A 57,671-nucleotide genomic window follows, 5' to 3' on the forward strand; every position below is an offset into this window, starting at 1 on the left:
CATGACATTAACAGGCTCAAATAATAGAGACCTGTTATAGCAGTGTGATGGGTTTTACTTTCTTGGATATAATAAAGAACTAAACTAATATCATCTCCATCAAAAATGCCAACCAACGTAAGGTTAAGTCAATTCTATCCCGTGTCTAGATCATAAACTTTTTACCTTTGACTACTGAGTTTTGTGATCTACTTTATTCTTTACATCTCTTCTCATTTTGTTGCAATTTCATTCTTGGCTTACTAAGTGACCTGTGTAAGACTAACTGTGTTAATTTAGTAAATCAGGTGACATGAATGTCGAATAGTAAAGTTTGGAAACTTATAAGCCTGTTTTGTTTGTTTACGGTGCTTATGGGTTGTCAATCTAAAGAAGAGCAGCTACAACAAACAATTCAAGAGTCTATAAAAAAAGCGGATGCTGAGCTATCACAGCTAGGTAGTGCGCTAGATAATGGCAGTATACGCAATGCTGTGTTACTTAAAGAGTATGGTGCGCTTTTAAAAAAACAACAGCCAGAGCTTTCAAATGTTGTTGATGTAATTACTTTAGATGCTTCGCGCCAAGGTGCACTTTATAGTGGTTTATTACAGCGACTTAAAGAGACTAAAAGTACTTACTTAATCCCCCCTTACGAAGATACGTTGCACAGCATCGATCTTTTACGTGAAGCTGCAAAACCTTCACTGTTCTCTGACGCTTTAACTGATCCAATCAATATGCTTGCTGATATGTCAAAAGGATCCCTAGCTCGCGTTGGTGCTATTAGCCAACAAGCCGAGGGTGAAGGGGTAGGTAACCAGATGGTGGGTAACCCCAACTACGGTAACTGGCAAACAAATAGCAGTGGCATCAGCTTTTGGCAATGGTACGGCATGTACCGTATTTTAGGGGATGTATTTGACAGGGTTGAATACGGAAGCTGGAGTAAACGCCGTAAGTACAGCTATTACAACGATTATGGTCGTTATCGCTACTCAAGCCCTAAACAAATTAAAACACAAAGCGCGCTAGAGACACGTACACGTCAAACATATCAACGCCAAGGTAAGCAGTTCACAAGCCCGTATGCGAGTAAAAAGACTGGTGCATCAGGGTTAAGTCGAAGTAGCTATACACCGCCTAAGAGTCGCAGCAGTTACTCACGTTCAAGTAGCTATAGCAATAGCTCTGGTTCAGTTCGTGACAGTGGAAGCAGAACCTCTCGTGGCGTGAGCCGTGGTAAGTAAAGAATAAAGTTGGAGTTAGAATAATATGTATGAATTTAATGGAATAACTACGTGGTCGCTGCAAGCTTTAGCGATAGACTTTGCAATAATTGTGCTGCTATTTGTTAGCCTTAAATATATAAAAGGCTGGGTTTCAAATTTACATGCCAATGACGAAATAACAGAGCGTGATAATTTTGCCTTTGGTATTAGTTTTGCCGCTGGTTTGGTTGCGCTGGCTATCGTATTAACCGGTGTAAGCAGTGGTGCATTTGCTGCAACGCTTCAGCAAGAAGCACTGCAAATGCTTGGCTATGGTGCGCTTGCCATTGTGTTAATTAAGCTTGGTCACTTTTTTCAAGACAAAGTTGCACTGCGTAAAGTGAGCCTACACAATGAAATTGTTAAAGGTAATGTGACTGCTTCAATAATTGATTTTGGCCATGTAGTGAGTGTGGCAATTGTCATTCGTTCAGCACTGCTATGGGTAGCTACAGAGGGATGGCATGGTTTACCGATTGTCATTGCTGCCTTTGTTATTGGTAGCATCGTGCTGTTATTTGTGAGCCAGTACCGAGTTATGTTATTTAAACGCACAAATAAAAATGGTGACTGTCTTCAACAAGCTATTATTGATGATAACTTAGCTGTTGGTATTCGTTACGCTGGTTATTTAGTGGGTAGTGCATTAGCAATCACAGCGGCAACAGGTGTTGCACCGTATGCTGCAGATAATATTAATGCTAGCCTATTATATTGGGCTGTTAGTGCAGTAGTGAGCCTAGTTGCGTTTATTATTTTACACTTAGTGACCATTAAAATAATTTTATCGGGTTGTGATATTTCTGATGAAGTTAATCGTCAAAAAAATGTGGGTGTAGCAGCTATTTCTGCCGCTGTATCGTTTGCCGTAGGCATCACAATGGCAACATTATTAGGCGCATAATTCGTGTCATCAACAACTCAAAGCCCAAGTAAGTCTCGCTTACTTGGGCACGATATATTACTTATCACTGTTATGGCTGTGCTCGCTGGGTGCGGCCTTATTTATGAGTACCTACTCTCTCACTATGCCGGTCGAGTATTAGGCTCTGTAGAAAGTGCTATTTACGCCATGATTGGCACCATGATAGTAGCTATGGGGCTAGGGGCTTTTTTAGCGCGTTGGTTTAAAGATGCGTTCACCGCATTTGCTTGGCTAGAAAGCATTATAGCTTTGATTGGCATGGGCTGTATTTTGGCCATAGCAAGTGTGATTGCAGTTAGTTATTCGCTTCCTCATTTGTTCTCGAGCATTTTTAACCTGCCACCTGACGTTGTACTTAATGGCTATGTATTTCAAAAGTTACAAGAATGGTCACGCTTTTTACCTTATGTATTTGGCTTAGTATTAGGACTGTTTATTGGTATGGAAATACCGCTTATAGCGCGTATTCGCCAACATGTGTACGGGCGGTTTTTAGAAAACAATGCAGGAACTATTTATGGTGCAGACTACATTGGGGCAGGTATTGGCGCAGCAATTTGGGTAAGCATAATGTTGGCTATGCCTATCATGCAAGCTGCTGCATGGACCGCTTTATTTAATATTATTGCAGGGCTTGCTTTTTTATGGCGCTACCATGCCCATGTTCGCTTTGCTAAAGCATTGTTGGTTTGCCATATTTTACTACTTGTGCTGTTTGGCTTTATTTTAGTGCTCGGCAGCAGTTGGATGAATAGCCTAAGCAACGTCTTATATAAAGATAAAGTTATTTATTCTCAGGCGACTAAATATCAGCATGTTGTATTAACAGAACGACTTAGCAAAAATCAACCGCAACCTATTACCGACCTATACTTAAATGGCCGCCTACAGTTCTCAAGTGTTGATGAACAAATATATCATTCAATGCTAGTTTATCCGGCTATGCTTGCCTCTAACCGCCATGATAAGGTGCTAATTATTGGCGGGGGTGACGGTTTAGCATTAAGGGATGTACTAAAATGGTCGGTAAACGAAGTCACTTTAATTGATTTAGATGGACAGTTACTTAACCTATTTGGCCACGAAGACGATAAGTTTACCCCGCCCAAAGCCATCACGCAGCGATTAATAAACCTCAACAACGACTCAATGAAAGACCCCAAAGCTAACATAATCGTGGGTGATGCTTTTTTAGAGGTTGAGAAGTTACTCGATCAAAACAAACAGTTTGACACTGTTATTATTGATTTACCTGATCCGAATCATCCTGACCTAAATAAGTTATACAGCGATTATTTTTATAATCATGTACGTCAATTACTTGCTCCTGATGGGGCTATGGCTGTGCAATCAACGTCGCCATATCATGCAAAAAAGGCGTTTCTGAGTATAGCTAAAACTGTTAAGGCTGCCGGGTTTGATTACGTGGAGCAATACCAACAAAATATTCCATCGTTTGGTCAGTGGGGGTGGACAATTGCTACCAAAATGGGTCAACCAGCCAGTGCACGAATAAATAATATAGGCGAAATGCCGGTATCGTCACGATGGATAAGTAAAAAATATTTACTAGCAAGTTTTGTATTCCCTAATCAGTATTTTGAACAAATAAATGATATTGAGGTCAATAGGTTAGGTTCTGGGCAGCTTTATGATTATTACCGTTCAGCATGGCAAATAGAGAGTGAATTGTATAAAAACTAACAAAAGATGGTTGACATAATATGTCTACCGTGCGAATCTTAACTCAGACATAATATGTCAAACAACACAAAGGCAGAGACATGGAATTAAACGAACTTTCAATAAAATTAGCCTCTTTTGAAACTGAAGGCGCTAACTTTGAGTCTTTCTTGATTGCCAATCCAGGTGAGCAAGATGTTTTACAAGTCATTGTTGATGGAAATGATGAACTTCCAATTTTTGTTACGCAAACTCAAGAGCAGTTGTTATGTATTAGCTACTTGTTTGGCGAAGACGAAGTGAAAAGTGAATTACGCAACGAGTTAAACGAAACATTGTTACGTTTAAACGTGCCAATTCCACTAAGTGCATTTGCTAAAATCGATAATAAATACGCGATTTTTGGTGCACTGTCGGTAAACTCATCATTAGATGATGTTACCCACGAACTAGTGACATTAGCTGACAACGCTATTGATGCACTAGAAGCCGTGACCTTGTATTTAAACGATTAGTAACTAGTTAGTGGAGTTAAGATTATGAGTATTTTAAAAAAATTATTTACAGCAGTACGTGGTGGCGCTCGTGAAGCGGGCGAAGCAATTGTAGATGCAAATGGTATCCGTATTTTTGAACAAGAAATCGCTGATGCACAAAATGCACTTCACCGTGCTAAAAAAAGCCTGACCGAAGTAATGGCTAAAGAAATGCAAACTAAGCGAAAAATTAGCGCTGTAGATGCATCAATTGCTGAACACGAAGCGTATGCAGGCCAAGCACTTGAAAAAGGTAACGAAGCCTTAGCATTAGAAATTGCAGAAAAAATTGGTGACTTTGAAGCTGAAAAAGCTGAAAACGAGCAAGTATTAGCAGGTTTTAGCAACCACATTGTAACGCTTAAGCAGCAAGTTAAAGACGCTGAAAAGTCGATTAAAGAAAATCAACGTCAACTTACGATGGTTAAAACCACAGAAAGCGTACAGCAAGCGACAATGGCTGTTAACAGCACGCTTAATACGAATAGCTCTTCGATGACCTCAGCTCGACAATCACTAGAGCGTATTAAACAGCGTCAACAAGACCGTAGCGATCAGTTAGGTGCTGCAAAAGAGCTTGAGTCAGAAGTTAATGGCGACGATTTAAAAGCGAAAATGGCTGAAGCAGGCATTGGCGATACAAGTCCAAAAAGTGCCGATATTTTAGCGCGCATTAAAGCCAAGCAAAACGGCTAATAGTTCGTACATTTATAATAAAAGGTAATTAAGCGTCGCTTAGTTACCTTTTTTGCTTAAGGGATGCTTTATTATGTTTAATTTTTTCAAATCTAAAAAAGAGCCAGAACGTCAGCTTAACCATGCAAGTGAGCTTAAAAAGGGTGACATGTTTACCGTTATAGATTCGTTTGCTTATCCGTCGTGGTTAAAAGGGCAAACATTGCGTGTTATTGATGTGCAAACTTATCAATATCAGCACAGTAGTGATACTGAGTTTGTGCTTGAGACAAACAGTGGTCAAGTTGTGTTTTTACAAATAGCACAAGAAGACGGCGAGCAGTGGGCTAATTTTTCGATAAAAGTTCAACGAGATGAAGTAGACGATATTTTCACATTAGATGAATTTGCTCGTATTTTTGATGAAGAGTCGTTAACGCATATTGCAGTTAAAAATACTCCTGAGCGTTTTATGCAGTTTTTGGCTAAAAGTTACCAACAAACTGAATCGCCGTTTGTTTGTTATTTTCATAATAAAGACTTTCGTGGTCAAAGCCTACCTCGCTATGAGCAAGACGGTGGCGAGCCTTGTGAAATGATATGTTTAGAATCGCCTGATGAAGGGCATAGTCTAAATATTGAAATTTGGGATGGCGGCGAAACCGAAGTGTCATTAACACTTACGCGTCCAATTACCGATATAGTGGATTTATTTCCTGGAGACGCGAAGTGAGTGATGCTAAAGATAAGTGGTTGCGCCAAGAGCAAGCTGTACGTGCAACACAAATGGCATTTGATTTGAGTAGCGATGTTCAAAAGCAAATAAAAAAGCAAGCAATTGACCAAGAGCTCACGCCATCCGATATGATCCGGAAAATACTTGGCTTAGATGTTAAGTCTAAAAAGACTCGACAGCGCTTATCGTTCAATTTGAATGATGATGAGATAGCGCAACTAGCGAGCCGCTTTGATGTACCAAGCGAAGATAAGCGCGCGGTAAAGCAACAAGTAGCAGAGCTTTTAATTGCGCATACTAAAAAAGCTAAGTAGTTGACCTAAATCCTGGCTTATAAAAGTATGTTAAGTAGTTATTTTAGCTAAATAATAAGATTAAATGGATGGGTACTTCAATGTACTTTTAAATCATTTATCAAAAGCTAATAAATTGAAAAGCAGTGCTTTTGCGTTCTTTGTATTAAGCCCTTACACTAAAGGTAACAACTATAAAGAAGTACTGCTTTGAATATTATACTGATTACTTACCTAATTATTTTTGCTTTATTTGGTACTGCAGCAAGTTATTTTGTGCGTTTTATATATGCATACTGGGTACTAAAAACTATGCCAATGAAATACATACTAAAAGCAGGGATATGTGTGCTGTTAGTCGTGGTTATTTCAGCGCTTATTCCGTACTTAAGTCAATAACGCTGAAATAGCACTTAATACTTTATTTATTACTTAATATCTATTGATTGGCATTGCTGGTTAATGCACAGCGATTGTACTTCAATAACCGGTAAGCAATCGGTTAGTGATTGTTGCTCATTTTGATTTTTTTCTTGTTCGGTGATTTGCTTTGCAATGCTTTCTGCTTGCTCTTGAGGGGTATTTAGCGTTGAATAAACAGCATATTTGCTCGGCCCGCCACATGCTCGCGCCCCTACTTCAAGTACCTTACACTGAAAGCTTGCTGTACAGCCATTGTTATCAACAATATTGGCAAGTTGGCTATTTAAAGCCGACAAGCTCTGCCCTTGATCGCTATTTACAGATGCTGTTGTTGAGCAACCGCTGAGTAAAAAAATGCTAGCAGCAACACTAAAAATTGATAATTTAACTGTCAATGTCAAACCACTCATATTGTTATCCTTAAAATACACTTACCGCTGAGCCTTCAAGTTTAACACATTTATTTTCAACACACTGAGTGCTTGGTGTTGTTAAATGCTGGCAAATACTCATCATTCCTTTTTGCGCATTAAAATTACTTTCAAGCTCGGTGATTGTTTTGCTCAGTGTTTTTACTTGCTCGTCTTTTGCTGTTTTAGTTGAATAAACTTCAAAGCTACTAGGGCCACCACAGGCGCGACTACCTACTGCAATAACTTTACATTGCATACTTGTATCGCAGCTGGTGTCAGCAATAAGCGTGTTTAATTGGGTTTTAGCTGTCGTAATATCTTCAACCGATACCGCTTTAACACTTGAGTTTGAAAGTTCCTCAACATCACTTTTTGTTTGAGTGGTTTCTTTTAGTGTTTGTTGTTGTGGTTTTATTACTTCAGCAGTGGTTACTGATTCTTTTTCTGCTGGTGTTTTATCTAAACACGCACTTAAACAAAGGGGTAAAACAAGAGCTAATAATACAGGGCGCATAAGGTACCTTGATAGTGATGAATAATTCATCACTATCATACACGGTGCATTTTTTACGGCAATAAAAACTCTATAATCAAGTAATTAAAGCCGTATTTAAGGCTTTTTAAAAACTACAAGCCACCTTGTGTGAGCTTAGTCGGGTTGAGCAGTTTTTCGAGCTCTTCACGTGGTAAGTCAGTTTCTTGTTCGGCAACATCAATAATAGGACGGGCTTCTTTATAGGCTTGCTTGGCTATTTTGGCTGCTTTTTCGTAACCGATCACCGGATTAAGTGCAGTCACTAAAATAGGGTTTTTGGCAAGAGCGCGGTCAATGTTAGCTTGATTTACGATAAATGTGGCTATGGCTTTTTCTGCTAAAGCTTGGGCACTGTTTGTTAGTAGCTCAATGCTTTGCAAAATATTATAGGCAATAACGGGCAGCATAACATTTAGTTCAAAGTTACCAGATTGACCAGCAACGGTAATTGTAGCGTCGTTACCAATCACTTGTGCGCTAACCATCGCAGCGGCTTCTGGTATGACTGGGTTTACTTTACCCGGCATAATAGATGAGCCAGGTTGTAGGGCTTCAAGTTCTATTTCGCCTAAACCTGCAAGAGGGCCTGAGTTCATCCAGCGTAAGTCGTTCGCTATTTTCATTTGTGCTACAGCGAGTACTTTTAATTGCCCAGACAGTGCAACAATGGCATCTTGTGAACCAATATTATAAAAAAAGTTTTTGCTTGGCGAAAACCGTATCCCCACGTTTTTAGTTAGGTTAGTGCAAAATAAGTCTGCAAACTTTGGGTCGGCATTAATACCGGTACCAACAGCTGTACCACCTTGAGCAAGCTCACACACTGGCTCTAAGCTATGGCGAATGCCTGAGGCCGCGTTGTTTACTTGCGATTGCCATGCATTAAGGGTTTGCTCGAATGTAACAGGCATCGCGTCCATTAAGTGAGTGCGACCTGTTTTAACAATAGCGCCTACCTCGCTCTTTTTATTTTCTAAGTGTTGCGAAAGGTTTTCAAGAGCTGGCAGTAATGCTTGTTTAACGGCTAGGGCACTACTTAGTGCAATAGCCGTAGGGACTACATCGTTTGAGCTTTGGCCCATGTTTACATCATCATTAGGATGTATAAGCTCCTGTTGAGTACTGGCAAGTGTTGCTATTACTTCATTGGCGTTCATATTAGAACTAGTTCCTGAACCGGTTTGAAACACATCAACAGGAAACTGGTCATGATGCTTACCATCAATAATCGCTTGGCAAGCACGCTCTATTGCAGTTGCCTTGGTTTTATTTATAAGCCCTAGCTCACAGTTACTTTGTGCTGCAGCTTGTTTTATATATGCCAGTGCCTTTATAAATTGTGCTGGCATAGTGAGGGCGCTAATAGCAAAGTTATTAATAGCGCGCTGTGTTTGTGCTTGATATAAAGCGTTAACAGGTACTTTTAATTCGCCCATACTGTCTGATTCTGTTCTAAAGTTACTCATTAATGTGCTCCTTAAAAAGGGTTGAATTCGTGACTAAGAATACGAGCTTCATGCTGAAGTAATAAAAATTTAGCACGACTATTATGGCTTATGTAGAAACGCTTTAATGCAAGTAATGGTTTGTGTAGCTGGTGTAGGCATTGTTTGCGAATTGCATTATGAGTAAGAGGATCGCACATTTTATTTATAATTTCATGATGTGTGCGTCTAAGGTAATACTCCTGAAGTAGCGGGTTATCAAGTTGTTCAAAGTTTTTAGCTACGTTGAGGGCTGCGTCTATATAATGAGCGACAAGCATTGGGGCATGCAGACCTGGCCTTTTGCAATTAAATGCAAGAGTATGTTGATAGTTATTTAAGGCGTGATTTGAAGACATAAAAAAACCGACTCAACTAATGATAATAGTTATCATTACATTTAATCGGTTTCAGTGTAAATAGTTATTATAAAAATTATTTACAGCGTGTATTTTAATTATATCCGAGAATAAATATCTGGTCTGTTTCATGTTTAGTGATCGCCTTTTGATTATGTTTTGGATGAGAAAGTAAATCAATTACTGTTGCTCTCATATCAAGGGTTTCACTGTGATCATCGGTACTTTTTTCGGTTATAGCTACTGCTGCATCAACAGCGGTATAGGGAGGCATATGCATAATTTTATCCTTTTGTGATTAGTTAATTAACCCTTAAATGGGTCAATTATGTTGCTGCATAATACATACCAATCAAGCCAGCTATATCTAACTGCATGATTATATTTAACTTAATAAATAAATCATAATTAGTCACGACAACATATTGCAAATTTGCTTTACTATTGTGCAAACATCCACAATTTTGGTGCACGCAATGACAAAGCCATTTTCACAAGCATGTGAAAACAATAAAGGGCCAATTTTAGAGCATTTAAATAGCGCGTTAAAAAACGTTAAAACAGTATTAGAAGTTGGTTCTGGAACAGGTCAGCACAGTGTGTTTTTTGCTGAAAAATTACCTTATCTACAATGGCATACAAGTGATCGTGTCATTAATCATGAAGGTATTAGGCTATGGCATAGTGAAGTGAATTTAGCTAATTTACATGCCCCTATTGAGCTTGATTTAAACCAGCCATGGCCTATCGAAAAAGTAGATGCTATATATACTGCGAATACATTTCATATTGTAAGTTGGTTATTAGTTGAACGTTTTTTTGACGGGGTTAAACGTCACTTAAATGATGAGGGGATTGTGTGTATTTATGGTCCTTTTAAGTACAAAGGTGAATACACTAGCCAAAGTAATCAAGAGTTTTGCGCCTTTTTAACTGAGCGAGATCCTTTAAGTGGTATAAGAGACTTTGAAGCTGTTTTATTATTGGCCAAGCAAGCAGGGCTTTCGCTTATGAGCGATCATGCTATGCCTGCTAATAACCAGTTACTCGTTTTTAAACGGCAATAACGATGTGCACTGTGCTTTGTAAAGTGCAATATGCTGGCGTTCTCGAGACAGGTAATCTTCAATTGCACTGCTAAAGTCATTGTTAACAATATGGTGGGCTGAAAAAGTAGTAACGGGTTCAAACCCCCTCGCTATTTTATGCTCCCCTTGTGCACCTGAATGAAAGCAGTCGAGTTTATGTTTAATAGCAAATTCTATCCCTTGGTAATAACATAGCTCAAAGTGAAGTGCGTCAATATTTTCGCTTGCCCCCCAGTACCTGCCGTAAAGTGTGTTTTCACCAATTAAACTGAGTGTTGCAGCGATGACTTGACCGTCTTTTTTGGCAAGCATAATAACCAGCTGCGATGCCATAAGTGCATGCAAAAGGGTAAAAAATTCACTGTTTAGATAGCCTAAATGCCCTGAACGTTTTAAATAGGTGCGCTGATAAAATTCGCAAAACAGCTGCATTATTTCAGGTGTGACATCTGAACCCTTTAGCCATTCAATAGTAATATTTTGGTGTATTATTTTAGCGCGTTCTTTTTTTAGCGATCTACGTTTACGCGAGTTTAGCGTTGATAAAAAGTCGTCAAAAGTATCAAACCCTTTATTAAACCATTGAAATTGAACGCCCTCTCTGAGCATCGCGTGCTGCTCAGTGAGTAATGTTGCTTGTGTTTGATCGCAAAAGTTTATATGCCAGCCAGACCATCCTTGCTCAATGCTGTGTGTGCAGAGCTGCTCTGTAATATAGTTGTATACGTCGTTGTGGTTTGTGTGATGAATGGCAATACGTTTACCTTCAATTGGGCTAAATGGCACGCCTGATAGCCATTTGGGATAGTAATGCAAACCATTTTTTTCGTATGCTTCAGCCCATGCCCAGTCAAATACATACTCACCATAAGAATGGCTTTTTACATAACCAGGTGCAAGCGCTATTAAGTTACTCCCTTCATATACAGCTAAATGATAGGGCTGCCAGCCACTTTGCTGTGTTACACATTGGCTTTGCTCTAAGGCGTATAAAAAGGCATGTTGAGTAAAAGGTTCATCACCAAAAAAAGCATGCCATTGCGCTTGGTCTATTTCATTAATATTTTTAAACCATCGATGAGAAAAGCTTTTCATGATGCCGACCTTGTAAATATTGAGTGCTTAATTGTGGCTCTAATTTGTAATTTTATTGGCACTTATTTTACTTCTAAGCTTCAATTTATTTTTTCAGAGCTTTTAATACTCACGTATTAAAGCGGTGTTTTACGATGCGATTAGGCTAATTGTGTGATTAAACGCCACGCGAGAACATAATAACTCAGTCACGTAGCGTGATGGTAACAATTTTTTGGGCGCTATTTAGTAACTGTTTTTACAAACTGACTCAAGCACTCGGTCAGTTTTGCAAGTTCTATGGGTTTTGCTAAATGTTCGTTAAAGCCTGCTTTTTTAGCTTTAATTTTATCTTCTGGCATGGCATCAGCTGTTAGCGCAATGATGGGTAATGTGTGTTGCGATTTAAACGCTCGAACTAATTCTGTTGCTTTATAGCCATCCATAACAGGCATTTGGCAATCCATTAATACTAAATCAAAATGTTGTTCTTTGATTATATTTACAGCTTCTTCACCATTTTCAACCAAGTGAGGAATGATACCTAAAGATCCCAACATCGCTTTTATTACCATTTGATTCACAGGATTGTCTTCTGCGACCAAAATATTTAAAGACGTAATATCAATATCTTTTGATATGGCTTCTGGCTCTATATCTGGCTCTGTTGTTGTTAAGTTAACGGCAAACGTAAAGGTTGACCCTTCACCCAGCTCGCTTTTTAAATTAAGTGTTCCCCCCATTAGCAAACATAATTCTTTAGCTATTGTTAAACCAAGGCCAGTGCCACCAAATTTTCGAGAGGTTGAACTGTCAGCTTGGGTAAATGCGTTAAATAAGGTGTTGTGTTGGTGTTTTTCAATACCTATGCCAGTATCTGATACTGCAATGCTTAGTTTTACCTTATTGGCAGACACAAACTCTGTATCTATATCGAGCGTAACGCTTCCTTCGTTAGTAAATTTAATCGCATTACTACATAAATTAAGTAGTATTTGTTCTATGCGCATTGCATCGCCTAAAAACCAGGTATCTACAGGTAAGTTACATTTGAGAATCCATTCAATGTTTTTATTTTTCGCACTTTGCTCAAACATTGTGTCAATGCGCGTTACAAGTGCTTTTGGATCAAACGCAATGGACTCTAGTATTAAATGTTGTGACTCTATTTTTGAAATATCAAGAACGTCGTTAATTAGGTTTAATAGACTGTTTGAAGAGGAGTAAATTTTTTTAATGTAGCTGAACAGCTTTTGAGCATCATCATCTTTTTTCGCAAGTGACGATAGGCCAATAATGGCATTTAATGGGGTGCGTATTTCGTGACTCATATTGGCTAAAAATTGGCTTTTAGCGCTATTGGCTAAGTCAGACTGTTTTTTGGCTTTTACCAATGAGCTTGTTCGTTCTGCAACTTGGCGGCTAAGCGCTAGTTGCTGCTGGTTAAATAGCATTAACACTACAATAATAAGTAAACACACAGCGGTTTGTAGCATAAGTAAAAATAAAGACATTTCAATGTTTTGTTGTGAAATGTAGTTTTCTTTAAGTGCTAATTTTATTACCCATTGCTGCCCTCCAAAGTTAATATTGAATGACATTAACTGGCTTTGGGTTGCTTGCTCAAAGTTTTGAGAGTCGTTACTGTAAAAGGCGGGTTCGTTGTCAAATTCAAACACATCAATAGAAAACATTTCAGATTGCTGCTGTGTAATAGCTTGTTCAATAATTTTATGGGCCAAAAATACACCGGTGGCATAACCCTTTATATTTTCATTTTGACCATAAACAGGCGCAAATAGTAGATAGGCGGGTGTTGGTGTTTTTGTTTGGACTAATTGAATGATTTTAGTGCTGATAGGTAAATATTTGATAGCTGGATTTTGCAAAGATGCTTTTCGATCTGGGTTTGAATATACATTAAAGCCAACCGCCTTTTGGTTACTTTCTAAAGGAGCTATATATTTAACAACCACTAGAGGGTCATCATCTTCGAGAGGATCACCAACAATGTTTATATTTTGCCGATAAATTGTTGACATTGTATTACTGAGTGTTTGGCGCTGCGCTTGTGTTATTTGTACATTCCAAGACAATGCTTTAATAAATGAATGCTTTTCAAGTAGTTTATTTGCTGAAGCGTAAAAGTCTTGCTCATTAAACTCAGGTGATGATTGTACTTGGCTTGCTAAGCTTTGCACGGCGATAATACTTTGATTTATATACCTGTATAAACTGTTTTCAATAACTTCAACTTCTCGCTCTGCAATTTTAATTGTATTTTTGCTGTTTTCGCGTTCGTAAATTTGTGCTGTAAGCGCCACAGATATAAATAAAATAGAGCAAACTGCAATGGTTTCAAAGGCTAAGACTTTGCGTTGTCCAGGTGCTTTGGGCAGTAGCGACAATAAAAAAGGTGAGGCAATAAGTACCCCTAATATATCTCCTAACCACCAATAAATAACATGAAGCCAATGGTCCTCAATACTATAAAGTGGGTTAAAGTTACTTAACGCAAATACACCAATATTTGATGATAGTAAGCTTACTAAAACAGCAACTACAGCAATAAAATAAGCAATGTATTTTCGTTTACGAAAATAAAGCGGATTTCCCAACCAATACCTTAATATTGCGGCACCGACCATAGCTTGGATAATAACGCCAAGGGCAATGTAAATGGCCTGAGTAAACGTATTGCCGACCAGCATTATTTCATGAGCTGAGTTATCGAATATATTTAAGTTAAATGCAATTGCTGCTGCAAATAAAGGCGGTATAAAACGCCACCACCATATATAACAACCAACTAAAGCAATACCTGCCGGTAGCCAGATAGGGACTATTTGCGAGTTAAATGCAAACGCAGTAAGTCCAACGCCCAGTAAGTAATAAGCGAGGGCGAATAATATGTAGAAAATAATTGATTGAGAGGTTGAGGCGAATATTTTCACATAATATCCATATATCTATGTTTCTGTTTAAGAAATATCAGTATAGCTAACAACTTTGTATTTGCCGTACTTTTATAGCGGAAGTTGCTTTTTAGTGAACGACTGCTTAAGTACCACCGTTGACTCTATATTCGCTATGCAGCTCAAACTACCTAACCGATGTTTAACAAATTGTTCATAGCTTTCAAGATCGTTAGCAATAATTTTTAGTAAATAATCATAGCTACCCGATATTACACTGCACTCTAATACATGAGGTAGCTTTTCTACCGACTGTTCAAATAAGTCTGCCGCGCTAACAGAATTTTGATTTAGCCTAATAAAAGCATATACCAATACGTTTAGTTCAAGTTTTTTAGGATTAATTGACGCGTGGTAGCCCGTAATAACATGCTCTTTTTCAAGTTTTTTGATTCGCCTTAAGCAAGGCGTATCAGACAAGCTAATCGTATTTGCTAAATCTGAAACCGATATTCTGGCATTTTCTTGTAGTGCTGTGAGTATTTGCTGATCTTTTTTATCTAACATTTATTGTTATCTATTTTTAAATTTTTAGTGATTATCACTAATTATAGACACTTTCACTTTGTTTTTTGATGATTTACGCTCACGTTACTCTGTTAGCATTTAAATATAAAAATAATAGAGCAAAATAATGAATACACATACGGCCACATTTGATGATTGGATACGCACTGAGTTTGTAGAGATAAATACTGAATTAGAGCTGCTTTATTGGCAGCAATTCGATAAAGCAAATGTTGAAGGTGTTGGTGAGAAATTAAAGCAACAATTAAAAAGGCAAGGCAATGTATTAATTTCACACTTGTTAGCAGAAGGAAATACCGATCAAGGGTTTGATCGTGCATTTGATTTATTAGGCAATGTTGGATTATTCATGGCTGCATGTCGCCGCCATGAAATAACTGAGCCCAGTAGAGAAACTACTTCACCTTTGGTAGAGGCATCGGCATTGGCAATGCATATTGGTGCGTCGATTGGTGTAACACCGCGGTTTGCTACCGCGCATTTAACCACCCACAATAAAGCTGTTAATGGCACCTATAAGCGCTTTACTAATTTACCTGATGAAAAACTTTTTTTAGATTATAACACTCAAGGTATTTTAGCCTACAAGCGAGCAAGTGATGCCTTATTAAAGATAGTACCACTGGGTATTTCGCACCCTTTGTGTGGTGAATTACTAAAGGCTGCAAAGTACGCGCTCATTAATGTAATTGAATCTAACAATGCACTTTACACACAATTAGATACAGATCGTTTTTTTAACTGCGTTCGCCCTTACTACAAACCATACCGTGTTGGTAAAGAGATTTATCGAGGTGCAAACGCAGGCGATTTTGCCGGAATTAACGTAATTGATATGTTGCTTGGTCTTTGTAGTGCAAATGAGCCAAGCTACTCACAAATGCTGGTGGATAAGTTTTTGTATATGATGCCAGAAGATCAGCAAATATTAAGAGAGTCAATGCGAATACAAAGCTTTATGGACGATTTTTTACAGGCGCAGCAATATAAAAATAGCAACTGGTTTAAATCACATGGAAAGCTATTTATACAAGTATGTAAGTTACATGGTGACACAGCAATCGGACATCATAACCAATTAGTAGAAAAATTTATTGCGCAACCGTCAAAGCAAATGCACGAGCAACATTTAAGTAAAGTAACGGCAAGTGGACCGCCACTTCATGTATTACTCGATTCGTTAGAAAAGTTGAGGGATAGACGCGCAGCGGCAAAAAGGGACGATATAAAAACGCGGTTTGATGATCTCAATTCATTAAAAGAGTGCGTGAAGTAATATGCTTAAAAATGATTTTTGTATATCTGAAGGTTGCTACTTTTTAAGCCACTCCGTCGGCAGGCCACTAAAAAGTTCTCAACAGTACTTTACAGAGCACTATCTATCACCATGGCAAGATTCAAATAAAGAGCCATGGCAACAATGGTTACCTCAAATAGATGCGTTTACTTCTGCACTAGGTAAGTTATTTAATTCGCCAAGTTCACAATTTTGCCCGCAGGTTAACTTATCAAGCGGTTTAACTAAGTTAGTTATGTCGCACCCTCAATTACAACAAGCACGCTGCAAAGTGCTTATGGCACAAAGCGACTTTCCAAGTATGGGGTTTGTAATGCAAAAGGCGTTACCGCCTTGTGCAGAAATAATGTTTATTCCTGAAGAAGAAGACCTAAGCGATATAGCTGTATGGGAGCGTTATTTAACATCCGATATAGATATGGTGTTTGTAAGCCATGTTTATTCAAATACGGGGGTTCAAGCACCGATAAGCGATATTGTACTACGTAGTAAGATGACTAATAGCCTTTCAATAATTGATGTGGCGCAATCTGCTGGAGTTTTGCCTATTGATTTAACAACGCTTGATGCCGATTTCATGATTGGCTCAAGTGTCAAATGGTTGTGCGGCGGACCAGGTGCAGCCTACTTATGGGTTAATCAAAACCAGCTGGAGCAGTGCAAGCCAAAAGATGTGGGGTGGTTTTCTCATGAAGACCCCTTCGAGTTTAATATTAACCATTTTTGTTATCATCACAGCGCACTGAGATTTTGGGGAGGCACCCCTTCTATAGCCCCGTACGTGATTGCTGTAAATAGTATAAATTACTTTGCAGATCTAACAGTTAGAAAGGTAAGAGAGCATAATCTCGCGATGATTTCGAATATTCATCAGCATTTAAGTGAATTTGTTGTATCACCAATACAAAGCAATCAATGTAGTGGTACCGTTATTATGTTTTTTAAGAATAAACAGCAGCAAATATTAGCAGCGCTGGGTAAAGCAAACATGAGTGTTGACGAGCGCAAATACGGAATACGAGTCTCACCGCATATTTATACAACGGAAGAAGATGTAAACGCGCTTATCAATACCATAAAGCAAGCGCTTAAGGAATTTGACTAAGCAACTGCTTTCGTTGACGTAAAGCATCTATTTGTTGTTGTGTACGCGTAACCTTTGATTCATATGCGCTGGTAATTGGCGCTGTTTTTTTAGCAATGGCGTCAGCAATAGAAGAGGCGCCTAACCGGTTAGCCTGATCTTGTGTAACATAGCTGGCTTGCTTTACTTGCTCTTGGTAGGTTTTTTCTGTTTGTTTAAGTGTTAATTGTAGCTTGCTTATTTCACGTTCTATTTGCTGAACTTCTAAAAAATTGTCTACTGAACTATCTGTAACATTATTTGCTTGAGTGGGGCTTTTATAGGCTTCAATTATATTGATTTCTTTTAGTGTGATCTGTTCGGCATCTTTTGAGCAAGGTGTTTGGCTAAAGGTAGGAACGCCTTTAATTACACACTTGTATACCGTTGTATTTTGCGAAAAAGAAAAAAAAGGTAGCACTGCGCATGTAATTAACAATATAAACCTGTTCATAGCAAAACCTAAAGTGGCTATCGTTTTAGTAATAATGCACTAAGTCATAGCGGGTTACAATTTGTTTAATTTTTATAAATTTTAGGCACAAAAAAACCACAATTAAGTGGTTTATATCTAGCATATAGTGGAGAAAGGGGAATAGACTTGCTTTCATCCATGTAATCAATCGCTGTGCGACGCTTGCAGCGGCCCAAAATGTTCCAGACATTTTGTCGAACCCTGTCGAGGGTCTCACCGTCCAATTTAGTATTAGTGTTAAAATTTAGGCACAAAAAAACCACAATTAAGTGGTTTATATATAGTATATGGTGGAGAGGGAGGGATTCGAACCCTCGATAGAGCTACAAACTCTATACTCCCTTAGCAGGGGAGCTCCTTCGGCCACTCGGACACCTCTCCAACGCATAACCGGTTGTATTGATGATATAAAAAACCACCAACTAAAATATGGTGGAGAGATAGGGATTTGAACCCTAGATAGGCTACAAACCTATGCCGGTTTTCAAGACCGGTGCATTCGACCACTCTGCCATCTCTCCGTGACGCAGAATAATACTTAGGTGATGGGGGTGTGTAAATAGCAAAATGTCTGTTTGCCTAAAAAATAGACGTAAATACGTGTTTTTTTACAAATTAAGGAAAAATAAGGCAATTATTAATAAAATAAAGAGGTTGCAGCAAACTGTGGGAGCTAAAAAAGAGACTTTTTAGTGGTTGGGTGTTTGCTGCACCGAATAAATAACCATGGTTGGGTGATTATTTATATTGCGCTGCGCCGCCAAGTGCTAATTTTTTACCAAGCGTATTAAGCCTAGCTAGCATTTTTGCTTTTCGGTTGGTTGGTTTAACTGCAATTTGTGTGTTTGCTGTTTGGTTTAATGTATTTATAGGGTTCATCACTTGGCTCCGGTTTAGGTCTGTTGAAAACATGCGCATTTTGCATGCAAAGCGTACAAAAATAAAACGATAAAAATTACCTGTGAGGCATTAGTTATTTTTATCTGAAGCAGTGGTTGTTAATAAAATGTTTAATTGTGTTTTTTCTGTTTTTTAATTTTTATTTCACCCTGATCTTTTTTAGTTTGTTGTTTTAATTGTGCTTTTAATAGTTTTGTTTTTTATTTATGCATATTCGATTATTTTAAATGGGTAATTATTCAGATTATTTTATTTTGGTTTTTAATTGTTATTTTTGTGGTTTTTTATTGCAGCTAGTGGTTATGCTTAGTACATTAAAAATCGTCGTTAATTTGATATTTAAAATAGTAATTGACTTAAAAATACGGTTTTTTAATAGAGTGTTTCTCTAATAGATAAAAAGCGCCTGCTATGAGGCAGGCGCTTTAGTGTTAGTTACGTTTAAACGTGTCTAACTGGGGATGGAGCCTCTCAGCTTTTTGCTAAGGGCATAAATTTTGAAGCAAATTGCTTGCTGAATATTTTAGTCTTGCTTAGCCACTAAAAATTGGATGATTAAATCTTTAGTGTTATCAAAAACAGGGGGGCATATGAGTTAAATTTATGTCCATAAAACGCTGCTTTTATCTTTATTATTTATAACGATAAATAACGAACGCAGTCTATGTTTGTATAAAGCCATAAAGTTGTTTACTTAGGCAAGTAATAACTAGACCAATGACCCTTATTCTGAGCCGAACAACATAAACGAGAAAAAAGAGACAGAACAGATACAAAAAAGCAGCATTCAATAAAATAAAATGCTGCTGAAGGGATGTTAAATATAGTGAGTTAATTGCGGGTTATTTAACGTGTTTAAAGGTAAATAATTGATAACCTTCTAGCTCAGGAACTAACGTTACTAGCTGCTCTTCTTGTTTTGCAATTTCAGCAAAATTACCGCATAACGAATTAGCTCGTTGCTCTAAATTGTTTGCGTGTAACTCTACTTTCTCTTCAATTTGTGCGCCCATATTTTCCATGCGTTCTTCGAATGCATCCATATCGCCGCCAGAACCTAATAACTCCGATCCAAGCGCGACCAGTATACTACCCATAGATTGCATGACTGCTGATTCAACGGCTGTTTCTATTTGTTTTTCAAACTGATGCTCAAAGTTTTCACCAAATTGGTTAAAACTTTGCTGGCCCATAACAAAGGTGCCTTCTTGATAAAACGTGTTTTCTACTTCTACGCGTATATCGTCCATTAACGATGACATATCGTCTAAGCCATTAATGTTAAAAGCATTACCGACTTCTTCTAAAGCAACACCGGCGATTTTTACGCCGTCTAATGCAATATTAGCGACTTCGGGTAGCTGTATACGTAAGCTATCAGAGTATTGAGTAAGAGCTTGGCGTTGTGAGTTATTAAGCGCTACAAACTCACCGTTTACCATTAAATCGCCATTGCTGTTGAATTGCATAGCTTGGTTTTTTGCTGTAAAAATTTCTAGTTCGTTTGGCTTGATGCGAACATCATTTTTAAACTCTACGTCGCATTGATCGTTGCTAAATGAAATTGTTGAATCATTATCGTTGTGTGCCATAGCAACAGGTGTACAGATTAATGCGCTAACTAATAGTAATTTTTTCATGTGATGACTCTATTTTTTGTTGATAACAAATAATTAATAACAAGTTTGGTGCCACTATTTTTTTATCAACAAAAGCAATGGCTTGCATTTCATGCTAGGTTTAAAGGTCTGTTTAATTTTTATTATTAGACTATATTTTAGTGAAATTAACCAATGAATATAAATTTATAAAAAAAATTTATCGATACGATAAAAAACTCTCACTTTCCACAATTGCAATTTAGCGCTATTTATTCACATTAATGACATGAAGGCTATTTACTATGGCTTTGTGGCTTTACTTTGATGCTAATTTGCACAGCATATTGGTGTTAAATTTTTTAATTTACCAATTACATTAATTAAAGCGTAATTGGTCTCAAACACTTTATGGAGTGGGTTGTGGGTAAGACATTTAGTTACGATGCGCTAGATGATGATTTTGTTGAAGACGAATACGAAATGGTCGGTCGAAATCAACATGATAAAAACAAGCAAAAGGTTAAGAAAAAGTTGGAAGACTACCTTGAGCAAAAACGCTTGCGCAAAAATCTAGGCGAAGATGACTTAAGCGATTACATCGATTAAATCGCACTAGTATAAATACAATACCAATTAATAACGGCGGCTAGGTGCACAAAAAGTGCGCTTAAGCAGTTGTTACATTGGCAATAAAGAGGCTAATAGCCTCTTTATTGCTTTTTACTGCGTGCTTTTAGCCTTACTTAATGCTTTTTGTATAGTGAGCTCTATCTTTTCTGGCTTAGTAAAAGGGGCATAGCGCTTAATTGGCGTGCCATCGGCTGCAATTAAAAACTTAGTGAAATTCCATTTTATTTTTCGAGTTAAAAACCCCGGTAAAGCTGATTTTAAAAAGCGAAATACAGGGTGTGCATTTTTTCCATTCACATCAACTTTGTCTGTTATTAAAAAACTGACTCCGTAATTTATTAAGCACCCTTGCTCTATTTGCGACGCATCTCCAGGTTCTTGTTGGCCAAATTGATTGCACGGAAAGCCTATAATCACAAGTCCTTGACTGGCGTACTTTTCATGAAGCGCTTGTAAAGATGCGTACTGGTAGGTAAATCCGCATTTACTTGCAGTATTAACAATGAGTACAACTTTTCCCTCAAAACCATCAAAGTTAATAGGTTGGCCCTGTAGACTTGTTGCGCTTAATTGATGAAATTTTTGCATGGTGGCTTCTTATTATTGTTGTTAGGCATACTTTAACGCGGTAAAGGTTTTACATAAAGTATAAAGTTTATTTGTGGAGCGAGACATGTGACCTAACGGCCTTGGTATAGCCTGAGCTAAATTTTGTGTATTGCTTATACCTAATTTCACATCCTTGTAGGTGAAAAATAATAAACAATCCTCAGGCTGCTAAAACCTAACTATAGAGGTTAATAAACCCTAATTTAAAATTAGAAACAAACCCATACCGGCAAGTGTTGTGTAATAAATGTTATGTGTTTTATAAGCTACAATAATGGCTACAATAGCGGCACTTAAGTAAGGGTTTTGCCAATGCAGGTTTATGCCTTCTTCACCCAAAAATACAATAGGAACCCAAATAGCGGTAAGTACGGCCGGAGCACTAAAGCTTAAAAATTGCTGCATTTTAGGGCCCACTTTAAATGGCAATGCACGGTGTAAAAATAAATAACGCGTAAAAAACGTAATGCAGGCCATGAGTAAAATAGTGGTCATCATGTTTTAGTGTCCTTTTTCGCTGTTAGCCTTGCCGTTGTATAACCTGCACTCATTGCTAATAATGCGGAGCACACTAGCCATAATTCAAACCCTGTGCTTTTTAACCACGTAGCAGTAATACCCGCCACAATAACAGTCACTAAAGAGGCGGTATTTTTAATACCGGGAATAACCAAGGCGATAAAAGTAGCTGCAATTGCAAAGTCGAGCCCTAAGTTAGTTAAATCAGGAAGCATAGATCCTGCAACAATGCCTATTAATGTCCATATATTCCATGCGATGTAAAAACTAAAACCTGCACTAAGCGCATAAACTAAACGCACTTTTGTGCGATAAGCTTTGCGGTGATGAGAAAACGCAAATAATTCATCGGTTAATACAAAGCTAACAGGTAGGCGCCATCGCATTGGTTGATCTATGACCTTATGCCTAACAGCAAGGCCATATAAAAAATGCCGAGAGCTAATTATAAACGTGGTGAATAATATGGTAAGCAAGGGGGTGTTCCCTGCCATAAGTTCAATAGCGACAAGTTGAGCTGAACCTGCAAAAACCAGTAACGACATGGCTTGTGTTTCAAGAGCTGTAAATCCATTTTGAATAGCTAAAGAGCCGCAGAGTATTCCCCATGGAATAACGGCTAAGCAAAGCGGAAGCATATCTAAAAAGCCTTTTATTATCGCTTTTTTAACTGGTTGCATAGCATTTACCTTGCTGGCTTGTAGAATGGCAGATAACGACACCTTATTATGAGGTTGATTAGCATTTTAATAATACTGTTTTTTAGAGGGTAAACACAATGACGACGATAAAAGTATGGGATGGGTTTATACGGTGTTTTCATTGGCTGTTAGTCATTAGTATTGCCGTTTTATATTTTAGTGTAGAAGAAGGCATGATTGAGCTGCATTTTGTTGCTGGGTTCTTTACTTTAGCGCTCATTGTTACGCGAATAGTATGGGGGATTGTTGGCAGCAGAACAGCAAAATTAAGTGGCTTGTTTCACTCACCTAAGGCTGTGTTACAGGGGTTTAAAAACCCGATTGACACCATTGGACACTCTGCTCCTGGCAGCTATATGGTTCTTGCTTTTTTTACGCTTATATCAACGCAATTAATTACCGGGTTGATGAGTAGCGACGGTATTTTAACTGACGGCCCGCTTGTTGAATATGTATCGAGTGATACGGTCGATTTTGCTAATTGGCTGCATCACCTCAATTTTGACATATTACTGTATGCAATAGGCTTGCATATAGCGGCAATTGTTGTGTACAAAATTAAAGGTAAGCCTTTAGTAAAAGCAATGATTACTGGAGAAAAAGCATCAAAATCAAACAGTGTACAAAGCTCCGTAACTAAGTCGCCTTGGCTCGCGTGGGCTATATTTGCAGGCTTACTGCTTATACTCGCATTTACTTGGGGGCAAGAGCCTTTACAGTACTTATTTGGATAAATTTAGCTTTCAAAGTGGTCCTTAATTACTGGTTGTAAATCTCGGTTACATTCTTTTGTTTGATTGTTGGGGAGTGGGTACTTATAATTAGCACTTCCTTGGCAAGTTAATGGTTTGCAGTATTACTTGTTATTGGTGCTTGTTGTTTATTCATAATGAATAAACTATGTCACTCTTAAGGTGTAGCCGTGTTTATGCATACGTCGTTGGCCTGCGGGGAATGGTCAACAATTGGTTGCTTAAATAATCACACTCAATTATTTATTGGTGATGTGGTGAAAGTAACTTTTTATGACATGCAAGGAGAGCTAATTAGCTTATCGTTTGATTTTAAAATTACTTCATTTGAACAAGGGGAACCTCACGCTTGGCCGCGTTTGATAGCAGAATACATTAATGTTCACATTCCTTTGGTTAGTGCAGGAAAAATGACTGAACATGGTTTAATAGTCGCTTATCGGAATAATAAAATTTTTGCATTGCAAAGTAGCGGTATATGCAAAGCGCATATTGATTTTCATTGTATTGCGAAATGCGACGATCGTGACGTGAGCACTCAACGCTTGTATGAGTATGTTTACCCTGAGCATAGCGAACGCTATAACGCAGGTACTAAGGTGTTACAGCCTAAAGATGGTTGCATATATCAATGTAGGCCATGGCCTTTTAACGAGTTTTGTCGAAAAGCAAAGGATACACATTCAATATTTGAACCAGGGATAGGTAAAAGTTGGGCTATGGCTTGGCTTCAATTATAAATTAGTTAATTACATGTTTCTTCCCATAGGTATTACAGGTTTAGGAATAAATCGGTTGCCTTTAAGCCCACTCAACTATTGAGTGGGCTTTTTTATTTTTATGATAAACTGCGAACATTATTACTTCTTTAAATTGGTTTATTTGTGCCTAGTTCAGACTACTCTTTAAGCTTGCTGCCTCATTTCCCTGTTGCTGAAAAGCAGCCCCATACATTAACCACACATAATAAAAAAAGAACCGACCATTACTATTGGATGCGTGATGATGAGCGCAAAAATGAAAAAGTACTCGCACATTTACAAGCCGAAAATAACTATTGCGATGAGCAATTAGCATGTATTAAACCCTTGCAAAATACCTTATTCGAAGAGTTAAAAGCGCGTATTGTAAAGGACGACAATTCAGTGCCCGTCAAAGATGGTAAATACTGGTATCACTCTGAAGTGCGCGGTGACGATGAATATGCGCGTCATTATCGTAGCACAAGTATTAAAGCTGAAAATAAAGCCCTTTTGCTAGATGTAAACGAGCTTGCACAAGATTTTGAATTTTTTGACCTTGGGGAAGTTGCATTAAGCCCTAATGAGCAGCTTATGGCGTATTCACAAGATACTGAGGGTCGCCGTATTTATAACGTTTGTTTTAAAAATTTATCAACAGGTGAAATGCTCACTGATGAGCTTGAAAATACAGAAGGGCAAGTTGTTTGGGCAAACGACAATAAAACCGTTTTTTATGTTAAAAAAGATCTGCAAACTTTATTAGGGTACCAAGTATTTAGGCATGAGCTGGGAAGTGCGCAAAGCCAAGATGTGTTGGTGTATGAAGAGCAAGACAGCAGCTTTTTTATGGGACTGGGTAAAAGCCGAGATGAAGCGCTAATTATAATTGATTTGGCATCTACTGAGTCCAACGACACATGGGTGCTTGATGCCAATAATCCGCAAGGTCAATTTAGCGCACTCATGCAAAGAGAAGAGGGTCATGAGTTTGATGTCGATAAGTTAGGTGACACATTTTATATTGTCACCAACTGGCGAGCTAAAAACTTTAGATTGATGACTGCAACCGAGCAGACCATTGCAGATAAAACTCAGTGGCAAGAGCATACAGCCCACAGGGAACATGTATTACTTGAAGGCGTTGAGCTTTTTAATGATTTTTTAGTCCTCAGCGAACGTGAGCAAGGGCAAGCACGTTTTGTTGTAGTAAACAAAGAAGGCAAGCGTATGGCGCTTGAGTTTGACGATCCTTGTTATTACGCTGCTGTTGCAATGAACCCAGAACCGAATGTTAAAACGGCACGCATTTATTACTCAAGCTTAACCACTCCTGGTTCTTTGTACGACGTTGACCTTATAACGGGTGAAAAAACATTGCTTAAACAGCAAAAGGTATTAGGTGACTTTAAAGCCACAGATTATGAGTCTGAGCGGCTGATGATTACTTCGCGTGATGGCCTCAAAATACCTGCTTCTGTTGTATACCGAAAAGATAGTTTTAAAAAAGATGGCACCAACCCATTATTTCAATATGGGTATGGGGCTTATGGTTACACCATTGATCCGAGCTTCTCTAGCACGTCGCTCAGCTTACTTGACCGTGGTTTTGTTTATGTCATTGCACATGTGCGTGGTTCCGAAATGCTAGGCCGCAATTGGTATGAGCAAGGTAAAAAAACACATAAACAAAATAGTTTTAGTGATTTTATCGACGTAACAAAAGCGCTGGTTGAACAAAAATACTGTGATAGCAGCAAAGTATTTGCATCAGGCGGTAGTGCGGGTGGCTTGCTTATGGGCGCCGTGCTGAATCAAGCTCCACAGTTATATTGTGGTGTAGGGTGTCATGTGCCATTTTTAGATGTACTCACCACTATGTTGGACGAGAGTATTCCACTGACCACCAATGAGTACGATGAATGGGGAAACCCAAACGATCCACAGTTTTATAATGTAATAGATGCGTATTCGCCTTATGACAATATAAGCGCACAAAATTATCCTAATATATTAGTCACTACCGGCCTACATGATTCGCAAGTGCAGTACTGGGAGCCCATGAAGTGGGTTGCTAAAATGCGAGAATACAAAACAGATAATAATATATTGGTATTTAAAACCGATATGGACGCAGGTCACGGCGGCGCATCTGGACGCTTTAAAAGCTTGGAAGAAAAAGCACTTGAAATGGCATTTTTTATTGCGTTGGTTGAATGATACATTTTGTTAAATAAACAAAAAAGCCTCAGTGGTAGCTGAGGCTTTCAAAATCAGAATAACGTTTAGCTTAATCCAAGTAAGCTTTTAGCATCCAAACTAGTTTTTCTTGTTCAGAGATGTAGTCTCCCATTAATGATGCTGTACCTTCATCGCCTGCATCACCTGCTTGGTTTAAAATCTCACGTTGCTTTTTAATTAATGTACTGTAGCCCGCTAATATATTTTCTACGGCAGTAACGCCATCACTTATGCCTTTTGCTTCTTTTATTTCACTTACTTCAAGGTAATCTGAAAATGCATGTAACGGCGCGCCATCGAGCGTTAAAATACGCTCTGCAATCTCGTCTACTTTCAAAAGTAACAGGTTATAAATTTCTTCAAACTTAACGTGTAATTCAAAAAAGTTACGGCCTTTGATGTTCCAGTGAAAACCACGAGCATTCATATACTGTATTTGGTAGCTACTCAGTAGAGTATTAAGTGATTTTACAATGTCGTCGCTTTTTGCGCTGTTTAAACCAATTGCATTTACTTGTGACATAACTTGCTCCTTAAGAACCGTTTGTTTGTTAACTTGAGTAAAGTATTACTTTTTTAGTTAGATTAGTGAAACTGTTTATATCTATAGAGTTAATAGTTAAAACCTATTAAATGACTGGTACATAAGTTTTGTTTGCTCTATAAAGACATGGGGTCTAATTATTAAAATTCACCTCAATTTTTTAAGGTGGTTTGTTGCGTAAAATATGATCTCAAACAAGCTTAGACGGGGTTATTAAATTTGTTAATTTATTTTTTGATTTAGGTCAAAAATCACTCTTTTTGAAAGCGCATAATAATGGCGTTGAATTAATTAGGAGAGTGAACATGTATGCAAAAACAGGCAAACAAAATAAAGCAGAGTTAATTGTGGTATGTATTTCGCTGGTGGCATTTGTGCTTGGTTTAGTAGCTCATCTAGCGGGTGCAAGTATCGCTAACTCAGACGTGTTTGGTTATATAGCTGCGCCAATTCCGTTGGTGCTCGGGGTTATTGTTATACTAAGTTATAAAATAGCTGAGGCGGCAGAAGATTAACTGCCTTCGCCTAAACACTTTAAAATATAATCGACCACTTCACGTGAGTAAATCATACTGGTATGGCTTAAGTGAAACACTTTGTGTTCTGCCATACCTTTTAGTTTAGTTTCATCAAGAAGAACCGTTCCGTCTGACTTGCTACCCTTTACAATAAGAGGCATTAAGCCGATTGGTAGGTCGCCAGCAATACTATAAAGCTTTGCTTTAAATGGCCAGTTACCATTTTGTGTGAGTAAAAACTCAACGCTATTTTTTAAAAAAGCTTCAAACCCTTTTTGTTTCATTTTTTGTGCAATGTGACTGCCTTGATGGGGAGTACCAAGCGTTACTACTTTTGTAACGAATTGGCTCGCGTCTGAGTTAGCTTCTAAGTAAGCTCTAGCTACTAACCCACCCATAGAGTGGCATACTAAAGCTGTGGGCTCATTACCAATAAACTCATCTATTTGTGTAAAAATAGCATCACGATTTGGGTCAAGAGTATTGTATGTAAGGTTTAACACGTTAACGCCTGAGCTCTCTAACCTAGAGCAAAGGGGGCGCATAACAAAGCCAGACATATACAAGCCATGTAAAACAATAACGTGTTTAACTTTCATATAACCCCTAAAGCAACTGCAATTACATTAATTGCTGTGGTTTTATCTCAATATTCGTATTATCAGTGTTAACCCATACCTCACCATCTTGAATGGTAACTGTAAGCTGTATGTTGCGATCAACTAGCTCAGCAAGTGCCTGTGTTGCTACAAAGTCTAAACTAAAAATACTTAAATTTTTAAATTCGTACAATTTTGGTTGGTGTTTTTGCCACCATATAGCTTGGTTGTTCTCACCGTAAGTATAAAGCACAACTTTTTTAGATTTATTGCAGGCTTTTTTAAGGCGCTTTTCGTCAGGTAAGCCTAGCTCAATCCAAAGCTCTACTTCTTCACTGTAATTAACGTGCCAAAGCTCTGGCTCGTCATCAGCACTTAACCCTTTGGTAAACTCTAAACCATCACAATAGTTAAGTGCAAACGCGAGCAGGCGAATCATTAACCGCTGGTCAGTTTCCGATGGATGCTGAGCCAAAGTTAAATTTGTGTCTTGATAAACATGGCGATCCATATCGCTAAGCGATAATTGTGCCTTCATAATGGTTGATTTAAGAGCCATAACAACTAATCTAAAAATATTTTCGCCAGTATAGCGCAATTAAATGAATTGCCAGTTAAAATAGCGCTTAAATATACGTTAGGAGTTAAAAATGGCTATCCAGTGGTTCCCTGGGCACATGAATAAAGCCCGAAATGAAATTAAAGAAATAATGCCACAAATGGATGTGATCATTGAAGTGCTTGACGCACGCATTCCTTATAGTAGCGAAAATCCAATGGTGACAACCCTTCGTGAAGGCAAACCGGTCATCAAAATTTTAAATAAGGCTGATTTAGCCGATCCTAAAATGACTCAAGTATGGAGAGACTACTTTGAGCAAGAAAGTGGTGTTAAAGCCATTGCGTTTGGTCATGATAAAGCCGCTGAAGTACACCGTATTAATGAGCTTTGTAAAAAGTTAGTGCCGCATAAAGTGGGTGCCGATAAGCAAATAAAAGCCATGATCATGGGTATTCCAAACGTGGGTAAATCTACATTAATTAATGTATTAGCTGGTCGTATAGTGGCAAAAACGGGTAATGAACCTGCGGTTACCAAGGCGCAGCAGCGCATTAAGCTTGAAGACGGCATTATGCTATACGATACGCCAGGCATGCTTTGGCCAAAAGTAGAGAACGAGAATTCAGGTTATCGTTTAGGTGCAACGGGTGCAATACGCGACACTGCACTTGAGTACGAAGAAGTTGCTAGTTACACCGCTGAATATCTACTGCATGCTTATCCTGAACTACTAAAAGCGCGCTATAAGTTAAACGAATTGCCAGAAAGCGATTGGGAATTTGTGGAAATGGCGGGTAAAAAGCGTGGTTGTATTCGTGGTGGTAATCAAATAGACACGTATAAAATGTCTGAAATACTCATTAACGAACTTCGAGATGGCATTATTGGTCGCATTACCATGGAAACACCAGCCATGCGTGAAGAAGAAGAAATAATGGTTGCCGGATTACGCGCCGCTGCAGAAGCTAAAAAAGCTGCTAAAGAAGAAGAGAAAAAACAGCGCCGTGCACGCGCACGAAAAAACCGCCGTTAAATTGTGAGCTTATATGAGTATGTTGCTCACTAAATTTCAGACATAAAAAAAGCCCGTAAGGGCTTTTTTAGTTTCATATCTACCGTCACCGATATGAGCAATGTAGCAAGTAAAATAGTAGGGCGGTTACTTATCATCAACATCAAGGGGCGTTGCGGTTAATAACAAGTAACCATAGCTGTTAACGTGCGCCACACGTTGTTTCAGGGTCGAGAAACAAGTTATTCATTCCGTTACAAAGCTGTATGTTCTGCGTTGTTGATAGTGATTATCAGTTAGATCTAAGTATCTGTCAACACTCAAATGCAAATAATTATCATTATCTTGGTGCGCATTTTTTATTCTCTTTTAAATCGGTATGTTAGCGTTAAATAACTACTCTTTTTTATTTTCACTTAAGCGTAAATTTATTTTATCAACTAGCACTTCATCGAGCTTATTAAACCTGCTAACAATAAGTAAAAAATCACTTCCATCTGTTTTTATTACTTTAATAGTGGTGTTATCTAGTTCAGTTTTACCGTATGAGGTTTCTATTTTATCAATGTCATTAAAGTGACTAAGGTCTGACTCAAGCTTTCCAGCATCGTTTTTATAGTAGCTAAAAATATAATTATCAGTTATTCCGTTTCCATCGTCTCGATAGTCAAACATGGCATCACTATAAAAATAGAGAACGTCTTCATTTTCTGGTGTTAGGCGGTTACGTTTTAAAAAGTGAGTTTGATAAGCCCATAACTTTTCGCCTTTTATTATAGCGCTACCAGGTAAAATATTAGCTTCTTGAAGTACACCGAAGAGTAATATTGGCGAAAGCGCCAGAGACATAAAGCACTGTCTGACTCGCCAGTAAGAGTTGTAATGCAAAGCTTTTTGGTTGGTGTTTGCGTGCTCTATGTAACTCACTAATGGAAGCCATAGAAAAGGCATAACCAGCAATGCGATAGTGGCGTATTCTTCCATGCGGTAAACCAATGTGGTTGCAAGTACTAATAAAAATAAAACAGCAGCCCCCCAGCTTGGGATTATTTTACTTTTACTTGATTGCAATTCACTGTGTTGCTTCAGTGCTTGATAAAGGGGGTAATACCATAAAATGGCGAAAATACCGCGAGCAATAGGCATTATATTGGCATTGCTGTGCTGCTTTATAGCTTTAAAGTTACGGTAGCACCAATAGTTAATATAAATACCTAAGCTTAAAATGCTGTAAATAATAAACTTGCTGACCGATACAGCGTAAAATGGGTTATTTTCAAAAGTAGGGCGCTTTGCCGACTCAAGTCGCCAGTCTGCAATAAAGAAAACAAATAATAAAAGGTAACCGGCAAGTGCGTATTTAAGCCAGTTACCTCCAAGGTTATCGAGTATGTCGGCCGTTGTTTGAGGCGCATCAGTTGTGTTTGCGTACTTTAAAATTGAGTAGTGCGTGGCTGAAATAAGTTTGTTTCGTTGCGCTAGGTAGTCGCTGATTTTATCAGCGGGAATATGGTCTTTCTTTGCGTAAAAGTGATAGCTTAGCGTTAAAATATTATCATTAAAGCTAACGGATGTTTTTAAATAAAAGTAGTCGTTATCAATCTCGTCTTGGCTATTGTCAAACGCCCAGTTTTTTTCAGTAAAATGAAGTTTTATGCTGGTGTCGATTATATTGGGGTATTCAAAATAAAGTGGGTCTGTGCGATTAGTTTGCTTTGGCTCGTAAACACTGTTTTGTATTTCAGAGGCGTAAAAATCAGCTTCATATCCGTCACTGGTTTTTTCCCAAAATTGGCTAATAAGGTACGACTCGCTAGTGATAAACTGACCTGTTTGTTGGTCCTCACTTACCGCCATGGGTTTATCGATTTTGAGCTCGTCAAAAAAACCTTGGTAGTATTCAAGGTATGATTTTGCAACGCTGTCTAGCCCGTTGCGCGCTAAATTACTTCTGCGATTAATAGCCTGAAACTCGGCATAAGAATATTCGGTAGTAAATAGGACCGGTTCTTTTACTGTTTTAGGAATATAAAATTGATCGTTTACTGTTACCTTTTTATGCGCAGGAGTTTGTGCCATAGGCGTTAATGTATTTTCGCCATTTTTTATAATAAGTGCATATCCGTAATCGGGCTGCGCTAAATAGGGAAGTGTCCCTCGTTGATAACTAATGGTTGGATCCAGCCAATAGCGTTTGCCTTTGTACTCAAGAGTTACAATTACGTGGTTAAAAACGCTTGCTGTGGCCGGTAGTTCTATTAAGCGCTTCGTTTCTTCTGTATCTACAAGAGCAGGGTATGCCTCTATTTTCATCGCTTCTAATAATGAAATGAGTAGAGTTGTTTTATCTTTACAGTCACCATACCGTAGAGATAGCGTTTCTGAGGCAGGTGTTGGCTGATGAGAATTGGTGCCCATTTCTAAACCTAAATAGCGTATTTCGTCTTGGCTAAAGCGTAATGCTGCGGCAATCCTATCGGATGTATTGGTATGCTGTGCCTGTATAGATTGCGCTATGGCGTTAATACTACTAGGTGTTTCGATTGCTGACTCATAAAGTGGTAATGCCCAATTAACAACTTCGTCCCAACTATTATATTCAGAGAGATAAACTTGCATGTATGGGTTGTACCAGGTGGGTGTTTCAGAGTCTTGCGTGAGTAAAGGGGCTTCGAACTCTGATATAGAGTAGTCCGTACCGTATTGGTTTTCAGTCTGTTTTGTTTCGGCAGTGCCATTTATGGTTTTTATATTAAGAGGTGTTTTTTTACCCCATAAAACACGCATATACTGTTGCACTACGGGCACTGACCACCTTAGTGTGCGCCGAGTACTAAATTTATTGGCATAGATAGGATTACTGCCGGTAACACTGTAGCTATAATCGAGCATATCTCCGCTTCGCATATCGTCAACAATGATATTTAAAGAAAGCCTTCCGTTATAAATTTTATCAGCTAATTCAGACTCGCTCTGGATAACAGATAACCTTGCAGTTGAAAGCTTATCTATGTGCTTACCATCTCTAATTATGGAGAGTGTGTGCAATGTTAGGGTCTGATAGCTTGGGTCAAAATCGAGGCTTAACTGGCTTATATAGTCAACGCCACTTTGATTAAGTGCTTGCATTACTAGGCGTGTGTATCGTTGTTGCTTTTGACGTTCAGGAACATAAGTTTGGTTGTCGAGTAATAGGTAAAGTGTGCCATCGCGCACTTTTGCCATATCACTTTTTTGGGGCTGTTTTACGTCATGTAGGGTGACCCAATTACCAGGTGCATCTATTTTATATTGCGTAGCATAAGCTGGTGCATTACATAGAAATAAAACACATGTTAGTAGCCAATAAATAGGGTAAAGAAATGTCCGTTTCATTTTTAATTCTTATTATTTGTTATTAATGCATACCACTTATAGGTTTATATAGTGGCCTATTTTTAATCGATATTATCATACAGATTGAATCGTGAAGAGCTTTAGTAATGCGTTATTTTTAAATACTCGCCTGCTTTAACTTTAATTAAATAAACCTTTCTTCAATGTGTTTATGGGAGAATTTACGACTATTTATTTATACCTTAAAGGGCGCAGCTGCAGTAAAAATTATTAAACATAACAATATGCTCGATATCAATAAGGCCTTTTAAGTTACCGATACAAAATTAAAAAGCATTATTTAAAATGCAGTGTTTATGAAATAAAGCCTAACGTTTTTATTGGTTTATATAATAAACAGCGTGTTGTACCGTTAATATATTCTCTTTGTAAAAAAAATATAGTGAATTGATTGCATTTTAAGCGACTTCTATGGTGATGTTCGCTTTAAGTAATGCTATACTCCCGCCGAATAATTTATCGACTTTATTAAGAGTAAAATAATGGCAGATTTATCGAAGTACAGAAACATTGGTATTTTCGCGCACGTTGATGCGGGTAAAACCACGACTACTGAGCGTATCCTGAAGCTTACAGGTACTATCCACAAAACAGGTGAGGTTCATGATGGTGAATCTACTACCGATTTCATGGATCAAGAAGCTGAGCGCGGTATTACTATCCAGTCTGCGGCAGTAAGCTGTTTCTGGAAAGATCACCGTTTCAACGTTATCGATACTCCTGGACACGTTGACTTCACAGTTGAAGTTTACCGTTCACTTAAAGTATTAGATGGCGGTGTTGGTGTATTCTGTGGTTCTGGTGGTGTTGAGCCACAATCAGAAACTAACTGGCGTTACGCGAACGAATCAGAAGTTGCACGTATTATTTTCGTAAACAAATTAGACCGTATGGGTGCTGATTTTTACCGTGTAACTGAGCAAGTACGTAAAGTACTTGGTGCTGTACCATTAATCATGACTTTACCAATCGGTATTGAAGATGATTTTGTTGGTGTTGTAGACGTTCTTACTAAAAAAGCATACGTTTGGGATGACACTGGTCTTCCTGAAAACTACGAAATCACAGATGTTCCTGCAGACATGGTAGAAAAAACTGAAGAATACCATGAAATGCTTATCGAAACTGCTGTAGAGCAAGACGATGATCTAATGGAAGCGTACATGGAAGGTGAAGTACCTTCTGTTGAAGATATTAAGCGTTGTATCCGTAAAGGTACTCGTGACCTTGCGTTCTTCCCAACGTTCTGTGGCTCTGCATTTAAAAACAAAGGTGTTCAACTAGTACTTGATGCTGTTGTTGATTACTTACCGGCTCCTACAGAAGTTGATCCTCAACCTCTTATGGATGAAGAAGGTAATGAAAACGGCGAGTTTGCAATTGTTTCTGCAGACGAACCTTTCAAAGCGCTTGCATTCAAAATCATGGATGACCGCTTTGGTGCATTAACATTCGTACGTATCTACTCTGGTAAGCTTAACAAGGGTGACACTATCCTTAATGCGTTTACTGGTAAAACAGAACGTGTTGGCCGCATGGTAGAAATGCAAGCTGACGAGCGTAAAGAGCTTACTTCAGCGCAAGCGGGCGATATCATCGCTATCGTTGGTATGAAGAACGTGCAAACTGGTCACACTCTTTGTGATCCTAAGCACCCAGTAACACTTGAACCAATGGTATTCCCAACTCCAGTAATCTCGATTGCTGTACAGCCTAAAGATAAAGGCGGTAATGAGAAAATGGGTGTTGCTATCGGTAAAATGGTTGCAGAAGATCCATCTTTCCAAGTTGAGACTGATGAAGATTCAGGCGAAACTATCCTTAAAGGTATGGGTGAGCTTCACTTAGATATCAAAGTAGATATCCTTAAGCGTACTTACGGTGTAGACCTTGTTGTTGGTCAACCACAGGTTGCTTACCGTGAAACTATCACTCGTGAAATCGAAGATAGCTACACGCATAAGAAACAATCTGGTGGTTCTGGTCAGTTCGGTAAAATTGATTACCGCATCAAGCCAGGCGAAGTGGGTTCAGGCTTCACGTTCACATCATCAGTTGTTGGTGGTAACGTACCTAAAGAATTCTGGCCTGCAGTTGAGAAAGGCTTTAAATCAATGATGCAAGAGGGTGTGCTAGCTGGCTTCCCTGTACTTGACGTTGAAGTAGAACTTTTCGACGGTGGCTTCCACGCCGTAGATTCATCTGCAATTGCATTCGAAATCGCTGCTAAAGGCGCTTTCCGTCAATCGATCCCTAAAGCGGGCGCACAACTTCTTGAGCCAATCATGAAAGTTGACGTGTTCACGCCAGAAGATCACGTTGGTGATGTAATCGGTGACCTTAACCGTCGTCGTGGTATGCTAAGCGACCAAGAAGCTGGTTTAACTGGCGTTCGCATTAAAGCTGACGTACCGTTATCAGAAATGTTTGGTTACATCGGTTCACTACGTACTATGACATCAGGTCGTGGTCAGTTCTCTATGGAGTTCTCACACTACGCACCATGTCCAGCTAACGTATCTGAAACGGTAATCGCTGCAGAAAAAGAGAAAAAAGCTGCTAAGTAATTAGCCTTTTAAACTCTAAAAAAAACCCGCACATGTTGCGGGTTTTTTATTGGCTAAAAATTTTTCTAGCTTCTGTGTAATTTATAGTTAGCATATATTTTAAGCATAAAAAAAGGAGCGCTAAGCGCTCCTTTTTAGTGTGATGCACGGTTAATTAAACTTTCTAATTAACTTTGCTTTGAGGGTTTTGATTTTTAGCTTACGAACACGATGAAAACGTTGTACTGGCATTGTTGTTAATTGCTCTGCTGGTAGTGCTGGCAAAGTTTCAGGGTATTGCCCTTTGCTTGGTACTGATACTGTTTGTAAATGTACTTTCAGTGCAGCGAGTGTTTTACTGTTATCGACTTCACTAGGGCATATAAATATACCTAGTTTTCTGAGCGCTACACCAAACTTAATACTACTCGAGTAACGAACAATGGGAGCTGCAAGTATCAGCCCTAATAAAATAGGTGATAACCACCAGAAAAATACAGGGGTAAAGTAATAAGCAACCCCGCCCCAAACAACTGCAACTACGGTTGAAAATAGTGTATAGCCAAAGGCTTCTTTCCACGACACCATGCGGCCTTCTCGCGGTTGAGCATCCCACGTTACTTTTTTACCTAAAAATACACATACTACAAAGTAAGCATGAAAAACCATCATCAGCGGTGCCACAATAACGGCAAACAAAGTTTCAATAATTGAACCAGCTATGAGTTTAATTGACCCACCAAAACGCTTATTTCTGTGGACTAGGGTAACAATGACCCCCATTAACTTAGGCATTAATAAAATAATAATGGTTAAATAAAGTAATGAGTCAATTAAATCTGTTTTAGCTATTTGCCATGTAGGAAATAACTGATAAGCACGATTAAAATAGACATCACTGTTTAATGCGCGGGTAACTGCATCAATAGTACTTAATGCGAGCATTGATAGCCAAATAAGCGACGATATATATGCTGTGGCACCCAGTAAAAAATGAAACTTACTCATAAGCTTTAATTTATTTGATGACAATAAACCAAGGTGTTGAATATTGCCTTGTACCCAGCGCCTATCACGAATTGCGTAGTCTAATATATTGCTTGGAACTTCTTCATAGCTACCTTCAATTTCAGATAACAACAATACATCCCAATCTGCTGAGTGAAGTAAAGAAGCTTCAACAAAGTCGTGGCTGAGAATTTCACCACCAAAGGGCGCATTCCCCTTTAATGTTGGCAAACCACAACATTTAATAAAGGCATCGACCCTTATGATTGCGTTATGTCCCCAGTAGTTAGCTTGATCGGTTTGCCAAAAAGCAGAGCCAGTAGCTAGCATGGGGCTGTAGAGTACCGATGCGAATTGTAAAAAGCGACCAAAAAAAGTATCTTGGCGCACCGGAATAGGGATTGTCTGAATAAGACCTGCTTGCGGGTTATTGAGCATGCTAGTTGTTAGCTCAAGCATACACTCGCCAGTCATTATACTGTCTGCATCGAGTACAATCATATGATCGTATTTACTACCCCAGCGTTCACAAAAATCCGTTAGGTTGCCTACTTTGCGGTGTTTATTGTCTTCACGGCGGCGATAAAAAATATGTTTGGCAGTATCTCCTAAGCGTTCGCATAGTGCGTGCCATGCATTGAGTTCATTCTCGGCTATCTGCGGGTCTTGTGTATCGCTTAGTAAGTAAAAATCAAAGTGTTCGAGCTGTCCGGTCTCTTTAAGCGACGCTAGACTTACTTCAAAACCAGCAATTACACGGTGGGTGTCTTCGTTGTAAATAGGCATTACAACCGCTGTTTTTTGCTTAGCAATAGCTTGGGCGTGGATCGCGATTGGTTTTATGCGCTTTAAGGTAAGTGGATCGATACGAAATAGCTGTAATACAAACCCTATTGTGCCACTACAAAATGCCGTCACTATCCATGCAAATGTAATAGAAAATAAGACAAGCAGTGCATACTCAAGCAACGTCATGCCGTTTGAGTTAAGTATGTCGAACATGATTGATATGCCATAGCCTGATATGAATATAGCGGCAATTGCAAAAAGCCATACACGAGCTGTTTTAAATGGCATTGTCGTTCCCTTTTTTTGCTTACTTGGTGTCATTTGGATACCAAACATAGCTCCATACCTCACTAATGTCTTTGTCACGCAGTTTTAACGATAAGCGCATATCGACAGGTTTGTCGTCTTGTGGTGCAATTTTAAAAGCAACACGCCAGCCGTACCCTTCAGGCAGCTTTTGAACGGATACATCACTTACTTCACCCGTAGTAAGCTGAATATCTGCATTTAACTTAAGTTGTTCAGAGAGAGCATTTAGAGCAGGGCCTGAAAAATCAACAGTGAATTGACGATGACTTTGTGGTGGCGGGTTATCTTCACCGGGCAATGCCGCGCTGCCGATACGAGTACGAACTACATGTGCTTTTTCATGTTTGTTTAAACTGCTATTAAACGTACTCATTTTGTAGCTAAGTTTTAATGAATCACCAGCTTTGAAGGGGTTTTCTGGTACCCAGTAGCTAACAATGTTGTCGTTTGTTTCGGTATCTGTTGGAATTTCTACTAGCTCAACACGGCCATTGCCCCATTCACCCTGAGGTTCAATCCACAGGCTTGGGCGATCATGGTAATGTGCTTCTATATCAAAATAGTTATTAAAGTCACGGTCGCGTTGCGCGAGCCCAAAACCTTTCGGGTTTTCGTACGCAAATGACGTAACACTCAGTTGCGATGGATTATTCAGTGGGCGCCATACCCACTTGTCATCCTGTGATTGAGTTAACAAACCATCAGAGTCATGCACCTCAGGACGATAATCATCAAAAAATTTTGTGCTATTTTCACCATGATAAAACATGCTCGTTAGTGGTGCGATGCCTAACTTTTTCACGTCTTTACGGGCAAATATTTGCATGTCTATTTTAACGGTTGTGTTGGTAGTAGGGTCAATATTAAATTTATAAGCGCCAGATACTGATGGGCTATCAAGTAATGCAAACAGTACAATGCTAGTTTGTTCTGCTGTCGGTTTTACTAGCCAAAACTCTTTAAACATAGGGAACTCTTCGCCAGATGCAAGCGCTGTATCAATTGCTAATCCGCGAGCTGAAAGGCCATAAACTTGGTTTGGACCTACAACACGAAAATAAGAAGCACCTTGAAACACCATAATCTCATCTTTATAAGTATTAGTATTTAAAGGGTAGTGAAGCCTAAAACCTGCATGGCCAAGCTGTGTATTGGTTGTGCTTTTAGTTAACTCATCTTTTAGCGGTGCAGCCGTTCCATCGTAATTATAAAAGTCAGTATTAAAGGGAAGTCTGCTGTGTTTTGAGTCGCTATCAACAGTATTTATTGTCACCGGTGTTTTGTATAAAAAACCAGGATGAAATAGCTGTAATTCATACAAACCATCATCTTTCCAAACAGCTTGATCTTGCTTAAAACGAATGGAGCGGTAATCCTGATAATTAATGTTATTTAGTGCATCAAGTTCAATATTGTTTGGCGCCTTATAGTCTTCACTGGCTAATTTTTTTGCACGTGCGCTGATAACATCAAATAAACTACTTTGTGAAATAGAGGCTTTGGTGGTACTTGCTAATGCTTGGTTACTAACTGCAAATGTTGAGAATGCAATAAATAAACCCAAAATCGATTTAGTATGAGACTGCCATCGTGTTGTTAATTTGATAAGTTGCTTCATTTTTTCTTCCTTTATGAAAACGGCTAGGTCACATTTAAAAGTGATTTTTTTACTTAATGGGTAAGCCTAAATTAATCTATGAATTTGATGTTAAGTACTGAAGTTACGAGGTTTGTAAAGTTACATTTAATAAAAAATGAACTACCTAACGCAAAAGATATTAAGGGGGGATAGCTGAAGCTTGTCTGAATTATTTTTACAGAGGAATAAAAAAAGCCGCGAATGCGGCTTTTTATTTCTTACTTTAAGCTAATTATTTCTTTTTAAAGCGACGCACTATAGAAAGTGGTGCTAAAAGAAGAGATAACCAAAGCAATGAGCCAGCATCGTTATCATCATCTGAACGCAAGTTATTTACCTTCACAGCAACTTTTTCAGCCTTTGATACATTACCAACGCTATCTTCAACTTGTACAGTAAACGTAATGCGGTTTTCAAATTCATAATCAATTTCACCAGCAACAATTAGCTGACCTTGATCATTAATTGACACACTATCGTTTTCAGACACGATAAATTTAACAACAGGTGAATCTTCAGGGTTAGGATCTGAGTAATCAAGCATGCCAATAACAGTACCTACAGCGCTGTTTTCATCAATAGAGAATACTTGATCTGGGGCAACCACAGGAGTCTGTTCTTCTGGTGTAAGCACAACTTCAGATTTGATATCAACAATCACAGGGTCATGATCAGACGCGCGGTATGCACTTTCTGAGTAAAGAGTAGACTGATGCCCTTCGCTCTTAAACTCTACATTGTAATCAAGTACGATAGGCTCATCGGCATTAATGTGCCAATCTTTAGCAGCCACTACTTTACTAAGTAAAGACTCACTCGCCACTGCATGGTCAAGGCTACCAGCGCGGCCTGAGAAGCTGTAAGAGTAAGCTAATGTATTACCATCAAGCTCAGCAACAACATTTTTGTAGCCTTTTTCGTCAAATTTGCGAATTGGATCTTCCATCGCGTAGGCGTTCATATCACCCACTAAGATAATATCTTCGTCGTCTACACCTGTTGGTTTGCTGTCTAACCAATCAGCAAATGCGCTTGCACCTTCTGTACGGATTTCATTCCAACATGCTTGACCATCGTTTTGATCTTCATTAGCGCCACTTGCACTACCACAACCGCCTTTTGATTTTAAGTGCGCTACAGCAACAGTAAATACTTCTTGCGACTCTAACGATTTAAAGCTTTGTGCGATAGGTGTACGGTTGCTGAAATCAAATGGTGCTGCGGTAGTAATAGCAGCAGACCCTACTTCTTCAACTTTGTTTGCGCGGTAAATAAGTGCTGTTGTAATTGCGTCAGTACCTACTTGGTTAACATTAAAGTCTACAAAAGCATATTCGTTAGCACTGTCAGCATCATTTAGTGCGTTTACTAAACTTGCAATTGCACTAAACTCACCAAAGCCATCGTTTTCAATTTCCATTAAACCAACAACGTCAGCTTGCATTGCGCTAATTGCACTTACTAACTTAGCTTCTTGGCGAACCAACTCTTCAAGTGAGTCAGCACCGCGGCTGGTTGGGAAACCAGCGCCTTGGCCGTCACCGTTGAAGTAGTTTAGAACGTTAAAGCTTGCAACTCGCAGGTCTGCTTCAGGATTTAGTTCCGGTGCGTCTTCACGTGGATTAGTTGCAATAAACTGCGGTGCAACTGTTGGGTGAATACGGTATGTGCTAAAGCTATACGCTAATGCGCCTGTTACGCTGTTCACACTATCGCCTGTACGTAATGTGTTTTCTGCTGATAAACCTGGGGTCGGGTAAGCAGTAGGATCTGAGTTTTGAACAGTTGAACCGTCATCAACTAAGATTTTTTTAGTTAGGTTTTCTACTTCAACAGCGTTAGCTGCATCGCCAGGCATAGCAACTTGTGTGCCTTGGTATAAACGTTCTGTTGCAAGCTCAACTTCACCGTAACGGCCTAAACCAAAGTTATTTGTTACAACTAACTCTTGGTCTAAAGTAACCAGCATGCCTTCAAAGGCTTCTAAATCATCTTGGCTTGCTAAAGGTAAAGAAATTTTAGTGGCGCTTACTGATTGACCCGTTGCACATACCGCAACTTGAACAACATCAGAAATTTGCGTTGAATCGTAGTATTCATCAACTGTACCTTGAACACGTACGTGATCGCCAACGTTTACATCTGTATCTGCAAAGTAAACAAATACACCTTCAGAAGTTAGTGGGTTTGTATCTTCATCAGCGGCAAGAGAGGTTACAAAGAAACCTTTAAGTTCATCATCGCCTTGGAAGTCGGCAGTAACAATACCTTCTAGTTCTACTAGTGTGTCAACTAGTGGGCTTTCGTTTCCTTCGCCTTGAATAGCACTAATTAGCGTTTTGTCTGCAGCACATACGATTGGATCAATTGGATCTGGTTCAGGCTCTGTTCCGCCACCATTACCCGCATGAGAACCGAGACCAGTAAATTCATTTTGATCGAACTGCGCCCATTCTTCGCTAGGATTAAAGCTAGCATCAGGAGTAACACGACCTGTTACTATTCCATCTTTGCGTCTTAATGTTTTGTTTGCAGTTTCTACCCCGCCTTCTGACCAAGATGAGCCAGGATCTACACCACGTTGGCCGAAGCTATCAACAACTGTTGTTCCTTGCATTAAAACTAAAGCATCATCACCATTAAAGTTTACTACGGAGTCAGATAAATCTGCTTTTGCAATAAGGGCTGCATCAGCTCTTGAGTCAGCATTAACAATAACATAAGTGCTATTAGCAGCAAGAGTACCGCTTAACGTTAATTCAGTAGAAACAGTGCTAGAGCCATTAGAATAGCGCTGCAATGTGTAATCACCTAGAGAGATTTCCGATGATGATGTGTTATATAGCTCTATTGCTTTATTATAGCCACTACCTTCAACATACTCAGATATGATTAAGTTAGCGGACGCTGGTGCACTAAGACCTGCTAGTACAAGCGCCAGTGGCGTTATTTTTGTTTTTAACATTTTTTATTATTCCCGTGTATTTAAATCCCAAAATGGGACACCAGTTTAGAGAATCTAAATGACAAAAATAATACAATTATGTTAATGAATGTAAACGAAAAGGCGGTTTTACCGCCTTTTTATCAATTACTTACTTTTTAGTGAGGTATTGCGCGGCTTGCTTAGCGAAATAGGTTAATATGCCATCAGCCCCTGCGCGCTTAAAAGCGAGTAAAGACTCCATAATTGTGGCTTCTTCGCTCAGCCAACCGTTATCAATCGCTGCTTTGTGCATTGCGTATTCTCCGCTAACCTGATATGCGAAAGTAGGTACACCAAATTCGTCCTTAACGCGGCGCACAATATCAAGGTAGGGCATACCGGGTTTAACCATCACCATGTCGGCACCTTCTTGTAAATCAAGCGCGACTTCTCTAATTGCTTCATCTGAGTTGGCAGGATCCATTTGATAGGTTTTCTTATCGGCCCCTTTTAAGTTACCTGCAGAGCCTACAGCATCTCTAAAAGGCCCGTAGTAGCTAGACGCATATTTAGCTGAGTAAGCCATAATACGTGTATGAATATGGCCATCTGCTTCAAGTGCTTCGCGAATAGCGCCAATACGACCATCCATCATGTCAGATGGCGCAACTACATCTGCGCCTGCCTCGGCGTGCGAAAGCGCCTGCTTAACAAGAATTTCAGTGGTTATGTCATTCATTACATAACCTTTATCATCAATAATGCCGTCTTGACCGTGAGTAGTAAATGGATCAAGGGCTACATCGGTAATAACCCCAAGCTCAGGAAAAGCTTCTTTTAAAGCGCGTACAGTACGTTGTGCTAAGCCATCTTCACTGTAGGCTTCTTCAGCCATCAGGGATTTTTTGTCACCAGGGGTTACCGGAAAAATAGCCACGGCAGGTACACCTAAATCTACAAGCTCTTTCGCTTCTTCAAGCAAAAGATCAATCGATAAACGTTCAATTCCAGGCATTGATTCGATGATTTCTCGGCGATTCTTACCTTCTAGTACAAAAACAGGGTAAATGAGGTCATTTACACTAAGTTGGTTTTCGGCCATTAGACGACGAGAAAAGTCATCGCGGCGCATTCTGCGCATACGAGTATATGGGAAAAGGTCTAGTCCAGATTGGGCCATATTACTATGCTCCTATTGTATAGTTTCAAAATTAACAACTTGGTTACGACCTTGTTGCTTAGCGCTATAAAGTGCTTTATCTGCGCATTCAGTGAATAACTCAGGGGTATTTATATCATCAGCGATAAATGTATATACACCGGCACTAATCGTAAATTTAATCTCAGCACCTGCAACAATGACTGGGTTTTGGTATATATCTAGTCGTATTTGTTCTGCTATATCAAAGGCGCCTTGGTTTGCAGTGTTAGGGAGTAAAATTACAAACTCCTCACCGCCATAGCGAGCGACCTCATCCAGCGGTCGTTTCAAAAAGCGTTTAATAATATCAGCAGTTGCTTTTATCACGTTATCACCGCTTAAGTGTCCGTAGGTATCGTTAATTGTTTTAAAGTGATCGATGTCAATCATAATAATACTTAGCGGTGTTTGTTCTCTTCGTGAACGACGAAGTTCCATTACCAGCTTCTTATCAAAAAAGCGGCGGTTTTTAGCGCCTGTTAGCGCATCTTCTGTATTTAGCTGTTCAAGCTCTCTGTTTTTTTCTTCAAGTTCTCTAAGTGTTACTTGTAGTTCAAACGTGCGCTCGTCTACTTGTGATTCAAGTTCGTACTGAGCTTCTTCTTGAAGTGCGAGCCGCTCTTTTAACAGTGTGTCTTGAGCCGTACTTTCTGCAATCACAGTTTGCTGTTCGATTATCTGCTCATCTCGTTCAGTTATAAATTGCTTCATCACTGCATAACACAAGCAAAATGTACAACTAAAAAATAACACCGATATAATGACCAACCCCATCGTTTCAAAGGTGTACCATCCCATCACGGTTATAATAAAATAAACCGTTACTGCATTAAAAAAGCCTAAAGCTAGTAATAATGCATTTATAGATTTCGAAGGGTGGGAGCGAGTAGATAAGTAGGTTGTTAAAAAGTACAGACTTAAAACAAGAGGGGTTAATATTAGGCAATATGCAGTGACCAACCAGTTAGGAAGTAGCCAAATAAATAATAGAGAGACAGCAAGCAATTTTGTTATTAACTTTTGCACACGTATAATTTTTTTAGCGTGAGGCTTGCACATTTGTTGTTGAAGAGGGAAAAACAATAGCGCGATTAAAATAAGTAATATTGGCATTATTACTTGTTGGATTGTGGGAGTATTTGGGTGCAAGTAACGAAATCCAAAGCCGCCAAGGTACGCTAAAAAAAGCCCTAGCGTGAAAGTGATCGCTCCCGCTAGTGCAAAATAGCGCTTTCGAGTAAATCCATACAAAAGTATACAGCTTAATGCCAGTGCTGCTAAAAAGCCGACCATTAATCCATAAACTAAGTTAAAACCCTCTTTTTGAGTTAAATAAACATCTTGTTGCCATAAGCTGATAGGGATACGTAAACCTGATGGGTTACTAACTTTGAGAATAACCCGAGTGGAGGAGCTTGCTGGAAGCGTTAATTTAGTTAACAAAAACTCACTCTTTATAGTACGCTCGTCAAGTGAGAATGAATCACCTAGCCGCATTTCTGACAGTATTTGTGCATTTCTCAAGTGAAACAGCTGAACTTCATTTAAAAATGGATTGTCTATTAAAATTAATGGACTAAAGCGACTATTTAACGTGTTATTTATTTCAAACGTAACCCAAACAGGGCGACTTTCTAGGCCAAAATTTAACAGTTTGGTGTTAACCGAACGCCATTGGTTAGGCTCAAGTTGTAAAGCTGTCTCTATCGATGAAGGCTCAAAAGAATAAGTAAGATTTGTAACGATATGGGATGAAAAATCTGAATTTATTACTACGGTAGACGCAAAGCTTTTAAAAGTGAAAAGCATTATAAGTAGGCAGATAGCAGCCTTTAAACTGTTCATTAACGGGCTTCTAAACCAAAAACAGTATAAAAGTTATCTGTTGTTTGCTTCGCCACACTCTTTGCATCTATTTGATACAGCTCAGCAAGTGTTTGGCAGACATGCGTTAATAGTGCAGGCTCATTTCTTCGCGACTTTGGCTTTGGTTTAACTGTGCGTGGAATTAAAAAAGGCGCATCAGTTTCTATAAGTAAGCGGTCTAAGGGAATGCTTGGGGCTAAAGCTTGCAATGCTTGTCCGCGTCTTTCATCACAAACCCACCCTGTGATACCAATGTATAGGCCTAATGCTAAATAACTTTTGAGTGCGATTTCATCTCCTGTAAAGCAGTGAAGCACACCGCGAACATTGAACTCAGTAAGAATATTGATCATGTCATCACTCGCATCACGCTCATGCAAATAAACCGGTAAATTTAACTTTTCGGCTAGTGCAAGTTGGCGTCTCAATACGCTACGTTGAACACTTCGAGGCGAAAAATCACGGTTATAATCAAGCCCGCATTCACCAATAGCAACAACCTGAGGTTGAGTGGCAAGCAGTGTTAATTGGTCTTCTAATGAATCAGTTGCTGTTTTGGCATCATGTGGGTGAATACCAGCGGTTGAAAACAAGTGAAATCTTTTAGCAAGTGCTAAAGATTGCTCACTCGTTGATATGTCGCAACCAATAAGCAGCATTTTTTCGACACCCGCGCTTTGAGCGCGGGAGATGATATCTGAATGCTCACCATCAAACTGATGGTTTGCTAAGTTAACGCCAGCATCAACCAGTGTGTAAGGCATTACTTAGTTCGTTTAACGCGAATAGAACGGTTTTGACCATCTTTTCGTAATAAAAATGAGTTAAATGCACCGCGGGTAATGGTTACAGCATCAGACTTTTTCAAACGCATGCTATCAGAACCAACTTGGCGCCATTTTTGGTTGTTATCCAAAGTGATGATCAGCTCGCCATAGGGGGCTTTGTCAACAGATGTTACCGCTGCTTTTATTTCACTGTCTTTTTCTGCTTGGTCTTTTTTGTGCTCTAAACCAAAGTCATCCTTTGGCGCTTCAACTGCAACAACAGGGACATTGGTGGCTGTTGTTGGCGCTTTAACTTTTTGGGTTACTGTTGATTGTGTAAGTGGTTTACCCGCCATTGTATTGTCGTAACACAAGAGGCGGTTAAAGTCATTTTCGATAAAGCTACACGCTTTTAGCGCTTGAGTATTAATGTCTGATTGCGCAGAAAATGCAGGTGCGCTCAATATAACCAGTAGTGAGAGTATTTGTTTTTTCATTTTATTCCTCAACTTCTTCTCGTGGTTTAGCAGTGTAAAACTTCGCTAAAATTAAACCTAATTCAAACAAAAGCAACATCGGAAATGCTAATAATGTCTGCGATAAAACATCGGGCGGCGTTAAAAACATCGCCACAACAAAAACACCCACCACAATATAAGGGCGCTTTTCTTTTAAGCTCGTTGTTGTCGTTGCACCACTCCAGCACAAAAGCATAATAGCAACTGGAATTTCAAATGCGACGCCAAACGCAAAAAACAGCTTTAATACAAACCCTAAATAACTACTTATATCTGGCGCTAGGGTCATCATTTCAGGCCCCGTATTGGTAAAAAAACCTAAAATAATGGGTAGCACTACAAAATAGCAAAATGCGATACCGCCATAAAATAGTAAAATACTGGAAGCAAGAATAGGCATCAGCATTTTCTTTTCATGCTGATATAATCCCGGCGCTATGAACCCCCAAATTTGATGCAATATCCAAGGTATAGACGCAAATAATGCAACAAATAAAGTCAGCTTAAATGGGGCAAAGAAGGGGGCAGTGACATCGGTTGCAATCATGGTTGCAGTGCTTGGCAAATGAGAGACTAACGGCTGTGCAACAAACGCGTATATATCGTTTGCAAAATACACTATTGCAATAAAAATAACTAAAATACTCAACAGTGATTTTATAAGCCTGTCACGCAGCTCTATTAAATGAGCTACAAACCCCGATTTTACTTCCTCAACCATTTTTATTTATACCATTTAGTAAGTTGACCATAGAAAGGTAAATTAAATTCACTTTTTTTCATCAATTTGTTGGTTCGGTTCTGATTCTTGTGGCTGTTTTTTATAGCTGTGAGTTACTGATTCTGCAGCCTGTTTTAGCTCGCTTAATGAGCTTTGTAATTCAGGGCTTAAGTCTTGTAGGTTTTGTTGCTCAGCTTTTTTTAGGTTTTCGTGGAGCTCGTGTACGCGCAATTCTTCACTCACTTCAGCTTTAACTGAATTAGCTAGAGATTTAACAGTTTTGATCCAGCGACTAACCGTTCTTATTGCAACGGGTAAACGTTCAGGCCCTAATACAACAAGCCCTACAATAAAAACAACAACTAGCTCCCACATGCCCATGTTAATTAAGCCTTATCGGTGTCTTTTGTTTTTTCGGTATCAGTCGTCGTTTTTTGTGACGTTTGAATTTGTTCAGGGGAGTCTGTTTCAGTTGGTTTTTCATCCGACATTGCTTTTTTAAACCCCTTAACAGCACCGCCTAAGTCACCCCCCATGCCGCGTAATTTTTTAGTACCAAAAAGAAGTACAATGATTGCCAAAACAATCAATAATTGCCAAATACTAATGCCGCCCAATCCCATGGTTCTCTCCAAATAATAAAATGATTAAATGTATATTTTAAATACTAATTATACGCCCTAAACCGTAAATAGCACTTTGTTTATGTGTGTCGCCATGCCGCAATAAAACACGCGGCGGAACAGGTTGCTGTAACGCCCGCAGCAATTAAATCATGTTGCAAATAACACAGTGCAGACACTACCAAAGTAGCACTCCCCAACAAGCTAAGCACTAACGCTTTATGAGAAGCTGGCTTTACAACTGCGTGGGTGCGCACTGGGCGCTTTAAGTTTTGATAAATCAAGTCAGGTAACTCAGGCATTTTTTCTGCCCAGAATGGTAGGTTTGCATACATTTGTTTTAAGACAGATAACGGCCCTACTTGTTCTTTAACCCACTGCTCTAAGAAGGGTTTAGCCGTTTTCCATAAATCTAGTTGAGGATAAAGCTGTCTTCCCAGCCCTTCAACATAGAGTAATGTTTTTTGAAGTAGTACTAATTGTGGTTGCACCTGCATATTAAATCGACGCGCGGTGTTAAATAAATTTACCAGTACATGCCCAAATGATATTTCAGCAAGTGGCTTATTAAAAATAGGTTCGCAAACAGTGCGAATAGCAAATTCAAACTCTTCGATACTGGTATCTTCAGGAACCCAGCCAGAGTCAACATGCAGTTGGGCTACTTGGCGATAGTCGCGATTAAAAAAGGCGATAAAGTTTTCTGCTAAATAGCGCTTATCTTCTTTGCTTAAGGTACCAACAATACCGCAATCAATACCAATATATTTAGGGTTTTCGGGATGCTCGCGAGATACAAAAATATTACCGGGATGCATGTCTGCATGAAAAAAACTATCTCTGAATACTTGTGTAAAAAACACTTCTACTCCACGTTCTGCAAGCAATTTCATATTTGTATTTTGCGCTATTAACGACTCGGTATCTGACACGGGTATACCGTAAATACGCTCCATCACTAACACGTTGCTTCGGCTGTAATCACTGTAAACAGTAGGGATATAGAGTGCATCTGAATCATCAAAATTACGTTTTAATTGAATGCCATTGGCACCTTCACGCATTAGGTCTAATTCATCAAGCAGTGTTTTTTTATACTCTTTTACTACTTCAACAGGGCGCAAGCGTTTTGATTCGTTATGAACATTAGCAAGCACCTGAGCAAGCTTTTCCATTAATGCTAAGTCTGCATTTATTTGTTCATGGATGTTTGGGCGAATTACTTTAATAACAACATCTTGCTCAATATTATCGTTGTCAACTAGTGTTGCAGTATGCACTTGTGCTATTGATGCAGATGCCAATGGCGTTTGTGAAAATTCACTAAACAGCTCGCTAATGTCATTAATATCGAGTGCATTTTCTATAATTTGTTGCGCCAATTCACCTTCAAAAGGCTGAACTTGGTCTTGCAAAAAGGCAAGCTCTTGCGCGATATCGTGAGGAAGTAGATCGCGACGTGTTGACAGCATTTGGCCAAATTTAATCCATACAGGTCCTAGCTCTTGTAATGCTAAACGTAAGCGCAGTCCTGCAGGTTTTTCTTTATGCTGATTTCGTAGCCAAAATAAACACCCCCTGGCAATTTTTGCAAACCAAGGTGTTTTACTTTTAGGCACTAATTCGTCTAAACCATAGCTAAGTAATGTTTTAGTGATGTAATACAATCGTGAAGAAGACACAAAAAGTCCTTAGCGTGTTTTGGCGCTTAATAAAGTGTTTATACGCTGCTCTATGGCGGCAACTTGGCCTTTTAGCTCTCGGTTTTGTTGTTTAAATTGTGCAAGCTCTAAAGGGTGAATCGTAATAGCTAGCTCGTCTTGAAATAAGCTTGTCAACGTGGTGCTTAGTTGCGCGTTAATTTTGCTACCATGGCGCTTTAGCGACATAAAATGCAAATAAAGTTGTTGAGCTGGCGCATCGCCAATATAGCTTGATAGCTGTTCGGGCCAATCTATGTCTAACCCCGAAAATGCACCGCTATATGCTTGCGCTATATTCAAGTCGCCTTGTAAATCGAGTTTATCTTGACGAATTAGCTGTGTAAGCATGGCTGGGTTTTTAAGAGCAACAAGCGTGTCTATATCGGCGCTGATCATGCAATCGCTATAATCGCTGTTGTCAGCGGCATAAAGGTGTAATTTTTCGTCAGCAAAAACAACGTGTATGGTTTGTTGCCAGTCTCTAACTTCAACAAGTAAACGCTGTTGTTTTACCGTGTTTAGCTTTTGGGCAACGTTAGGGTCGAGTTTAAGTGCTTGATTTAAAATGCGCTCAACAAGCGAAAGTACAAAGTTAGGTAGCATCAAAAAGGTCGATGTATCTGTATTATCACTGTTTTTTTCAGATGCTTGATCAAGCGCCATGACTCTGTGCCTTAATATTTAAAACCACGGTGAAGGGCAACAATTCCGCCTGTTAGGTTTTGATACGTTGTTTGTTCAAACCCAGCTTCATCCATCATAGCTTTAAGCGTATCTTGGTCTGGGTGCATACGAATTGACTCTGCTAAATATTGATAAGATTCACTGTCGTTAGCAACTAGCTTGCCCATTGTTGGCAATAAATTGAACGAGTAAAAATCATACGCTTTGCTAAGTGCTTCGTGTTTTGGCTTAGAAAACTCTAATACTAACAAACGACCACCTGGCTTTAGTATGCGATACATTGAGCGCAGCGCCTTGTCTTTGTCGGTTACATTACGTAAACCGAAGGCGATGGTGATCACATCAAAGCTGTTATCTGGAAATGGCAGCATTTCAGCATTCATTTGTACGTAGTCAATATTGCCTACAAGGCCTAAATTATGAAGCTTTTCACGACCTACTTTGAGCATAGATGAGTTAATATCGCCCAAAACCACTTGGCCAGTTTCACCGACCAGTTGACTAAATTTTGCAGTTAAATCGCCTGTACCACCGGCTAAGTCAAGAACATGATGGCCTTTACGCACGCCTGAACTGGCTATAGTTTGACGTTTCCATAAACGGTGGACACCAAAAGACATTAAATCATTCATTACATCGTACTTAGCCGCAACAGAGTGAAATACATCTGCAACCATTGATGCTTTTTCGTTTTCAGCAACGGTTTTGTAGCCAAAGTGCGTGGTCTTTTCTGGGGTCTCGTTCATGATTAATCTCTATCGTGGCAATAAGCACTAGTGTACTTTATTGTGCACCGAAGGTGCAATTTGAATATGATTTATCAGGTGTTTTATTGGCCGGCGGTAAAACTACTTTGGCCAAGAGAGCGGGCTTTAAATGCCGCATGGGACGCTTTTTTAGCCAGTTGGTTAAAGTCTTCTTTTTGCTGATGCTGAGCGATTCCAAGCGATAAGTTAATGCTGGGCAGTTTTGCGCCACTTTTTGAGCTTACAAAACGCAGTTTTTCTACACCTTTACGAACTTTTTCAGCAATGAGAATCGCTGTTTCAGGGTCAATATCAGCTAATAAAACAGTGAACTGATCTTTAGCGGTACGCCCCGGTAAACCACTTTGCATTACATACTTTTGAACTTGTTTAGCCACTTTATTTAAAATCACTTCACCAATAATATCGCCAAAGTTATCAACAAAATGCGCTAAATTATCGATTTGAATGGCAATGGCACAAATAGACTTGTCTTGAGTCGCCCATAGTTCAGTTTGTTGGGTTAAGTAATGGCGTTTAAATAAGCCGGTTTGACTATCTATAATGTGTTGCTTACGAAGTTGAGAAAGTTGTTTTTGTGTTCTTTCGTGTAGTTTTTTTGCTCTCGTTAGCTCTTGCTTAAACTTTTTATGTTGAGCGAGTAACTCAGCAGTTTGCTTATCAAGTTTGTTAAGTGCTTGGCGGCTTTGTTCTATATTGTTTTCGTCAAGCGAATGAACACATTCACTCACTTGATCTGCAAAGCGACTGATTTGTTTTTCTGTATTTTGCGCATTGTTAGACAATGAAGTAATAACGCCGTCTACGTTTTGAATCATCGACACTTGCGTATTGTGTCCGACATTTAAAAATTCAAAGTAAAGTTGCTCTATTAATACGCCATCAATGTTTTCATCGGTGGAAATAGCGCGATCTAATGTTTTATTTAATTTTAAATTTGCTTGGCTAACGTAGGTGTAAACAACTTGAAAATTCAGGGGCGTTGGCGGCAGTGCATAGCGTTCTAAGAACATACACACTTGAGTCATTTTCTCTTGAGCAATAGCCATGGAATCATGGAACATCATTATTTAATACCAACTAAATACGCATCAATGCTTAATTTATAATTTCATTCCATGAGTCGATTGCGCGTCCAAGCTTTTTTATTATTTTTTACTACTGTATTCGTTATAACTGCTATTAAAAAGCAAAAATAGGGCCAAGGGAACTTAAATTTTACTTTAGTCGCTTAATAGCTGCTTTTCTCATCAATTAGGCTTGTTTTTAGCTCATTTAATAGGATTGATCGTTTAATAAATACTTTTTAAAACTGTACTTTTAGAGTTGATTTTTATTTAAAACTTCATCTTACAGTGGTGGTTTTAGTAATAAGGTAAAGGCACGTTATAAAGAGACGCTATTGCAAATGCGCCTGATAGCGCAGTGTAATAACTATATGCTGCTACCATAGCTTGTGCCCTTTTATTGCATAAGCTTTAAGCCTGGTAGGGCGTTAACATCAACGATACTTGTCTCATTTACTTGCTATTTACTGAGTCTGCGATAGCTTTGTGAAATTCATTATCTGACTAAATTTTATTATGACGAATAATTTATTACTTAAGCCAATCCGCAATACACTTATCAGCATGACGCTTTTATGTACTTTAAGTGCCTGTCAAACCACAAACTATAACGCCGATAGTCAGTTTACAGCGGTTGCAGATAGCATTGTTGATTACCGACAAAGTTCCAGCCCTTACGGCAACATTGAGGGTGTTAATGGTTATTTGTTAGCGAATCTATCGCCTGAGTTTTTAGAGCAGCAATACAATAAAAAAACTCAGTTCTTGGCTGAGCTAGACGCCTTAGATGCAGCGTCCCTGAGTGATGAAAACCAAATAAACTTCAGTATTATTCGCGCTCAAGTACAAAACAGCGTTGACGAATATGTATTTAATGCTCATTACATGCCGCTAACTTCTGAGTACGGTTTTCATTCTGGCTTATCGTATATTGTAAACAGCAGCCAATATAAAACACTGCAAAATTATCAAACCTATTTAGCACGTTTGGCTCAGGTCCCTCGCTTTTTTGAACAAAATATTTATTGGATGAAAAAAGGTCTTGAAACAGGTTTAACGCAACCTAAAGCGGTGCTTGAAGGGTACGAAGAATCAATATCAGCCTATATAGTTGAGGATGTTACAACGTCTGAATTTTATAAACCTTTTTTAAAAAATAACGCAGGCTTGCCAGAGGGTGAATTTAAATCACTTCAGCAGCAGGCGCAGTCTGTAATAAAAGATAAAGTAATTGAATCATATAAAAATTATTTAGCTTTTTTTACACAGGAGTATCGCCCCGGTGCGCGCACTTCGATAGGTATTTCAAATACGCCAAACGGCGAATCGTTTTATAAAAATAGAGCTAAATATTACACCACTACCGAGATGACCCCTAAAGAGATACACGAGCTGGGGCTAAAAGAAGTTGCACGCATTCGCGGCGAAATGGAAGCCATTATAAAAGAAGTCGAGTTTGAGGGAACATTTGCAGAGTTCATTCACTTTTTACGAACCGATCCGCAATTTTATGCAACCACACCGGAGGAGCTACTTAAAGAGGCAGCATATATAGCAAAAAAAATGGACGCACAACTGCCTAAGCTGTTTCATACCTTGCCTCGTAAACCGTATGGTGTTGCGCCGGTACCCGCGAGCATAGCGCCCAAATACACAACGGGTCGCTACTCAGGGTCAAATAGAGATGATGAGGCGGGCTATTATTGGGTGAATACGTACGCACTTGATAAACGCCCACTGTATGTATTAGAAGCGCTCACTTTGCACGAAGCGGTACCGGGTCATCATTTACAAATATCATTAAATGCAGAATTAGAAACCTTGCCACGTTATCGTCGAGATGCGTATTTATCGGCATTCGGTGAAGGTTGGGGGCTTTACTCTGAGTACTTAGGCATTGAAGCGGGCTTTTATCAAAGTCCATATAGCCGATTTGGTCGTTTAACTTACGAAATGTGGCGAGCTGCTCGTTTAGTGGTAGACACCGGTATGCACATGTATGGTTGGAGCAGAGAGCGCGCTATGCAGTTTATGAGCGAAAATACAGCGTTGTCGTTACACAATGTGAAAACCGAAACCGATCGCTATATAACTTGGCCTGGCCAAGCACTGTCATACAAAATTGGCGAGCTTACGATTAAACGTTTACGTAAAGAGGCTGAGCAAGCACTTGGGCAAAGTTTCGATATTAGGGAGTTCCACCATCAGGTATTACGCCATGGCTCTGTCCCTTTATCTGTTTTAGAGGCGCAAGTACGTTTATATATTAATGAAGAGTTAGCCAAACAGAAGAGTTAACTTACAGATGGTTAATTCTTGAATGCATAAAAGTGTTATGTCATTTTGGATATAGCACTTTTTTATTTTTACAGCAGCGGATCACCAATGAACAACTTTATAATGTTTAGTATTGACGTATTTGCGAGTCTATTTATTGTTTTTTTAGGCTTATTAGTTTTAATTGTGGCTGTTTTTTATATCCGCGATGTTACACAAACAAAGCATGCAATTAGACGAAATTACCCTGTAATTGGACGCTTTAGGTATTTTTTTGAACGTCAAGGCGAGTTTTTTAGACAATACTTTTTTGCCCTCGACAGGGAAGAAATGCCTTTTAATCGTGCCGAACGTAGTTGGGTTTATCGCGCTGCAAAAAATGTAGACCGTACCGCGGCATTTGGATCTACACAAAGCTTAGAGGTCACAGGTACAGTAATGTTTATGAACTGCGCCTTCCCTACGCTTGATGAAGAAGCGCTTGCGCCAAGTGAAGTAACGCTTGGTCCCTATTGCCAAACACCTTATTCAACCAATTCTTTATTTAACGTATCAGGAATGAGCTTTGGTGCGCTATCTAAGCCCGCTGTGCGTGCTCTTTCTAAAGGGGCAAAGCTCGCTGGCTGTTGGATGAACACGGGTGAGGGGGGCTTGAGCCCTTATCATCTTGAAGGTGGCGCAGATTTAGTTTTTCAAATTGGGACCGCTAAATACGGGGTACGCGATGAAAATGGCCAGCTCAGTATCGAAAAACTCAAACAGATTGCAGCACACGAGCAGGTTAAAATGTTTGAGCTTAAAATGAGTCAAGGTGCTAAACCCGGTAAGGGAGGCATGCTTCCTGGGCGCAAAGTGAATGCTGAAATAGCAAAAATACGCGGTATTCCTGAGGGCGAAGATTCTATTAGTCCCAATGGGCACCCTGAAATTAAAAACCCCAGTGATATTCTCGATATGATTGCGACGATACGAAATACAACAGGTAAACCAACTGGCTTTAAGGCCGTTATTGGTGCGTATGGCTGGTTAGCAACCTTATTTGCTGAAATAAATCACCGTGGTATTGAGTCGGCTCCTGATTTTATTACCATTGATAGTGCTGACGGTGGAACCGGCGCTGCTCCTCAGCCCTTAATGGATTCTGTGGGATTACCACTTCGTGAAAGTTTACCGCTAGTAGTCAATATGCTTGAAAAACACGGACTGCGTGATCGCGTTAAAATCATTGTTTCGGGTAAGCTTATTGTGCCTTCTAAGGTTGCTTGGGCGTTAGCGCTTGGGGCCGATTTTGTTGTGTCGGCTCGCGGACATATGTTTGCATTAGGGTGTATTCAAGCAATGCAATGTAACAAAGATTCTTGCCCTACCGGTATTACTACTCATAACGAACGCTTGCAGCGCGGTTTAAACGTTGCGGATAAAGCGCAGCGAGTGGCTAACTATAATAAGTATATTCACTATGGCGCGGGGCTTATTGCTCACTCATGCGGTGTAACAAGTGCACGAGAGCTTAAACGCGAACATGTGCGTATAGTTCAAGAAAGTGGCCTTTCGGAGCCATTAGATAAAATTTACGAAAATTATAAGTAGGTTAAAATAAACAGATGTAATAGGTGCGTGTTTATTTTGAGTGGTTCCAAAAATGAAGTAAGGAAAGCGTGTGTTCAATAGTAAATTACCTGACGTTGGTGTGAGTATATTTAGCCAAATGAGTGAGCTGGCGAATCAGTTCTCTGCAATTAACCTTTCGCAGGGGTTTCCTGAGTTCGACACACCAAACTTTTTAAAAAGTCAGATTACTCATTATGTTCAACATGGTGTTAATCAATATTCTCCTTCAAGTGGTGTACCTAAATTACAGCAGCAAATTGCAAGTTTGATACAAAAAAAATACGCTACAGAGCTTAATGCTGCAAAGCAAATAACCATCACATCGGGGGCAACCGAAGCTCTTTTTGTTGCCATTCAAACAATAGTTCGCCCAAACGACGAAGTCATCGTATTTGACCCAGCTTATGACGCTTATAAACCCGCGATTGAGCTTGCAGGCGGGAGGTCCGTACATATTGCATTAAAGGCCCCCGACTATACGATTAACTGGCGTACGGTAGAGCAAAAAATTACAAAGCACACCCGCGCTATTGTTATAAACACGCCTCATAATCCAACCGCTAAAGTGATAACTCAGCAAGACATTACAGAGCTTAAAAGGTTGGTTGGTACTTACAAACTATATATTGTAAGCGATGAGGTGTATGAGCATATTGCATTTGATGGGCAACCACATTTAAGTGTATTACGAGATAAAGAACTGTTAGCTCAAAGTTTTGTTGTTTCGAGCTTTGGTAAAACATTTCATTGTACAGGTTGGAAAATGGGTTATTGCATTGCCCCTGAACATTTAGCGAGCGAGTTTAGAAAAATTCATCAATATGTGACCTTTTCTAGCTTCACACCTGCTCAGCATGCATTGGCCGACATGTTAGAACAACAAAGCGAGCATGTAGATTCGCTCAGTGATTTTTATCAACAAAAGCGCGATTTACTTATACGTCATTTACTCGGCAGTCGATTTACAGTTTTACCAAGCCAAGGAACCTACTTTTTATTGTTAGATTATAGTGATGTATCTGATTTAAACGATGTTGAATTTTGCCATTGGCTAGTTGAGCAAGCAGGTGTTGCGGCAATACCTTTAAGTGTTTTTTATCAAACGCCACCGGGTGATAAAGTTATCCGCTTATGTTTTGCAAAAAATGATGAAACCCTAAAAGAGGCAGCCCATATTTTATGTCAACTTTAACGCTTACATTGGTGCAAAGCTCTCTTCACTGGCTTGATAAAAGCGCTAATTTAGCGATGCTTGATAAGCAGCTAGAGGCGCTAACAGAAAAGCCTGACCTTATTTTATTACCTGAAACGTTTGCCACTGGTTTTGCTATAAACCTTGACTGCGCGGAGCCAGAAAATGGCTTGGTGCTTACGTGGTTAAAACAACAAGCAAAAAAACATAATGCAGTGATTGCTGGGTCGGTGCTGGTGGCGCAAGGTAATAAAAAAGCCA

Annotated in this window: 54 protein-coding genes and 2 tRNA genes (1 of these 56 running past the window's edge); 22 read left to right on the forward strand and 34 right to left on the reverse strand. The window is 39.2% G+C overall.

Features of this window, described 5'->3' with window-relative positions; translation table 11 throughout:
- Nucleotides 1-296 precede the first annotated feature (296 nt).
- From RF53_RS17870 to RF53_RS17905, 8 genes are all read left to right on the forward strand, one after another.
- Nucleotides 297-1,229 carry a CHAD domain-containing protein gene (locus RF53_RS17870; protein ID WP_006793815.1) on the forward strand — a complete coding sequence of 311 codons (933 nt, stop codon included), beginning with the start codon at nucleotides 297-299 and terminating at the stop codon, nucleotides 1,227-1,229.
- A gap of 25 nt (nucleotides 1,230-1,254) precedes the next feature.
- A complete protein-coding gene (locus RF53_RS17875; RefSeq protein ID WP_039038458.1) occupies nucleotides 1,255-2,154 on the forward strand; it encodes a DUF350 domain-containing protein in 900 nt (299 codons plus the stop codon).
- A gap of 3 nt (nucleotides 2,155-2,157) precedes the next feature.
- Nucleotides 2,158-3,879: a polyamine aminopropyltransferase gene (locus RF53_RS17880; protein ID WP_039038459.1), complete on the forward strand. Its 1,722-nt coding sequence runs from the start codon at nucleotides 2,158-2,160 to the stop codon at nucleotides 3,877-3,879.
- A gap of 80 nt (nucleotides 3,880-3,959) precedes the next feature.
- Nucleotides 3,960-4,373, forward strand: coding sequence for a YjfI family protein (locus RF53_RS17885; RefSeq protein WP_006793818.1), 414 nt, complete (start codon nucleotides 3,960-3,962; stop codon nucleotides 4,371-4,373).
- 24 nt (nucleotides 4,374-4,397) lie between these two features.
- Nucleotides 4,398-5,090: a PspA/IM30 family protein gene (locus RF53_RS17890; RefSeq protein ID WP_006793819.1), complete on the forward strand. Its 693-nt coding sequence runs from the start codon at nucleotides 4,398-4,400 to the stop codon at nucleotides 5,088-5,090.
- 73 nt (nucleotides 5,091-5,163) lie between these two features.
- Nucleotides 5,164-5,802 (forward strand): DUF4178 domain-containing protein, encoded by a 639-nt coding sequence (locus RF53_RS17895; RefSeq protein ID WP_006793820.1) that lies wholly within the window; start codon nucleotides 5,164-5,166, stop codon nucleotides 5,800-5,802.
- Entirely contained in the window at nucleotides 5,799-6,119 is a 321-nt protein-coding gene (locus RF53_RS17900) for a hypothetical protein (protein ID WP_006793821.1), read from the forward strand. The genes RF53_RS17895 and RF53_RS17900 overlap by 4 nt, the downstream gene beginning before the upstream one ends.
- Nucleotides 6,120-6,308: 189 nt before the next feature.
- Nucleotides 6,309-6,497, forward strand: a complete 189-nt coding sequence (locus RF53_RS17905) for a hypothetical protein (protein ID WP_006793823.1) — start codon at nucleotides 6,309-6,311, stop codon at nucleotides 6,495-6,497.
- A 29-nt stretch (nucleotides 6,498-6,526) separates the two neighbouring features.
- Here RF53_RS17905 and RF53_RS17910 read toward each other — a convergent pair whose 3' ends face one another.
- From RF53_RS17910 to RF53_RS17930, 5 genes are all read right to left on the reverse strand, one after another.
- Nucleotides 6,527-6,931 carry a hypothetical protein gene (locus RF53_RS17910; RefSeq protein WP_006793824.1) on the reverse strand — a complete coding sequence of 135 codons (405 nt, stop codon included), beginning with the start codon at nucleotides 6,929-6,931 and terminating at the stop codon, nucleotides 6,527-6,529.
- A gap of 10 nt (nucleotides 6,932-6,941) precedes the next feature.
- Nucleotides 6,942-7,448 (reverse strand): hypothetical protein, encoded by a 507-nt coding sequence (locus RF53_RS17915; RefSeq protein ID WP_010558104.1) that lies wholly within the window; start codon nucleotides 7,446-7,448, stop codon nucleotides 6,942-6,944.
- Nucleotides 7,449-7,561: 113 nt separating this feature from the next.
- Complete coding sequence (locus RF53_RS17920) at nucleotides 7,562-8,935, reverse strand: class II fumarate hydratase (protein ID WP_039038460.1); 1,374 nt, start codon at nucleotides 8,933-8,935, stop codon at nucleotides 7,562-7,564.
- Nucleotides 8,936-8,946: 11 nt separating this feature from the next.
- Nucleotides 8,947-9,312 (reverse strand): hypothetical protein, encoded by a 366-nt coding sequence (locus RF53_RS17925; protein ID WP_235420639.1) that lies wholly within the window; start codon nucleotides 9,310-9,312, stop codon nucleotides 8,947-8,949.
- A gap of 94 nt (nucleotides 9,313-9,406) precedes the next feature.
- Nucleotides 9,407-9,592: a hypothetical protein gene (locus RF53_RS17930; protein ID WP_010558102.1), complete on the reverse strand. Its 186-nt coding sequence runs from the start codon at nucleotides 9,590-9,592 to the stop codon at nucleotides 9,407-9,409.
- A 196-nt stretch (nucleotides 9,593-9,788) separates the two neighbouring features.
- Between RF53_RS17930 and RF53_RS17935 the strand changes: the two genes are divergently transcribed.
- Nucleotides 9,789-10,379, forward strand: coding sequence for a DUF938 domain-containing protein (locus tag RF53_RS17935; protein ID WP_039038462.1), 591 nt, complete (start codon nucleotides 9,789-9,791; stop codon nucleotides 10,377-10,379).
- Here the strand turns inward: RF53_RS17935 and RF53_RS17940 are convergent.
- The 3 genes from RF53_RS17940 to RF53_RS17950 form a co-directional block, all read right to left on the reverse strand.
- On the reverse strand, nucleotides 10,356-11,495 hold the full coding sequence (locus RF53_RS17940) for a GNAT family N-acetyltransferase (RefSeq protein ID WP_039038463.1): 1,140 nt from the start codon (nucleotides 11,493-11,495) through the stop codon (nucleotides 10,356-10,358). The two genes, RF53_RS17935 and RF53_RS17940, sit on opposite strands and share 24 nt — an antisense overlap.
- Before the next feature lie 221 nt (nucleotides 11,496-11,716).
- Nucleotides 11,717-14,428 (reverse strand): ATP-binding protein, encoded by a 2,712-nt coding sequence (locus tag RF53_RS17945; protein ID WP_039038464.1) that lies wholly within the window; start codon nucleotides 14,426-14,428, stop codon nucleotides 11,717-11,719.
- A 72-nt stretch (nucleotides 14,429-14,500) separates the two neighbouring features.
- Nucleotides 14,501-14,956 (reverse strand): Lrp/AsnC family transcriptional regulator, encoded by a 456-nt coding sequence (locus RF53_RS17950; RefSeq protein ID WP_008128312.1) that lies wholly within the window; start codon nucleotides 14,954-14,956, stop codon nucleotides 14,501-14,503.
- A 127-nt stretch (nucleotides 14,957-15,083) separates the two neighbouring features.
- Here RF53_RS17950 and RF53_RS17955 point away from each other — a divergent pair, with 127 nt between their 5' ends.
- Complete coding sequence (locus RF53_RS17955; RefSeq protein WP_039038465.1) at nucleotides 15,084-16,253, forward strand: PrnB family protein; 1,170 nt, start codon at nucleotides 15,084-15,086, stop codon at nucleotides 16,251-16,253.
- A gap of 1 nt (nucleotide 16,254) precedes the next feature.
- The gene (locus RF53_RS17960) at nucleotides 16,255-17,379 is read left to right on the forward strand and encodes an aminotransferase class V-fold PLP-dependent enzyme (protein ID WP_039038466.1); all 1,125 of its coding nucleotides are present in this window, start codon (nucleotides 16,255-16,257) and stop codon (nucleotides 17,377-17,379) included.
- Here RF53_RS17960 and RF53_RS17965 read toward each other — a convergent pair.
- The 5 genes from RF53_RS17965 to RF53_RS17980 all read right to left on the reverse strand — a co-directional run bounded on the left by RF53_RS17965 (nucleotide 17,363) and on the right by RF53_RS17980 (nucleotide 20,412).
- Complete coding sequence (locus tag RF53_RS17965) at nucleotides 17,363-17,851, reverse strand: RNA-binding protein (RefSeq protein WP_039038467.1); 489 nt, start codon at nucleotides 17,849-17,851, stop codon at nucleotides 17,363-17,365. The two genes, RF53_RS17960 and RF53_RS17965, sit on opposite strands and share 17 nt — an antisense overlap.
- 309 nt (nucleotides 17,852-18,160) lie before the next feature.
- Nucleotides 18,161-18,253, reverse strand: a tRNA-Ser gene (locus RF53_RS17970).
- A 49-nt stretch (nucleotides 18,254-18,302) separates the two neighbouring features.
- Nucleotides 18,303-18,393 (reverse strand) — tRNA-Ser (locus RF53_RS17975).
- Between the two features lie 217 nt (nucleotides 18,394-18,610).
- Nucleotides 18,611-18,751: a hypothetical protein gene (locus RF53_RS19545; RefSeq protein ID WP_008128321.1), complete on the reverse strand. Its 141-nt coding sequence runs from the start codon at nucleotides 18,749-18,751 to the stop codon at nucleotides 18,611-18,613.
- A gap of 863 nt (nucleotides 18,752-19,614) precedes the next feature.
- Nucleotides 19,615-20,412, reverse strand: coding sequence for a YggN family protein (locus tag RF53_RS17980; protein ID WP_006793837.1), 798 nt, complete (start codon nucleotides 20,410-20,412; stop codon nucleotides 19,615-19,617).
- 381 nt (nucleotides 20,413-20,793) lie between these two features.
- Between RF53_RS17980 and RF53_RS17985 the strand changes: the two genes are divergently transcribed.
- The gene (locus tag RF53_RS17985; protein ID WP_010558095.1) at nucleotides 20,794-20,979 is read left to right on the forward strand and encodes a PA3496 family putative envelope integrity protein; all 186 of its coding nucleotides are present in this window, start codon (nucleotides 20,794-20,796) and stop codon (nucleotides 20,977-20,979) included.
- A gap of 114 nt (nucleotides 20,980-21,093) precedes the next feature.
- Here the strand turns inward: RF53_RS17985 and RF53_RS17990 are convergent, their stop codons facing one another.
- The 3 genes from RF53_RS17990 to RF53_RS18000 form a co-directional block, all read right to left on the reverse strand.
- Nucleotides 21,094-21,591 carry a glutathione peroxidase gene (locus RF53_RS17990; protein WP_039038468.1) on the reverse strand — a complete coding sequence of 166 codons (498 nt, stop codon included), beginning with the start codon at nucleotides 21,589-21,591 and terminating at the stop codon, nucleotides 21,094-21,096.
- Nucleotides 21,592-21,810: 219 nt separating this feature from the next.
- Nucleotides 21,811-22,110, reverse strand: a complete 300-nt coding sequence (locus RF53_RS17995) for an AzlD domain-containing protein (protein WP_010558093.1) — start codon at nucleotides 22,108-22,110, stop codon at nucleotides 21,811-21,813.
- Nucleotides 22,107-22,811 carry an AzlC family ABC transporter permease gene (locus RF53_RS18000; protein WP_008128327.1) on the reverse strand — a complete coding sequence of 235 codons (705 nt, stop codon included), beginning with the start codon at nucleotides 22,809-22,811 and terminating at the stop codon, nucleotides 22,107-22,109. Before RF53_RS18000 ends, RF53_RS17995 begins: the two co-directional genes overlap by 4 nt.
- 98 nt (nucleotides 22,812-22,909) lie before the next feature.
- Here RF53_RS18000 and RF53_RS18005 point away from each other — a divergent pair, with 98 nt between their 5' ends.
- From RF53_RS18005 to RF53_RS18015, 3 genes are all read left to right on the forward strand, one after another.
- Nucleotides 22,910-23,566 (forward strand): cytochrome b/b6 domain-containing protein, encoded by a 657-nt coding sequence (locus tag RF53_RS18005; RefSeq protein WP_039038469.1) that lies wholly within the window; start codon nucleotides 22,910-22,912, stop codon nucleotides 23,564-23,566.
- Between the two features lie 194 nt (nucleotides 23,567-23,760).
- The gene (locus tag RF53_RS18010) at nucleotides 23,761-24,324 is read left to right on the forward strand and encodes a hypothetical protein (protein WP_039038470.1); all 564 of its coding nucleotides are present in this window, start codon (nucleotides 23,761-23,763) and stop codon (nucleotides 24,322-24,324) included.
- A gap of 144 nt (nucleotides 24,325-24,468) precedes the next feature.
- Nucleotides 24,469-26,544 carry a S9 family peptidase gene (locus RF53_RS18015; protein ID WP_039038471.1) on the forward strand — a complete coding sequence of 692 codons (2,076 nt, stop codon included), beginning with the start codon at nucleotides 24,469-24,471 and terminating at the stop codon, nucleotides 26,542-26,544.
- A 70-nt stretch (nucleotides 26,545-26,614) separates the two neighbouring features.
- On the opposite strand, the gene RF53_RS18020 is transcribed toward RF53_RS18015, so the two are convergent.
- The gene (locus RF53_RS18020; protein WP_010558088.1) at nucleotides 26,615-27,088 is read right to left on the reverse strand and encodes a Dps family protein; all 474 of its coding nucleotides are present in this window, start codon (nucleotides 27,086-27,088) and stop codon (nucleotides 26,615-26,617) included.
- A gap of 326 nt (nucleotides 27,089-27,414) precedes the next feature.
- Here RF53_RS18020 and RF53_RS18025 point away from each other — a divergent pair, with 326 nt between their 5' ends.
- On the forward strand, nucleotides 27,415-27,624 hold the full coding sequence (locus RF53_RS18025) for a hypothetical protein (RefSeq protein WP_039038472.1): 210 nt from the start codon (nucleotides 27,415-27,417) through the stop codon (nucleotides 27,622-27,624).
- Here the strand turns inward: RF53_RS18025 and RF53_RS18030 are convergent.
- Together RF53_RS18030 and RF53_RS18035 are read right to left on the reverse strand one after the other, a co-directional pair.
- A complete protein-coding gene (locus RF53_RS18030) occupies nucleotides 27,621-28,226 on the reverse strand; it encodes a PGAP1-like alpha/beta domain-containing protein (protein WP_039038473.1) in 606 nt (201 codons plus the stop codon). The two genes, RF53_RS18025 and RF53_RS18030, sit on opposite strands and share 4 nt — an antisense overlap.
- A 22-nt stretch (nucleotides 28,227-28,248) precedes the next feature.
- Complete coding sequence (locus tag RF53_RS18035; RefSeq protein WP_039038491.1) at nucleotides 28,249-28,785, reverse strand: YaeQ family protein; 537 nt, start codon at nucleotides 28,783-28,785, stop codon at nucleotides 28,249-28,251.
- 91 nt (nucleotides 28,786-28,876) lie between these two features.
- Here RF53_RS18035 and ylqF point away from each other — a divergent pair, with 91 nt between their 5' ends.
- Entirely contained in the window at nucleotides 28,877-29,821 is a 945-nt protein-coding gene (gene ylqF, locus RF53_RS18040) for a ribosome biogenesis GTPase YlqF (protein WP_006793849.1), read from the forward strand.
- 375 nt (nucleotides 29,822-30,196) lie between these two features.
- Here the strand turns inward: ylqF and RF53_RS18045 are convergent, their stop codons facing one another.
- Nucleotides 30,197-33,175 carry a DUF3857 domain-containing transglutaminase family protein gene (locus tag RF53_RS18045; protein WP_039038474.1) on the reverse strand — a complete coding sequence of 993 codons (2,979 nt, stop codon included), beginning with the start codon at nucleotides 33,173-33,175 and terminating at the stop codon, nucleotides 30,197-30,199.
- Between the two features lie 503 nt (nucleotides 33,176-33,678).
- Here RF53_RS18045 and fusA point away from each other — a divergent pair.
- Nucleotides 33,679-35,763 carry an elongation factor G gene (gene fusA, locus RF53_RS18050; RefSeq protein ID WP_006793851.1) on the forward strand — a complete coding sequence of 695 codons (2,085 nt, stop codon included), beginning with the start codon at nucleotides 33,679-33,681 and terminating at the stop codon, nucleotides 35,761-35,763.
- A gap of 150 nt (nucleotides 35,764-35,913) precedes the next feature.
- Here the strand turns inward: fusA and mdoH are convergent, their stop codons facing one another.
- From mdoH to RF53_RS18120, 14 genes are all read right to left on the reverse strand, one after another.
- On the reverse strand, nucleotides 35,914-37,875 hold the full coding sequence (mdoH, locus tag RF53_RS18055) for a glucans biosynthesis glucosyltransferase MdoH (protein ID WP_039038475.1): 1,962 nt from the start codon (nucleotides 37,873-37,875) through the stop codon (nucleotides 35,914-35,916).
- Complete coding sequence (locus RF53_RS18060) at nucleotides 37,847-39,466, reverse strand: glucan biosynthesis protein G (RefSeq protein ID WP_039038476.1); 1,620 nt, start codon at nucleotides 39,464-39,466, stop codon at nucleotides 37,847-37,849. Before RF53_RS18060 ends, mdoH begins: the two co-directional genes overlap by 29 nt.
- A 253-nt stretch (nucleotides 39,467-39,719) precedes the next feature.
- Nucleotides 39,720-42,452 carry an ExeM/NucH family extracellular endonuclease gene (locus RF53_RS18065; RefSeq protein WP_039038477.1) on the reverse strand — a complete coding sequence of 911 codons (2,733 nt, stop codon included), beginning with the start codon at nucleotides 42,450-42,452 and terminating at the stop codon, nucleotides 39,720-39,722.
- Between the two features lie 130 nt (nucleotides 42,453-42,582).
- Nucleotides 42,583-43,593: a porphobilinogen synthase gene (gene hemB, locus RF53_RS18070; protein ID WP_006793855.1), complete on the reverse strand. Its 1,011-nt coding sequence runs from the start codon at nucleotides 43,591-43,593 to the stop codon at nucleotides 42,583-42,585.
- 12 nt (nucleotides 43,594-43,605) lie between these two features.
- Nucleotides 43,606-45,459: a sensor domain-containing diguanylate cyclase gene (locus RF53_RS18075; protein ID WP_039038478.1), complete on the reverse strand. Its 1,854-nt coding sequence runs from the start codon at nucleotides 45,457-45,459 to the stop codon at nucleotides 43,606-43,608.
- Nucleotides 45,459-46,244, reverse strand: a complete 786-nt coding sequence (locus tag RF53_RS18080; RefSeq protein WP_039038479.1) for a TatD family hydrolase — start codon at nucleotides 46,242-46,244, stop codon at nucleotides 45,459-45,461. The genes RF53_RS18075 and RF53_RS18080 overlap by 1 nt, the downstream gene beginning before the upstream one ends.
- Nucleotides 46,244-46,744, reverse strand: coding sequence for a hypothetical protein (locus RF53_RS18085; RefSeq protein WP_039038480.1), 501 nt, complete (start codon nucleotides 46,742-46,744; stop codon nucleotides 46,244-46,246). Before RF53_RS18085 ends, RF53_RS18080 begins: the two co-directional genes overlap by 1 nt.
- 1 nt (nucleotide 46,745) lies before the next feature.
- Nucleotides 46,746-47,486, reverse strand: a complete 741-nt coding sequence (tatC, locus tag RF53_RS18090) for a twin-arginine translocase subunit TatC (RefSeq protein ID WP_006793859.1) — start codon at nucleotides 47,484-47,486, stop codon at nucleotides 46,746-46,748.
- Nucleotides 47,487-47,534: 48 nt separating this feature from the next.
- Entirely contained in the window at nucleotides 47,535-47,867 is a 333-nt protein-coding gene (gene tatB / locus RF53_RS18095) for a Sec-independent protein translocase protein TatB (RefSeq protein WP_006793860.1), read from the reverse strand.
- Nucleotides 47,868-47,872: 5 nt separating this feature from the next.
- Nucleotides 47,873-48,109, reverse strand: a complete 237-nt coding sequence (gene tatA / locus RF53_RS18100) for a Sec-independent protein translocase subunit TatA (RefSeq protein ID WP_008127151.1) — start codon at nucleotides 48,107-48,109, stop codon at nucleotides 47,873-47,875.
- A gap of 80 nt (nucleotides 48,110-48,189) precedes the next feature.
- Nucleotides 48,190-49,791: a ubiquinone biosynthesis regulatory protein kinase UbiB gene (ubiB, locus tag RF53_RS18105; protein WP_008127149.1), complete on the reverse strand. Its 1,602-nt coding sequence runs from the start codon at nucleotides 49,789-49,791 to the stop codon at nucleotides 48,190-48,192.
- Between the two features lie 9 nt (nucleotides 49,792-49,800).
- Nucleotides 49,801-50,475, reverse strand: coding sequence for a ubiquinone biosynthesis accessory factor UbiJ (locus tag RF53_RS18110; protein WP_039038481.1), 675 nt, complete (start codon nucleotides 50,473-50,475; stop codon nucleotides 49,801-49,803).
- Nucleotides 50,476-50,486: 11 nt separating this feature from the next.
- A complete protein-coding gene (gene ubiE / locus RF53_RS18115; protein WP_006793864.1) occupies nucleotides 50,487-51,242 on the reverse strand; it encodes a bifunctional demethylmenaquinone methyltransferase/2-methoxy-6-polyprenyl-1,4-benzoquinol methylase UbiE in 756 nt (251 codons plus the stop codon).
- Between the two features lie 83 nt (nucleotides 51,243-51,325).
- Entirely contained in the window at nucleotides 51,326-52,312 is a 987-nt protein-coding gene (locus RF53_RS18120) for a GGDEF domain-containing protein (RefSeq protein ID WP_006793865.1), read from the reverse strand.
- A gap of 534 nt (nucleotides 52,313-52,846) precedes the next feature.
- On the opposite strand from RF53_RS18120, the gene RF53_RS18125 reads away from it, so the two are divergent.
- The 4 genes from RF53_RS18125 to RF53_RS18140 all read left to right on the forward strand — a co-directional run.
- Nucleotides 52,847-54,628 (forward strand): DUF885 domain-containing protein, encoded by a 1,782-nt coding sequence (locus tag RF53_RS18125; RefSeq protein WP_039038482.1) that lies wholly within the window; start codon nucleotides 52,847-52,849, stop codon nucleotides 54,626-54,628.
- Between the two features lie 87 nt (nucleotides 54,629-54,715).
- On the forward strand, nucleotides 54,716-56,197 hold the full coding sequence (locus RF53_RS18130; RefSeq protein WP_039038492.1) for an FMN-binding glutamate synthase family protein: 1,482 nt from the start codon (nucleotides 54,716-54,718) through the stop codon (nucleotides 56,195-56,197).
- A gap of 70 nt (nucleotides 56,198-56,267) precedes the next feature.
- Nucleotides 56,268-57,410, forward strand: coding sequence for a methionine aminotransferase (locus RF53_RS18135; protein WP_039038483.1), 1,143 nt, complete (start codon nucleotides 56,268-56,270; stop codon nucleotides 57,408-57,410).
- Nucleotides 57,398-57,671: the 5' end (the start) of an amidohydrolase gene (locus RF53_RS18140; RefSeq protein ID WP_039038484.1), read on the forward strand. The gene runs 500 nt beyond the window's last position; the window shows 274 of its 774 coding nt (coding positions 1-274); the start codon lies at nucleotides 57,398-57,400; its stop codon lies beyond the right edge, outside the window. The genes RF53_RS18135 and RF53_RS18140 overlap by 13 nt, the downstream gene beginning before the upstream one ends.

Source organism: Pseudoalteromonas sp. ECSMB14103, assembly GCF_000813065.1.
Taxonomy (GTDB): domain Bacteria; phylum Pseudomonadota; class Gammaproteobacteria; order Enterobacterales; family Alteromonadaceae; genus Pseudoalteromonas; species Pseudoalteromonas marina.

Excerpts from the sequence above, each read along its gene's own strand:
- RF53_RS17870 (WP_006793815.1), top strand. The coding sequence starts at position 297 with ATGTCGAATAGTAAAGTTTGGAAACTTATAAGCCTGTTTTGTTTGTTT.
- RF53_RS17875 (WP_039038458.1), top strand. The coding sequence starts at position 1,255 with ATGTATGAATTTAATGGAATAACTACGTGGTCGCTGCAAGCTTTAGCG.
- RF53_RS17885 (WP_006793818.1), top strand. The coding sequence starts at position 3,960 with ATGGAATTAAACGAACTTTCAATAAAATTAGCCTCTTTTGAAACTGAA.
- RF53_RS17890 (WP_006793819.1), top strand. The coding sequence starts at position 4,398 with ATGAGTATTTTAAAAAAATTATTTACAGCAGTACGTGGTGGCGCTCGT.
- RF53_RS17895 (WP_006793820.1), top strand. The coding sequence starts at position 5,164 with ATGTTTAATTTTTTCAAATCTAAAAAAGAGCCAGAACGTCAGCTTAAC.
- RF53_RS17910 (WP_006793824.1), bottom strand. The coding sequence starts at position 6,931 with ATGAGTGGTTTGACATTGACAGTTAAATTATCAATTTTTAGTGTTGCT.
- RF53_RS17915 (WP_010558104.1), bottom strand. The coding sequence starts at position 7,448 with ATGCGCCCTGTATTATTAGCTCTTGTTTTACCCCTTTGTTTAAGTGCG.
- RF53_RS17920 (WP_039038460.1), bottom strand. The coding sequence starts at position 8,935 with ATGAGTAACTTTAGAACAGAATCAGACAGTATGGGCGAATTAAAAGTA.
- RF53_RS17925 (WP_235420639.1), bottom strand. The coding sequence starts at position 9,312 with ATGTCTTCAAATCACGCCTTAAATAACTATCAACATACTCTTGCATTT.
- RF53_RS17930 (WP_010558102.1), bottom strand. The coding sequence starts at position 9,592 with ATGCATATGCCTCCCTATACCGCTGTTGATGCAGCAGTAGCTATAACC.
- RF53_RS17935 (WP_039038462.1), top strand. The coding sequence starts at position 9,789 with ATGACAAAGCCATTTTCACAAGCATGTGAAAACAATAAAGGGCCAATT.
- RF53_RS17940 (WP_039038463.1), bottom strand. The coding sequence starts at position 11,495 with ATGAAAAGCTTTTCTCATCGATGGTTTAAAAATATTAATGAAATAGAC.
- RF53_RS17950 (WP_008128312.1), bottom strand. The coding sequence starts at position 14,956 with ATGTTAGATAAAAAAGATCAGCAAATACTCACAGCACTACAAGAAAAT.
- RF53_RS17955 (WP_039038465.1), top strand. The coding sequence starts at position 15,084 with ATGAATACACATACGGCCACATTTGATGATTGGATACGCACTGAGTTT.
- RF53_RS17960 (WP_039038466.1), top strand. The coding sequence starts at position 16,255 with ATGCTTAAAAATGATTTTTGTATATCTGAAGGTTGCTACTTTTTAAGC.
- RF53_RS17965 (WP_039038467.1), bottom strand. The coding sequence starts at position 17,851 with ATGAACAGGTTTATATTGTTAATTACATGCGCAGTGCTACCTTTTTTT.
- RF53_RS19545 (WP_008128321.1), bottom strand. The coding sequence starts at position 18,751 with ATGAACCCTATAAATACATTAAACCAAACAGCAAACACACAAATTGCA.
- RF53_RS17980 (WP_006793837.1), bottom strand. The coding sequence starts at position 20,412 with ATGAAAAAATTACTATTAGTTAGCGCATTAATCTGTACACCTGTTGCT.
- RF53_RS17990 (WP_039038468.1), bottom strand. The coding sequence starts at position 21,591 with ATGCAAAAATTTCATCAATTAAGCGCAACAAGTCTACAGGGCCAACCT.
- RF53_RS17995 (WP_010558093.1), bottom strand. The coding sequence starts at position 22,110 with ATGATGACCACTATTTTACTCATGGCCTGCATTACGTTTTTTACGCGT.
- RF53_RS18000 (WP_008128327.1), bottom strand. The coding sequence starts at position 22,811 with ATGCAACCAGTTAAAAAAGCGATAATAAAAGGCTTTTTAGATATGCTT.
- RF53_RS18005 (WP_039038469.1), top strand. The coding sequence starts at position 22,910 with ATGACGACGATAAAAGTATGGGATGGGTTTATACGGTGTTTTCATTGG.
- RF53_RS18010 (WP_039038470.1), top strand. The coding sequence starts at position 23,761 with ATGCATACGTCGTTGGCCTGCGGGGAATGGTCAACAATTGGTTGCTTA.
- RF53_RS18020 (WP_010558088.1), bottom strand. The coding sequence starts at position 27,088 with ATGTCACAAGTAAATGCAATTGGTTTAAACAGCGCAAAAAGCGACGAC.
- RF53_RS18025 (WP_039038472.1), top strand. The coding sequence starts at position 27,415 with ATGTATGCAAAAACAGGCAAACAAAATAAAGCAGAGTTAATTGTGGTA.
- RF53_RS18030 (WP_039038473.1), bottom strand. The coding sequence starts at position 28,226 with ATGAAAGTTAAACACGTTATTGTTTTACATGGCTTGTATATGTCTGGC.
- RF53_RS18035 (WP_039038491.1), bottom strand. The coding sequence starts at position 28,785 with ATGGCTCTTAAATCAACCATTATGAAGGCACAATTATCGCTTAGCGAT.
- ylqF (WP_006793849.1), top strand. The coding sequence starts at position 28,877 with ATGGCTATCCAGTGGTTCCCTGGGCACATGAATAAAGCCCGAAATGAA.
- RF53_RS18045 (WP_039038474.1), bottom strand. The coding sequence starts at position 33,175 with ATGAAACGGACATTTCTTTACCCTATTTATTGGCTACTAACATGTGTT.
- fusA (WP_006793851.1), top strand. The coding sequence starts at position 33,679 with ATGGCAGATTTATCGAAGTACAGAAACATTGGTATTTTCGCGCACGTT.
- mdoH (WP_039038475.1), bottom strand. The coding sequence starts at position 37,875 with ATGTTTGGTATCCAAATGACACCAAGTAAGCAAAAAAAGGGAACGACA.
- RF53_RS18060 (WP_039038476.1), bottom strand. The coding sequence starts at position 39,466 with ATGAAGCAACTTATCAAATTAACAACACGATGGCAGTCTCATACTAAA.
- RF53_RS18065 (WP_039038477.1), bottom strand. The coding sequence starts at position 42,452 with ATGTTAAAAACAAAAATAACGCCACTGGCGCTTGTACTAGCAGGTCTT.
- hemB (WP_006793855.1), bottom strand. The coding sequence starts at position 43,593 with ATGGCCCAATCTGGACTAGACCTTTTCCCATATACTCGTATGCGCAGA.
- RF53_RS18075 (WP_039038478.1), bottom strand. The coding sequence starts at position 45,459 with ATGAACAGTTTAAAGGCTGCTATCTGCCTACTTATAATGCTTTTCACT.
- RF53_RS18080 (WP_039038479.1), bottom strand. The coding sequence starts at position 46,244 with ATGCCTTACACACTGGTTGATGCTGGCGTTAACTTAGCAAACCATCAG.
- RF53_RS18085 (WP_039038480.1), bottom strand. The coding sequence starts at position 46,744 with ATGAAAAAACAAATACTCTCACTACTGGTTATATTGAGCGCACCTGCA.
- tatC (WP_006793859.1), bottom strand. The coding sequence starts at position 47,486 with ATGGTTGAGGAAGTAAAATCGGGGTTTGTAGCTCATTTAATAGAGCTG.
- tatB (WP_006793860.1), bottom strand. The coding sequence starts at position 47,867 with ATGGGCATGTGGGAGCTAGTTGTTGTTTTTATTGTAGGGCTTGTTGTA.
- tatA (WP_008127151.1), bottom strand. The coding sequence starts at position 48,109 with ATGGGATTGGGCGGCATTAGTATTTGGCAATTATTGATTGTTTTGGCA.
- RF53_RS18110 (WP_039038481.1), bottom strand. The coding sequence starts at position 50,475 with ATGGCGCTTGATCAAGCATCTGAAAAAAACAGTGATAATACAGATACA.
- ubiE (WP_006793864.1), bottom strand. The coding sequence starts at position 51,242 with ATGAACGAGACCCCAGAAAAGACCACGCACTTTGGCTACAAAACCGTT.
- RF53_RS18120 (WP_006793865.1), bottom strand. The coding sequence starts at position 52,312 with ATGGCTATTGCTCAAGAGAAAATGACTCAAGTGTGTATGTTCTTAGAA.
- RF53_RS18125 (WP_039038482.1), top strand. The coding sequence starts at position 52,847 with ATGACGAATAATTTATTACTTAAGCCAATCCGCAATACACTTATCAGC.
- RF53_RS18130 (WP_039038492.1), top strand. The coding sequence starts at position 54,716 with ATGAACAACTTTATAATGTTTAGTATTGACGTATTTGCGAGTCTATTT.